The organism is Streptomyces sp. Wb2n-11, assembly GCF_001049855.1.
GTDB classification, from domain to species: domain Bacteria; phylum Actinomycetota; class Actinomycetes; order Streptomycetales; family Streptomycetaceae; genus Streptomyces; species Streptomyces altiplanensis.
In genome coordinates, this window is record NZ_CVPB01000001.1 from 4,643,530 (window position 1) to 4,701,200 (window position 57,671).

Here is a 57,671-nt window from a genome sequence, read left to right on the forward strand (position 1 = left end):
GTCCCGGCAGGCCGTCGCCGCGAAGAACCGCGCCCACGTCAGCTGGTGCTCACTGCCGGGCTCCGCGATCCGCAGCTCCCGCAGCGCGCCCTCCGCGAGGAGCCGCCCACCCTCCTCCCGCCACTCGGGCGCCGCGTAGTGCGTCAGCGCGGACCGCGTCCACGCGTGCAGCATCTGGAGCACCCCGATGTCGCTCTCGCGCCCCGCGAACCTCAGCACCAGGTCCACGAAGTCCCGTGCCGGGAGCAGCGCGTCCCGCGTCAGATTCCACAGCGCGGACCAGCACAGCGCCCGCGCCAGCGGGTCGCTCACGTCGTCGAGGTGCGCGCGCAGCGTGGCGAGCGACTCCGGGTCGAAGCGGATCTTGCAGTACGTCAGGTCGTCGTCGTTGACGAGTACCAGGTCCGGCTTCTCGCTGCCGACGAGCTCCGCCACGACCGTGCGCGAGCCGGCGACGTCCACCTCGGCGCGGGCGTACCGCACGAGCGTCCCGCCGGCCTCCTCGCGCCGGTACAGGCCCACGGCCACCCGGTGCGGACGCAGTTCCGCATGGGGCCCGGACCCCTCCTGGAGCACCGCCAGCTCGGTGATCCGCCCGGACGAGCCGTACGTGACCTGCGGGGTGAGCGAGTTGACCCCGGCGGTCTGGAGCCACGCCCGCGACCAGCTCGCGAGGTCCCGCCCGGACGTCTCCTCCAGTACTGCCAGCAGGTCCTCCAGCCGGGTGTTCCCGTACGCGTGGCGCTTGAAGTACCGCCGGGCGCCCTCCATGAAGGCGTCCTTGCCGACGTACGCGACGAGCTGCTTCAGGACGGAGGCGCCCTTGGCGTACGTGATCCCGTCGAAGTTGAGCTTCGCGTCCTCCAGGTCACGGATGTCGGCCGTGACCGGATGCGTCGAGGGCAGCTGGTCGGCCCGGTACGCCCATGACTTGCGGTTGTTGGCGAAGGTGATCCACCCGTTGGTGAAGCGCGTCGCCTCGACCATCGAGTACGACCCCATGAAGTCGGCGAAGGACTCCTTCAGCCACAGGTCGTCCCACCACCGCATGGTGACGAGGTCGCCGAACCACATGTGCGCCATCTCGTGCAGGATGACGTTGGCCCGCCGCTCGTACGACGCCCGGGTGACCTTCCCGCGGAAGACGTACTCCTCGCGGAAGGTCACGCAGCCCGGGTTCTCCATGGCGCCGATGTTGTACTCGGGTACGAAGGCCTGGTCGTACTTCCCGAAGGGGTACGGGTAGTCGAAGTTGTCGTGGAAGAAGTCGAGCCCCTGCTTGGTGACCGTGAAGATGTCGTCCGCGTCGAAGTGCCGGGCGAGTCCCCTGCGGCACATGGCGCCGAGCGGGATCTCGATCTCGGTGCCGTCGCCGAGCGTGCGCCGGTACAGATCGCTCTCGTAGTGGTACGGACCGGCGACGACGGCGGTGATGTAGGTCGAGATCGGCCTGGTCCCGGCGAACCGCCAGACCCCGTCGTCCGTCACCTCGCCCACGCCGTTGCTCCACACGGTCCATCCGTCGGGAGCGGTCACCTCGAACCGGAACGGTGCCTTCAGGTCCGGCTGTTCGAAGTTGGCGAAGACGCGCCGCGCGTCGGCCGGCTCGTACTGCGTGTAGAGGTAGACCTCGCCGTCCTCAGGGTCGACGAAGCGGTGCATGCCCTCGCCCGTGCGGCTGTACGCGCACTGGGCGTCCACGACCAGGACGTTCTCCTCCCGCAGCCCTGCCAGCGCGACCCGCGTCCCGTCGAAGACGGCCGCCGGGTCCAGCGCCTCGCCGTTCAGTGTGACCGCCGTCACCGACGGCGCGAGCAGGTCGGCGAAGGTGTCCGCGCCGGGGCGCGCGCAACGGAAGCGGACGGTGGTCACCGAGCGGAACGTGCGCGGTCCCTCCCCGCCTTCCCCGACCGCGGACCGCAGGTCGAGGGCCACTTCGTACCCGTCGACGGACAGCAGTTCGGCCCGCTCGCGGGCCTCGTCGCGGGACAGATTCTCACCGGGCACGGGCACTCCTTCGTGTCTCGTTCGAACATGCCGATACTCCCATGCGGCACGGGCGCCGCACGCGCGGGAATGTCTCCGGCGACCAGCGGTGTTGCCACCGTCGAGGTGCGACCGCTTCGTCGATGAGGAGAGACATGTCCGAGAACGGCAGGACCACCGCCGACTTCTGGTTCGACCCGCTGTGTCCCTGGGCCTGGATGACGTCCCGGTGGATGCTGGAGGTCCAGAAAGTCCGTGATGTGGAGGTTCGCTGGCACGTCATGAGCCTGGCCGTGCTGAACGAGGACAAGCTCGACGAACTGCCCGAGCAGTACCGCGAGCTGCTCGGTCCCAGGGGCTGGCGCCCGGTACGGGTGGTGACGGCGGCCCGGGAGCTGCACGGGGACAAGGTGGTCGGCGACCTGTACACCGCGCTCGGCACCCGCTTCCACAACAAGGGCGAGGGCGCGACCCTGGAGGCGATGGCCGGCGCGCTGGCCGAGGTGGATCTCCCGGCGGACCTGATCGAGTACGCCGACAAGGACACGTACGACGCCGAGGTGCGCGCCTCCCACAAGGCGGGCATCGACAAGGTGGGCCAGGAGGTCGGCACCCCGGTCATCTCGGTCCCCGGCGCGGACGGCGAGGAGGTCGCCTTCTTCGGCCCGGTGGTCACCCCGGCGCCGAAGGGCGAAGAGGCGGCGCGCCTGTGGGACGGCACGCTGATGGTGGCGTCGATCCCCGGCTTCTACGAGATCAAGCGCACGCGTACGCAGGGTCCGGTCTTCGACTGACGGCGGCGCTCTTCGGGCCTGTCGCCCACCTGTGCATGAAAACAGCCGGCCCCCGCGAGTCACGTCCTCGCGGGGGCCGGCCGTTTCATCCGCCTGCAGGTGAAAGGTGAGAAGACGATCACGAGCAGGACGCCTCTGCGTGCTTACGGCGCGAGCAGCAGGTTGTTCGCGCGCTCCTTGGCGGCGGTGTAACGCTTCGCCACGTCCTGCCAGTTGACGACCTTCCACATCGCCTCGATGAAGTCCACCTTCTGGTTCTTGTACTGAAGGTAGAAGGCGTGCTCCCAGGCGTCGAAGACCAGGATCGGCACCGACCCCTGACCGACGTTGCCCTGGTGGTCGTAGATCTGCTCGACGATCAGACGGCCGCTGACCGGCTCGTACGCGAGCACTCCCCAGCCCGAACCCTGGGTCGTGGCGGACGCCTTGGTCAGCTGGGCCCTGAACTTGGCGAAGGAGCCGAAGGACTCGGCGATCGCGTCCGCGAGCTCACCGACGCCGTCCTTCTCCAGCGGCTCGCCGCCGCCGTCGCCGGTCATGTTGTGCCAGTAGATGGAGTGCAGGATGTGGCCGGAGAGGTGGAACGCGAGGTTCTTCTCCAGGCCGTTGATCGTTCCCCAGGACTCCTTGTCGCGCGCCTCTTCGAGCTGCTCCAGGGTGTCGTTGGCGCCCTTCACGTAGGCCGCGTGGTGCTTGTCGTGGTGCAGCTCGATGATCTGCGGATTGATGACAGGCTCGAGCGCCGCGTAGTCGTACGGAAGTTCAGGAAGTGTGTACATGGCCATGTCCGAGCCCTCCGACTGCTTATTGCGACTGATATGCAAGTGCAGATTAGCAGCAGGAGGGCGCGGGGATGATCAGGACCGGGTCGTCCGTCGGTCCTGGGACCCGGCGGCGTCCCTCGCCAGGACCGCGAGATCCGGGAAGTCGGTCACGACCGCGTCGACGCCGAGCCCGTAGTGCAGCGCGTACTCCGCGAAGGCGTCCCCGAAGTCGTCGGGCGCGGTGCCGCGGCGGAATCCGGCGGGCAGGAACTGGTTCTCGCTGCGGAAGGTGTACGCCCCGACCTTCAGCCCCGCGGCGTGCGCGTCCGCGAGCAGCGGCGACGGCGCCACCACCGACGACTTGTCCGGGCCGATCCAGGCGGCGTACTCCGCGATCTGCCGCAGACCGGCCGGCGTCATCATCTCCCTGTACGTCGCCGGGTGGCCGTACGGGCCGCCGTTCCCCGTCCCCAGCGCCTGCCACAGCGGCAGGCGCAGCCGTGCCTCCGCGATCCGGATCAGGCTCGACGGCTCGAAGGACTGGACGACGCACTCGTGGGCACCGAGCCGGTTGCGCCGGATCACGCGGACGAGCTCCGGTTCGAGGGGCAGGCCGATCGAACGGAAGTAGGTGGGGTGCTTCGTCTCCGGGAACACGGTGACCGTCCGCCCGTACCGCTTCGACAGCTTCCTCGCCAGATCCACGACCTCCTGGAAGGTCAGGACCTCCAGGCGGCCGTCGAAGACGGTGTTCCTGTTCCTGACCAGCGGCAGGCGCTCGACGGCGCGCAGGGTTTTCAGCTCGGCGAGCGTGAAGTCCTCCGTGAACCACCCGGTGACGGACCGGCCGTCCACGGTCTTCGTCGTACGCCGCGACGCGAACTCCGGGTGTGCCGCGACGTCCGTCGTCCCGGAGATCTCGTTCTCGTGCCGTACGACGAGGACATGGTCCTTGGTCGGTACGAGGTCGGGCTCGATCCAGTCGGCGCCGGTCTGGACGGCGTGCGTGTACGACGCGGCGGTGTGCTCGGGGCGCCAGCCGGCGGCGCCGCGGTGTCCGATGACGACGGGACCCTTGCGCGGGCGCGGCTCGGCGGCGGAGGCACTCGCCGCGGGCATCGCGGCGACGGCGGAGGCGGCGCCGGCGAGCAGTACGGAGCGGCGTCTCGGCTGTGCGGACATGGAAGTCTCCCTGACAAGAGCGGACACGGAGGAGGGGGGCGGCGACTGCACGATAGGTCGCGGCATATCGTTCCGGGGCCGCGTACGACGCCCTTTCACGCAGTGGCCGGAGCCCGTCCACGTGGGATTCACCCGGTGCCCGGCCCCGCCCCACGACTCACGGTGCCGGGAGGGGACGTGTCGGGGCGCTCCCGCGGAGCACCGAACACCACCACCCCGAAGCAGAACCCGGTGCCCGGACGTTCGGCACCCGAGGAGACGCCCCGGCACGGCACCGCCCCCGAAGCCCCCGCACCCGCCGCCCCCGGCCGCCTCCGGAGCGCCGCGCCGCCGGCCGCCCCCGGCCGCCCCCGGCCAAGAGGCTCACCCCCGCGCCGAGCGCGCACGCGGGCAGGTCGTACGGGCCGTCCGCGATCCGCGTGCCCGGCGGCAGGCCGGGGCCGCGCGTCTCGCCGACCGCGACCGGGTCGGCGACCGGGGCCGGCAGGCCCGGTTCGCGGGCGCCGATCAGGCCGCGCGTCCCGTCGGTCAGGCGCGCGTGCAGGGTGACGACGCGCGAACGGGACAGCAGCGCGTCGAGCGAGGCGGCCCGCACGCCGTGCACATCACCGCGCACGTACGGGTCGTACACCTCCACCTCCGCACCGAACGCGCTCAGCACCCGTGCGACCCGGCTGCCGACCGCGTCGTAGCCGATCAGTCCGACCCGCGTGTCCTCCAGTTCGAAGCCGCAGCGTTTGTACGTGCGGTACGAGCCGTCCCAGACGCCCTGCCGGGCCAGCGAGTCGTGCGCCTGCGGGAGGCGGCGCATCGCGGCCGGCATCATCGCGACCGTGAACTCGGCGGTGGCGGCCGCGTTGCGGCCCGGCGCGAAGCACACCCGCACCCCGCGCGCCCGCGCCGCCTCCACGTTGACGTTGACCGGGCCGCCGCGGCGGACGGCGACGAGCCGCGGGGCGGGGGAGGCCTCCAGCACCCGCTCCGTGAACGGCGCCATCTGGGTCACGCACACCTCGACGTCCCGCAACGCCTCGATCAGCGCCTCCTCGCAGTCGCCGGCCTCGTCGACCCCGGCGACCCTGCCGAAGGGTTCGAGCGGCCAGGGGAGGGCGAGTTCGGTCAGCTCGAAGGGGGACGCGGTGACGGCGGCCTCCAGGGCGTCGCAGATCAGCGAGTTGAGGACGAAGTGGTCACCGGCTGCCAGGATCTTCATCGCAGGGCCTCTCCCGTCTCGGCGTCGAAGACATGCGTGAGCCGCGGGTCCGCGCTCACCCGTACGGTCTCGCCCCGGTCGAGGCGCACCTCGGGACCGGTCTGCACGACGAGGGGCTCGGCCACCCCGTCGAGCGCGAGCGTGGCGATGCCCGCCTCCAGAAGCGGTTCGTGGGCGTTGACCCTCGCCCGCAGGGCCGCCGCGTCCTCGCCCGCGAGCCGCAGATCCTCCGGCCTGACGCCCAGCACCACTTCCCGGCCCGCCGCCAGGCGCACGGGAACGGTCAGCCGCACACCCTCCGAGAGGCGTACGCACCCGTCGGACTCGGCCACCCCGGGCAGCAGGTTGACCGCGGGCTCGCCGACGAAGTCGGCCACGAAGAGGTTCGCCGGACTGTCGTAGATCTCGTACGGCGTGCCGAGCTGCTGGATGACGCCGTCCTTCATCACGGCGATCCGGTCGGCGAGTGACAGCGCCTCCTCCTGGTCGTGCGTGACCAGGATGGTGGTGTGCCCCAAGTCCTTCTGGATGCGCTTGAGTTCGCGGCGGGTCGTGTCGCGCTGCGCCGCGTCCAGGTGCGAGAGGGGCTCGTCGAGCAGGAGTACGTCCGGCTCGCGGATCAGGGCCCGCGCCAGCGCCACCCGCTGCTTCTGGCCGCTGGAGAGTCCGCCCGGCCGCGCGTCGAGCAGCTCCGTCAGGCCGATCCGCTCGGCCATGCCCCGTACCCGCGCGGTCACTTCCCCGCGGGGCCTGCGGCGCGCCGCGAGCCCGAACCCGAGGTTCTCGGCGACGGTGAGCGGCGGATAGAGCGCGTAGTTCTCGAAGGCGACCCCGATGTTGCGCCGCTGGGCGGGGACCTTCACCACCGAGCCGCCGCCGACGAGGATGTCCCCGCCGGTCACCGTCTCCAGGCCCGCGATCATCCGCAGCGTGGTGGACTTGCCGCAGCCGGAGGGGCCGAGCAGGCCCAGCAGTTCACCGGAGCGCAGCTCCAGGCCGATGCCGCGTACGGCCTCCACCGGGGGCCGGCCCCGGGTCGCGTAGGTCTTGCGCAGCTCGCGCAGCACCAGTTCAGTCATCGCCCGGCCCTCCCGCCGCCGTCGGGCACACCTCGTACGGGACCTCGTGCTCGTCGAGGTCGCGCAGCAACCGGTCCGACGTCCCGTCGTCGACCAGCACCAGGTCGAAGCGGGAGAGCGGGGCGAGCCGGTGGAGCGCGACGCGGCCGAGCTCGGAGTGGTCGAGCAGCAGCACGTTCTTCGCGACGGAGCCGGAGCCGAGCCGGCGCGCTATCTCCAGGGTGGAGGTCGAGTCGTCGAGCATCACCGCCATGCCGGGCTCGATGAGCTTCAGCGCGTACTCGGCGACGGCGGCCTTCTCCGCGCGCATCGCCTTGAGCCGGTACGCGACGTTCGACTCGAAGACACCGGACGGCTGGGCGGTGACCCCGCCCCTGAACTTCCTCACCAGGCCCTGCCGCTCGAGCTCGTCGAGGTCCCGGTGGATGGTCATCAGACTGACGTCGAAGCGATCGGCCAGCTCGGCGGCGGTCGCCGAGCCCGCCGCGAGCACCTGCTCGGCGATGGCGGCCTGGCGGGGCGCGGGGCCGCGCTGCGGACCGTCGCTCATCCGGTGACCCTCCGCCCCGGTTCGCCGCCGGCACCGTCCGCCTCGAACAGCAGCAGGCCCTCCGGCCGTACGGTCAGCCTCACCGGAGCGTCGGGCCGCAGCCCGGCGGCGTCCGCGCGCGGCGCGACCAGCGACAGGTGCTGCCCGCCGAGCCGTACGGTGACCTCGGTGGCGCGGCCCAGGACCTCGGTGATGTAGACGGTGCCGGTGAGCTCGACGGGACCGGACCCGAGCGAGAGGTCGCGCGGCCTGACGCCGATCTGCACAGGGGCGCCGGGTGCGGCGGACCGTACCGCGAGCGGGCCCAGCGGAATCTCGAAGAAGCGGTCCGCCGACAGGAAGGTGCCGTGGCCGGTGACGGTCCCCGGCAGCAGGTTGATGCGGGGCCTGCCGAAGGAGCGGGCGACGAAGGTGTCGTACGGCTGGTGCCAGATCTCCTCGCGGGTGCCCGTCTGGACGATCCGGCCCTCCCTGATCACCCCGATGCGGTCGCCGAGCGCCAGCGCCTCCACCGAGTCGTGCGTGACGTACAGGGTGGTGGTGCGCCGGACCGCGCCGATCGCCTTCAGTTCGGCGCGCATCGCCTGGCGGAGCTTGGCGTCGAGGTGGGACAGCGGCTCGTCGAGGAGGAACGCGCGGGCCGGGCGCACCAGGACGCGGCCGAGCGCGACGCGCTGGCGCTGGCCGTTGGACAGCCGGCCGACCGGGCGGTCCAGCAGCGCACCGATGCCGAGCAGGTCGGCGACCGCGCCGATCCGCTCGTGCGCCTCGGCGGCCGGCAGCCTGTGACGGGGGAGCGGAGCGGGGAGGCGAGGTTGTCGTACGCGCTGCGGTGCGGGTAGAGGGCGTACGACTCGAAGCACATCGCGACGCCCCGGTCGTACGGCTCGACGCCCGTCATGTCGGCGCCGTCGAGCGAGACCGTGCCCGACTGGGGCTCCTCCAGCCCCGCGACGGTCTTGAGCGTCGTGGTCTTGCCCGCGCCGGACGGCCCGAGCAGGCAGAAGAACTCCCCTTCCCCGACGTCGAGGTCGAGGCCGTCGAGCGCGGTGTTCCTGCCGTACGACTTGCGGATGCCGCGCAGCGAGATCGCGGAGCTCATCAGGACTTCACCGCCCCGAAGGAGAGCCCGCGCACCAGGTACCGCTGGATGGTGAGCGCGAGGAGCAGCGGCGGGACCACCGACACCAGCGCCGCCGCGGCCGTCAGGTTGTACTTGGGCCGGTCGCCGCCGAGGAAGGACAGCGCGCCGACCGTCACCGTCTGGGCCTCGGACGACGTCAGGATGAGCGGGAAGACGAAGTTGTTCCAGGCGAAGATGAAGGCGAGCAGCGAGACGGCGGCGATGCCCGGCCTGACCAGCGGCAGCGCGACCTTGAAGAAGGCCTGTTTCCTCGTGTAGCCGTCGAGCAGCGCGGCCTGTTCCAGCTCGGGGGAGAGGTCGGAGAAGTACGAGCGCATGATCCAGACGATCAGCGGCAGCGTGACGAGCTGGAGCACCCAGACCATGCCGACGTAACTGTCGAAGAGCCCGAGCTTCTGGTAGAGCACGAACAGCGGGATGATCACGGTGAGTTCGGGCGCGAACCGGAAGGACAGCAGCGTGAACATCAGGTTCTCCGAGCCCCGGAACCGCCACCGGGCGGCGGCGTAGGCGGCGGGCAGCCCGATCACCAGCGACAGTCCGACCGCCCCCAGCGACACCACCAGGCTGTTGACGAAGAACCGCAGGAACGGCACGCCCTCGTCGCTCCCCGCCCCGAGCACCGTCCTGTACGAGTCGAGGGTGGGCGTGAAGGAGAAGTACGTACTGAACAGGTCGTTCGCCGGCTTCAGCGACAGGACGATCATCCAGGCGACCGGGAAGAGCGCGAAGACGAAGTAGAGGATCAGCGCCCCGTCGGCGGCGACGGCAAGCAGCCTGCGCTTCACTTCGGCACCTCCGCCGCCCGGTTCTGGACCTTTCCGAGGTAGCGCACCAGCACCATCGTGACCAGGTAGACCACCGCCCACAGCACGATCATGTAGCTGATCCCGAACGAGTACCGCTGGAAGCGGATCGCCTCCAGGTACGCCCGGATCTGGAGCACCACGGTCGAGTCGCCGGGCCCGCCCTCGGTCAGGGCGTAGATGATGTCGAAGACCTTCAGCGAGTCCATGAACCGGAAGATCACCGCCACCAGGACGTACGGCCACAGCATCGGCAGCGTCAGCTTCCGGAACGTGAACCACCAGCCGGCCCCGTCCACCGCCGCCGCCTCGAAGGGCGACGCGGGCAGCGACCGCAGCCCCGCCAGCGCCAGGATCGCCACGAACGGCGTGTGGACCCACACGTCCACCGCGATCGACGACAGCAGCGCGCCGGCCGGGGTGTCCGTCCACTGCACCCCACCCATGCCGAAGGGTTCCAGCAGGTGGTTGATGACGCCGACACTCGGCTGGAGCATCAGCTTCCACATGATCGCGGCGATCACGGGCGCGATCATCAGCGGCAGGATGAGGACCTTCTCCAGTACGCGCCCGACCCGCGTCGAGCGGTGCAGCAGCAGCGCCACCCCCACCCCGAGCACCGTCTCGACGGCCGCCGCCCCCACCGCGTACAGCACCGTCACCCGGGCCGATTCCCAGAACGACGACTCGGTGAAGATGCGCCGGTAGTTCTCCAGCCCGACCATGTCCGGCTGCGGCTTGCTCGCCGCGAAGTCGAAGACCGTGTAGTACAGCCCGAGCCCGAAGGGGTAGAGGATCCCGCCGGTGAGCAGCAGAGCGGGCGCGATCAGCAGGTACGGCCGCAGCCCGCGCCGCAGGCGCGGAACGGCACGCGCCGGCGGTCCGCCTCTCCCGGGTGGGGCCGCCCCGTGGCCGGTCCCGGCGAGGGACGGGGACATCGAGCCGTCACCCGACCTTCGAAGCCAGGTCGCCCGCCAGGCCGTTCAGCACCGACGTGGCGTTCTTGCCGCCGTAGATCTCCTGGAGCGCAGCCGCCCAGCTCGTCGTCGCGTCGAAGAACTGCTCCTGCGGCGTGAACTGGATCTTCGTCTGGTCCACGACCGTCTCGAAGGTCTCGATGAAGCCCTCGATCCCCTTCATCTTGTCCTTGTACGCCCCGTCCCGGCTGACGGACCTCCGCACCGGGTCGATGTGGTTGCCCTCGACCGCCGCCTTGCGCAGGTGCTCCTTGCCGGTCGCCCACTGGAGGAACAGCCACGCCGCGTGCTTGTTCCCGCTCCTGGCGTTCATGCCGAGCGACCAGATCCACATGTTCGTGGCGAGCGACCCGTCCGGCCCCTTCGGCCCCGGGTGGAAGGCGATCTTCCCGGAGGCCGGGGAAGCCCCCTCCACCGCCTGGAAATAGGCCGCCGTATCGGCGTCGAAGAGCATCCCGGCCTTCTGCGCGCCGAGGTCGCTGGAGCACTGGTACCAGGTGTACGACGTCCAGGACGGCGGCCCGCCCTTCTTGACCATCTCCGCCCAGTCCCGGGTGAAGGCGACGGCCTCGGGGCTGTTCATGGCGGGTGTGATCCTCCCGCCGTCGACCGTGAAGTCCTTGAGCCCGTACCGCGAGTACATCGTCATGAAGCCGGGGTGGATCGTCGCCCAGCTCCGCGACCCGCGCACCGCGACGCCGTACATCCCGTCGAATCCGGCCCCCGGCGCCCTGCGCTCGATGGCGCCGGACATCTCGCGCAGCTCGTCGAAGGTCTCGGCGGGCCTGAGCCCCAGCTTCTTGAAGACCTCGGTGTTGTACGCGACGACGTTCGTCTCCCAGCCCCACGGCAGCGCGTACTGCCCGCCCTGCCCGAGCGGCGCACCCGCCTTCAGCGACCACTGGCCGGCCTGGAGCAGATTCGGGAAGAAGTCACCCTGGTCCCACTCGGCGCCGGTGGCCGACGAGTTGCCCATCCACGGCCCGAGGTCCTCCAGCCATCCCGGCGGCCCGTACTGCCAGACCATGTACGCGCCCAGCATGAAGACGTCGTACGAGGCGCGGCCGCTGGACAGGTCCACCGTCAGCTTGTCGAAGTAGTTGTCCTCCGGGAAGACGTCGTACTCGACCTCGATGCCGGTCTTCTCGGTGAAGGACTTCAGATCGGCGATCAGCGCGTCGGTGTACGGGTGCTTGTTCAGCAGCGCCTTGACCGTCCTGCCCTCGGCCTTCTTCCAGTCGAAGGAGCCGGTGACGTCGTCGGCCGCCGACCCGCCGTCCTTGCGCTCCTCGTTGCCGCCGAAGCCCGCTCCGCAGGCGCTCAGCAGGGGAGTGGCGGATGCGGCCGCCGTGAGGGCGAGGAACCGCCGTCGGTCAGGTACCCGCATGCCCATCACGACCTCCGCCAACACGTGCAGTCGATTGGTTAACAGAGCTTGGAACAGCGGTAGTTGGGCGTCAATCCCCCGCGCAACGGAAAAACACGGTGCACGGTGTGAACTTCACAGGCGGCGCCGATGTCCGCGGGAGGGCCGTGTGCGGTCCGGCGACGGCAGGGCACGGCCGGGTGCCGGCCCCGGTACGCGGGGCGTCCGGGCGGTGGCCGTGGCCACCCGCGGACACCTGCCGGGCAGCCGCCGGCGGCGCGGCGCACGCCCTGGCCCGTACGCGGTGCGGACGCGAAGGACCCCCCGGCCGTGACGGCCGGGGGGTCCGGTGCGCTGACACGGACGTCCGTGCGTAACGCTCGTACGTATCGCTTCGCTCAGTCTTCCTTGCCCGCGCCGGCCGCCGCGTCCGCGCCGGCCGCCGACTTGCGGACCTGCTGGAGCGCGTAACCGACGACGGCGAGGGAGAGCGTCAGGCCGCCGCTCCAGTACAGCTGGAGCCGGGTGTCCTCCTCGCGGGCCATCAGGACGAAGACCGCCGCCATGCCAGCGAGCGCGACCCAGGTCAGCGCCGGGTAGAGCCACATCTTCACGACGAGCTTCTCCGGCGCCTCGCGCTCGGTGCGGCGGCGCAGCAGCAGCTGCGAGACGGCGATGAAGATCCAGACGACCAGGATCAGCGCGCCGATCATGTTGAGCAGCCACTGGAAGATGTCGTTGGGCCGCCAGTAGCTGAGCAGCACGCACACGAAGCCGAACACGGAGGAGACCAGCACGGCGATGCGCGGCACACCGCCGAAGACCGCGCCGAGGACCTTCGGGCCCTGACGGCGGGAGACCAGCGAGCAGGCCATGCGGGAGGCGCCGTAGATGTTGGCGTTCATCGCCGAGAGCAGGGCGATCAGCACGACGACGTTCATGATCTGACCGGCGGCGGGGATGCCCAGGTGGTCCAGGGTCGCGACGTACGGACCCTTCGCCACCACCTCCTTGTCGTTCCACGGCACCAGCGTGACGATGACCGCCATCGAGCCGATGTAGAAGACCGCGATGCGCCACATCGCCGTACGCACGGCCTTCGCGACGCCCTGGACGGGGTGCTCGGACTCGGCCGCGGCGATGGTGACCGTCTCCAGGCCGCCGTACGCGAAGACCGAGGCCAGCAGGCCGACGATCAGGCCCTCGGAGCCGTTCGGCATGAACCCGCCGATGCCCGTGAGGTTTCCGGCGCCGGGGGAGGGGGTGTCGGAGCCGGGCAGGAGGCCGAGGATCGCCAGGACGCCGATGCCCAGGAACACGACGATCGCGCCGACCTTCAGCGCCGCGAACCAGAACTCGAACTCGCCGAAGTTCTTCACGGCCGCCAGGTTCGTGCAGCAGAACACCAGCATGAAGAGGGCGACCCAGGCCCACTCGGGCGTGCCCGGGAACCACCCCACCATGATCTTCGCGGCGCCGATGCCTTCGAGGCCGACGGCCACGCAGAGCAGGAACCAGAACGCCCAGCCCGCGGTGAAGCCGGCCCACGGGCCGATCGCCCGCTCCGCGTGCACGGAGAACGAGCCGGAGGCCGGGTTGGCGGCCGACATCTCGCCGAGCATGCGCATCACGAGCATCACCAGGAGCCCGGATATCGCGTAGGCGACGATGATGGAGGGGCCGGCGGCGGCGATGCCCGCGCCCGAACCGACGAAGAGCCCCGCGCCGATGACGCCGCCGAGGGCGATCATCGACAGATGGCGTTGCTTGAGTCCGTGCGTGAGCGGTGAGTCGACCTTGTTGTCGACGGAGCCGACATCCTCGACGGGCGTCGGCGCGGGAGACCGGGACATGGGCGGACCCTGTTCAGTAGCTGAGACGGGGAAACAGACGCCACAGTCTGAGTACGCGCACCGCTCACAGGGAACACTTGACCGCTATACGGACACGATGCTCACACAACGTGAACGCTCATGCACGTCTTGCACGCAATTCCCTCACCATTGCCACCAGCAGCACCGCACCGGTCGCACCGGCCGACCACAGCAGCTGCGGCCGCGCCGCGTCGTCGGTGAGCATCAGCACCAGGACGCCGCCGAGCCCGGCCAGCGTGATCCAGGTGAGCCAGGGAAAGCCCCACATCCTCAGCGTCAGCAGCTCGGGGGCCTCCCGCTCGATGCGGCGGCGCAGGCGCAACTGCGAGGCGGCGACGAGCCCCCACACGAACAGCAGCACCGCGCCGACGGCGTTCAGCATGTACAGGAAGACCGTTTCGGGCCACAGGAGATTGAGGAGTACGGAGACGAACCCGAAGGCGACCGACGCCAGCACGGCCCGGCGCGGCACCCCGCCACCGGCTCCGCCCGACACCTTGAGCAGGCCCTTCGGCGCCTCGCCGCGCTCCGCGAGCGAGAACACCATCCGCGAGGACCCGTACAGATTGGCGCTGAGCGCGGACAGCAGCGCCACGAACACCACGATGTTCATGACCTGCCCGGCGGACGGAACGCCGATCGCGTCGAGCACGGTGACGTACGGGCTGAGCCCCGCCTGCTGCGCGCTCCAGGGCAGCACGGTGACGATGACCAGCATCGACCCGACGTAGAAGAAGAGGATCCGCCACACGGCGGCGCGCACCGCGCGGGCGACGTTGTGGGCCGGATCCTCGGTCTCGGCGGCGGCGATGGTGACGACCTCCAGCCCGCCGAAGGCGAAGACGACCGTCAGCACGCCCGACACGACGCCCTCCCACCCGTTCGGCAGGAACCCGCCCTGCCCGGTGAGATTGCCGAGCCCCACCGGCTCCGTGTCCGGCAGCACCCCGAAGACGGCCAGCAGCCCGAGCCCGAGGAACAGGACGATGGCGCCGACCTTGAGCGCGGCGAACCAGAACTCGAACTCCCCGAAGTTCTTCACGGCGGCGAGGTTGGCGCAGGTGAACACCACCATGAAGATCAGCACCCACGCCCACTGCGCGATGCCCGGCACCCAGCCGTTCGCGATCCGCGCCGCGGCCGTCGCCTCCACCGCCAGCACCACGACCAGCAGGAACCAGTACAGCCACCCCACGCTGAACCCGGCCCAGCGCCCCAGCGCCCGCTCCGCGTGCACCGAGAACGACCCGGACGCGGGCATCGCGGCGGACATCTCGCCGAGCATCCGCATCACCAGCATCGCGAGCGCGCCCGCGATCAGGTACGAGACGACGATGCCGGGGCCGGCGACCGCGATCCCGGCGCCCGAACCCACGAACAGTCCTGCGCCGATCACCCCGCCGAGGCCGAGCATGGTCAGGTGGCGCTGCTTGAGCCCGTGGGCGAGGGGCTCGGCCTGATCGTCGTGCATGTTGCTCGCAGCTCTGGGAACGTTCGGTGGACCGTTTGGCAAGAACCTACAGTCTCCCCGAGTCCGTCACTTCTCGGCAAAGGGGCCCCCGGCTCCCGGACCTCAGTGACGCGCATCACGCGCATACAGGGTTGCCGCCCGCCCTTTGTCCGAACTCCACCAAGCGATCAACCCCCGCTTTGTCGGCCACTGATGGTGATCGCTCGTTAACCCCTGGGCTACGGTCACGGTGTCCCTTCCCGCCCGCACCCTTCCTCACCCGCGGAGTCCCGATGAGCACTGCTGCCGCCCCCGCCCGTTCCGGAGCGGTCCTCGCCGACCTGCTGCCGTCCGCCACCACCGCCGGCCGGGCCCTCGCCCGCGACGCGGTCCTGGTGCTCGGCGGCGCCGCGCTCACCGGCATCGCGGCCCAGATCGCCGTCCCGGTCCCCGGCTCCCCGGTCCCCGTCACCGGCCAGACCTTCGCGGCGCTGCTCGTCGGCACCGCCGTCGGCGCCCGCCGCGGCTTCCTCTCCCTCGCGCTGTACGCCCTGGTCGGCATGGCCGGGGTGCCGTGGTTCGCGGGCGGCACCTCGGGCGCGGGCGGCGCGTCCTTCGGCTACGTACTCGGCATGCTGCTGGCCGCCACCGTGGTCGGCGCGCTGGCCCGCCGGGGCGGCGACCGCTCCGTGCTGCGCACCGCGGGCACGATGGTGCTGGGCTCGGCGGTCATCTACGCCGTCGGCGTGCCGTACCTGGCCTTCTCGGCCGGCATGTCGCTGAGCGCGGCCGTGGCGGCGGGCCTGGTCCCGTTCCTCCTCGGCGACGCGCTGAAGGCGGTGCTGGCGATGGGCGCGCTGCCGGCGGCGTGGAAGCTGATGGGCGACCGCGGCTGAGTCCGCCCGTACGGACGACGAAGGGCCCGTGCCCCATGGGAGGCGCGGGCCCTTCCGTCACTCCGTCTGCGCCTTCTGCCCGCGCTTCACCTTCTCGCGGACGAACGCGATACCGACGACGACGACCGCCACCAGCAGCGACAGCAGCACCTGTTCGCGCGCCGCGTCGTCGAACGCCATGTAGACGATCACAAACATGATCATCGCGGCGGTCGCCCACGTCAGGTACGGGAAGAGCCACATCTTCACGATCAGCTTCTCCGGCGCCTCGCGCAGGATGATGCCGCGCATCCGCAGCTGCGTGAAGCAGATGACCAGCCACACGAACAGCGCCACCGCGCCCGAGGAGTTCAGCAGGAACGCGAACACCGTGTCGGGCCACTTGTAATTGAAGAAGACGGCGACGAAGCCGAAAGCGACCGACGACAGGATCGCGGCCCGCGGCACGCCCTTCCCGTTCGTACGGGCGAACGACTTCGGCGCGTCACCGCGCTGGCCGAGCGAGAACGCCATGCGCGAGGCGGTGTAGAGCCCGGAGTTCAGGCACGACAGCACGGCCGTCAGCACGATGACGTTCATGATCTGACCCGCGTGCGGGATCCCGATCGAGTTGAGGGCGGCGACGTACGAACCGTCCTTCAGGATCGACTTGTCGTTCCACGGCAGCAGCGTGAGCACCACGAAGATCGAACCGAGGTAGAAGACGCCGATGCGCCAGATCACGCTGTTCGTGGCCTTGGTGACGGCCCGCTGCGGGTCCGACGACTCGCCGGCCGCCAGCGTGACGATCTCGCTGCCCATGAACGAGAAGACGACCATCAGCACACCGGTCAGGATCGCGCCGTACCCGTGCGGGAAGAACCCGCCGCTGTCCGTCAGGTGCGCGAATCCGGCGCCCGGGTTGTCGGACCCCGGCAGCACACCGAACACGGCCAGCAGGCCGATCACCACAAAGCCGCCGATCGCGACGACCTTGATCCCGGCGAACCAGAACTCGAACTCGCCGTACGACGAAACCGACGCCAGGTTCGTGGCGGTCAGCACGACCATCACGATCAGCGCCCAGCCCCACTGCGGTACGGCCGGTATCCACCCTTCGAGGATCTTCGCGCCGGCCGTCGCCTCGACCGCCAGCACCACGACCCAGAAGAACCAGTACAGCCAGCCGATGGAGAAGCCCGCCCAGCGTCCGAGCGCGCGGTCGGCGTACGCGGAGAACGAACCGGACGTCGGGTTCGCGGCGGCCATCTCGCCGAGCATCCGCATGACGAAGACGACCATCGCACCGACGAGCGTGTACGACAGCAGAATCGCAGGACCGGCGGCGGCGATACCGCCGCTCGACCCCACGAAGAGGCCGGCGCCGATCACACCGCCGATGGCGATCATGGACAAATGGCGGTTTTTGAGACCGGCCTGGAGACCGTCGGAGACCTGCGGATTCCCTGGTTCTTCAGGGTTTCCGCCTGCCTTCGCAAGGGTCGGCTGCGCGCTCATGCACAATCCTTAGCTTCTCGGGTTACGAGCCCCCGCATTCAAACCGGAACTCACGCGGGACGGAAGACCCGATTCCGGATCGTTGTACGGAATCCGAAGCACGACGCCCGTCCTCACCCCGGCGACAGCTACCCGGCGGCGCCCGTGCCACACTCGTCCCATGCGCGTGTACCTCGGTTCCGACCATGCCGGATACGAACTCAAGAACCATCTCGTCGAGTGGCTGAAGGCCCACGGGCACGAGCCCGTCGACTGCGGCCCCCACCTCTACGACGCCCTGGACGACTACCCGCCGTTCTGCCTGCGTGCCGCGGAGAGGACCGCCGCGGACCCGGAGAGCCTGGGCATCGTGATCGGTGGCTCCGGCAACGGCGAGCAGATCGCCGCGAACAAGGTCAAGGGCGTACGGGCCGCGCTGGCCTGGAGCGAGCAGACGGCGGCGCTCGGCCGTGAGCACAACGACGCCAACGTGCTCTCGATCGGCGGCCGGATGCACACCGAGCAGGAGGCCACGAAGTTCGTGGAGATCTTCCTCTCCACCCCCTACTCCGGCGAAGAGCGCCACCAGCGCCGCATCGACATGCTGGCGGCGTACGAGCAGACCGGCGACCTTCCCCCGATCCCGGCCCACCACCCCCAGCAGCCGTAACCCCGCTCCCGTCCCGCACCGTCGCACAGGCCGCGGTGCGGGACGGGCCGCCGCCCGACGGAGACGCAGACCCATGCCCGAGGGGCACACCATCCACCGCCTCGCGGACGACCACCGCGCCCGCTTCGCGGGCTCCCCGGTACGTGTCACCAGCCCCCAGGGCAAGTTCGCGGACAGCGCCGCCCTCCTGGACGGCACCCGCCTGGAAGCCGCCGAAGCCCACGGCAAGCACCTCTTCCTCGGCTTCGAGGACACCGGCTGGATCCACATCCACCTCGGCCTCTTCGGCAAGCTCGGCTTCGGCGCGGCGCCCGCCCCGCCCCCGGCCGACACGGTGCGCCTGCGCCTGGTCGACGCCGGCCACTACGCCGACCTCCGCGGTCCCACCACCTGCGCCCTGATCACCGACGGCGAGAAGCAGGCGATACACGACCGCCTCGGCCCCGACCCCCTCCGCGAGGACGCCGCCCCCGACCGGGCCTGGCAGCGGGTCTCCCGCAGCCGCACCACCGTCGCCGCGCTCCTCATGGACCAGAAGGTCGTCGCCGGCGTGGGCAACGTCTACCGCGCCGAAGTCCTCTTCCGGCACGGCATCGACCCGTACCGCGCGGGCAAGGACCTGACCCGCCGCGAGTGGGACGCGATCTGGGCGGACCTGGTCGTCCTCATGCGCGAGGGCGTACGCAACAACCGCATCGACACCGTCCGGCCCGAGCACATGCCCGAGGCGACGGGCCGGCCGCCCCGCGTCGACGACCACGGCGGCGAGGTCTACGTCTACCGCAGGGCGAACCTGCCCTGCCACATCTGCGGCGGCGAGATCCGCACCGCCGCTCTGGCCGCCCGCAACCTCTTCTGGTGCCCGGCCTGCCAGGCCCGCTGACCCGCACCGCACCGGACGCCTCGCCCCCGCCTCGCCCGGCGCGGCACCGACCCTCAAGCCCCCGCGACAGCACCGCCCGAGGCCGCCCCCCCCAGAGCCCCAGAGCCTCAGAACCCGTGCGGAAGCCAGGGCGCGACCCCCGCCCCGAACGCCACCGACGCCTCCGCCAGCGCCCCCGGCCGCAGCTCCCGCACCCGCCCCGCCGCCGCCAGCGCGGCCAGGCCGACGCCGCCGAGGTACGCCTCACCCAACTCCCGTACGGACAGCGCGAGATCCGCCGCCTGGTCCGTCCGCTTGCACGACGCACCCCCCTTGGCGTCGCCGGTCAGCCGCCAACGCCCCCCGTTCCAGGGGCAGAAGGAGTCCGTCACCTCCAGCACCACATCCACCGGCGCCTGGTACGCACGCGCCTCCAGCGCCGCCCCCACCTCCACCAGCCGCACGTACAGCGAATCCCGCAGCCGTACGTCGCACCGCCGGATGTCCGAGACAAGGTGCTGCCAGGCATCGTCCACGGGCCGGTTCCGCGCCCGGATCCTCGACGTCAGGTCGATGTCGAACAGGAAACGCCACAGCGCCGCGTACGCCGCCGGGTCGAGCGCCTCCAGATCCCGCAGCAGGACCGCGCCATTGGGACCCGCCGTGTCCCACTCCGGCTTGACCTGGAACCGGACGTACCCGACGACGTCCCCCGTACCCTCCGCCTCCCCGTTGCCCCCGCCCCGCTCGGCCAGTACGCACCGCAGCGGCGACGCGCCCCCGCGCCCGCTCTCCGGGTCGAGCAGCGGCAGCCGCTCCCAGTGCGGCCGGCGCGCGAGCATCCCGGGCCGGCCCGTCACGTTCCGCGCGTACACCGCCTCGCACACGTCCCGCGCACCGGCCGGTTCCGCGGACCTCAGCCGTACGTCGTCCGTCCCCGCCGACACCGCCAGCCGCACCCGTGACGTGTCGATCTCCGCCGACAGCTGCTGCGTCGCGGCGCCGTACCCGAAGCGGCCGTAGATCGCGGGCTCCGAAGCGGTCAGCAGCGCGACCGGCTCCCCCCATGCCCGTACGTCGTCGAGCTGGCGCCGCATCATCGCGGTCAGGATCCCGCGCCGCCGGTGCGTCGTCGCCACGCTCACGACGCTCACGCCGGCGGCCGGCACCAGGGCGCCGCCCGGCACGGACAGGCGGAAGGTGTACGCGCCCGCCGTGCCGACGCACTGATCCCCGTCCCAGACACCCACGCAGCGGGCAGGTTCGGTCAGCGCGCGGTCGAGTTCCCGGGCCTCCGCCTCCTGCGCCACGCCCCCGAAGGCCAGTTCGAAGGCCGCGTACCAGTCGTCCCACTCCGATGCCCGTAACACACGTAAGTCGGTGGTCATATGCCATCCCTACCAGGCCCCTGGCACAAGGGCGACCCGATTTCGAACACAATGTCATAGGGGTCCCCCTGCGGAGCACCGGCCGGGGTGGATAGGGTCCAGCGCAATGGCAGGTGGAGTGGGAACCGAATCGTTCTCGGCCCGGACGCGCAAGTCTGCGCACCGGGCCCGTGTCGCGCTGCGCAAATCCGGCGTCGACTACTTCCGGGGCGACGGCTCGGACTGGATCGCCCTGGCCGGCCTCCTCCTGACGGTCCCGGCGATCGCCGTCGGCACGATCGCGTCGCCGGTCTGGTGCGCGCCGTCCCTTCTGGTGCTCCCGATCGTGGCCGGCGGCCTCCTGCTGCGCCCGGCCAGCCTGCTCGGCCTGTACGCCGCCGCGGCCACCGCGCTGATCGTCGAGTCGATCGTCCTCGGCCCCTACACGCAAGGCGCGGCCCGCGTCACCCCCGGAACCGTCCTCACCGTCGCGGCCTGCGGCTTCTTCGGCCTGATCATCGCCCAGTTCAGGGCCAGGGTCGGCGTCCCCTGGCGGCGCGGCGGCACGATGCTCTTCGACCTCCGCGAACGCATCCGCGTCCAGAGCGCGCTGCCCCGCCTCCCGAAGAACTGGCACAGCGAGATGGCGCTGCGCCCCGCCGGCGGCCAGTCCTTCTCGGGCGACTTCGTGGTCGCGGCCCGCACGAACGGCGGCAGCACCCTGGAAGTCGTCCTCACCGACGTGTCCGGCAAGGGCATGGACGCGGCATCGCGCGCCCTGCTCCTGTCCGGTGCCTTCGGCGGCCTCCTCGGATCGCTCCCGCCGCACGGCTTCCTCCCCGCCGCCAACGGCTACCTCCTGCGCCAGGACTGGGACGAGGGCTTCGCGACCTCCATCCACCTGGTCCTGGACCTGGACTCCGGCGACTACGAACTCCTGTCGGCGGGCCACCTCCCCGCACTCCAGCTCCACGCGGGCAGCGGCCGCTGGGAGGAGAAGTCCGGCGAGGGGCCGCTGCTCGGCGTGTACGACGGCGCGCAGTTCGACCCGTGCAAGGGATCACTGGCACCCGGCGACGTACTGATGCTGTTCACGGACGGCCTGGTGGAAGCGTCCGGCCGGGACATCGCCGAAGGCATCGACCGCCTGACCGGCGAGGCCGACCGCTACGTGACGCCGGGCTTCCAGGGCGCCGCGTGGCACCTGATCGAAGCGGTGGCCAAGGACGTCAACGACGACCGCGCCCTCCTCCTGATCTGCCACGGCGCGTAACGAGACGGCCGGCCGCACCGCGTCAGCCCACCAGCTCCCGCCCGCGGCCCGGCCCCGGATCCGCTCCCGCCGCCCGGCAGCACCTTCGCCAGCCAGTGCGACCGGCCCGCCGCCAGCGGGCCCAGCACCGCGAGCAGCAGCACGTACCCCGCGATGAACGGCGAAAGCCGCTCGTCCAGGCCCGCGCCCGCCGCCATCGTGGCGAGGACGAGCGCGAACTCGCCCCGCGCCGGCAGCGTGGTCGAGATGTTCGCCGCAGGGCCCGCCCCGAAGCCGTGGATACGGGCAGCGGCCAGCCCCGCCACGACATTCATGACCAGCGTCACCGCGACGGCGGCCAGTACCGGCCAGAGCACCACCGGCAGGCCGCCCGGGTCGATCGACAGCCCGAAGGCGAAGAAGATCGCGCCGAACGCGTCCCGCAGCGGGTGGGCCAGCTTCATGATCCGCTCGCCCGAACTCGTACTGCCCAGCATCAGGCCGACCATGAAGGCGCCGATCGCGTCCGCGACCCCGAACCACTCCGAGACCCCGGCGACGAAGACCGCGGCCCCCAGGAAGGAGATGACGAGCAGTTCGTTGTCCTTCGTCCCGATCAGCCGCCCGACCGCCTTCCAGGAACACCCGGAGCCGGGCCCGGGAGGCGGGCCCGCACACAGCACGGACCCCGGTCCTCTCCTCACGTTCGACGAGAGGACCGGGGTCCGTTTCACGCTCGCGCAGGAAGAGGCGCGCCACCCTTCCGGGGTCGGAGCCCGGGTCTGCCCGGAAGCCCGGTCCTTCTAGGAGGCCTTGCCCACGGGGCGGCGCTCCCGCCGCCGGGCGTCCTCGGCCGGGTCGCGGAGGAAAGCCCAGTTCATCTCGGGCTCCATGGACCAGCGGAACAGCCGCCGCACGGGCGGAGTGCACATCAGGGTGACCGCGACGGCGATCGCGACGGTCAGGAAGACCTCGCCGAGCGGGCTGGAGAGCCAGGGGTACGAGTCGAACAGCCCCGCGTAGTTGGCGCCCTTCACCAGGAAGCCGTGCAGCAGGTATCCGCCCAAGGTGCCGGCGCCCAGCACGGTGAACCACATCGTGCGGCCCGGGACCCAGGACAGGAAGCAGGCCGTCAGAAGCAGCGAGCAGCCGAAGAGCGCGAAGGTCATGACGATCCCGGTCCACCACGGAGCGCCCCTGTCCTGAGCGGCACTGCTGTGGTAGAACCACCCGAGCTCGAGACGGGGGGCGGCCCAGTACGCGAAGGCCAGCGTGGACAGGACGACGGGAACGGCCAGCAGCCTGACCTCGCGGCGCCGCACCATCTTGAAGTGCTCGGGCTTCAGCAGCAGGCCGAGCACGAAGAACGGCAGGAACTGCAGGACGCGCTGGAGGTTGAGGTCGTCTCCGATGTCGGGGGTCACGGAGGCGAGGACGGCGATGGCGAGCGCGACCGGCAGGGGGTGGCGGAGCGAGCGCCAGATCGGGGTGGTCAGCCGCCAGACGAACAGCGCGACCAGGAACCAGGTCAGGTACCAGGGGTCGAGCAGGCTGATGGAGTGGCCGGGGTCGTCGTCCGCCCACCGTTTGAAGAGGCTGTAGACGGTCTCGAAGATCAGATACGGCACGGCGACGCCCGTGATCAGGCGCTGGACCTTCTTGGGTCTCAGGTCGAAGCCGCGCGAGAAGTAGCCGGAGATGATGATGAAGGCCGGCATGTGGAAACTGTAGACGACCATGTAGAGCGCGCGGGTGGCGCGGCTGCCGTCCATCACCGGCTCCCACATGTGCGCCACCGCCACGAGCACGATCGCCAGGTACTTGGCGTTGTCGAAGAACGCGTCGCGCTGCTTCGGAGCGGGGGCGGGGGCGGGGGCGGACACGGCGGTGGGGACCGGGGCCGGGGCGGGGGTGGCGGGCGCGAGGGTCCGTGCGAGCGGTGTTTCGGGCTCCTGCTCCCGGGCCGGGGGGAGCGGGGCCCTCTGATATCCGTGCGGAGCGTGAAACATCTGAGGCACCCTAGCGTCGCCGGATGGATTCCGTAAAACCTCGTTCCCGGCCCTTTGTCATTCATGTGAGTGGCCTGTGAGCAGAGAAGTCGACATGGCGATGAGCTCTTATGGTGTGGCTCACATTTTCGCCCCCGTATGGGGTAACTCATCCCGACTAAATAGTGCATACCGCCAGTAGGTGACTCTGGCGATATGTCCCGCTTGCTACCTCTTTTTCGACCGGCGTCATGTGACCGTCCGTGCAATTCGAATTTCCAGCGAATGTGATGTGTGGGTAGCGAAACGATCAGGATTATCAATCCCCGGACGGGGCATCGGAGTGGGTGGCGCGCATGTGCGGCGCCCGCGCCCCGGCGTGTACGCCGGACCCCCTCGCGGCGCCAACCGTTCACCAACGTTCCGTCACCCGGCAGCCGCCGCTGGTGAGTTGGTGGCACGATGGTCCCTGCGGGAGTGCGCCGGGCCGTGCGCTCCCGGGCCGGCAAGGCGGACCGACCGAGGGTGTGATCAGTTGTGGCCATTTCACTGTCTGTGGTGCTTCTGTTGGCGATCGTCCTGGTGGTGTTGATCCGCGGGGGCTCGATCAAGGCGGGACCGGCGGTGGTGGCCGTTCTCTTCGGCTTCTTCCTCGCGTCCACGGGCATGGCGCCGTCGATCAACCGCTTCATGAACTCGATAGCGGAAACCATCAACCAGATCAGCTTCTGAGTGGCGCGGGCGGCCGGCGCCGCCGGGCGTTCCGGCCGGACGTCGAGGCTCCGGAAACACCTCCGGCCCGGCTCGGTGACGTTGTCACCGAGCCGGGCCGGAGGCCGTGGAGCGGGCGACGGGAATCGAACCCGCGTAGCTAGTTTGGAAGACTAGGGCTCTACCATTGAGCTACGCCCGCACAGTACGCACCGCAGGTCGTGCGACCGCGGCACGAAGAGCATCGTAGCGGGTTCCGGGCCCGCGGTGCACACCCGGCGGGCCCCTCGTAAAGCGGGGGACCGCACTGTCTGCGGGCATGTACCCTACGTGTCGCACCGACGGGGTGTGGCGCAGCTTGGTAGCGCGTCCGCTTTGGGAGCGGAAGGTCGTCGGTTCGAATCCGGCCACCCCGACCATCACCAGGCATGATCCCGTGCGATCCCGATCAGGATCGCGTTGTGGGAGTCTTCCTGCTTGCCGTTACTATGCAGAGTGCGGGTCCGTGTGTCTGATGTACCGGGCCCGATCGGCGAAGCCGCCTCCCGCGCGGCCCAGCAGAACCTCAGAAGTCAGCCCCCAAGGAGACCGAACCGTGAAGAGCGCCGTGGAGACCCTGAACCCGACCCGGGTTCGGCTCAGCATCGAGGTGCCCTTCGAGGAGCTCAAGGACAGCCTCGACGCGGCGTACAAGAAGATCAACCAGCAGGTCACGGTGAAGGGCTTCCGCAAGGGCAAGATCCCGAACCGAGTCATCGACCAGCGGTTCGGCCGTGGTGCTGTGCTGGAGGAGGCCGTCAACGACGCCCTTCCGAAGTTCTACACCGAGGCTGTCAACGAGGGTGAGCTGAACGTTCTCGGCCAGCCCGACGTCGACATCACCGAGCTGAAGGACGGCGAGCTGCTGTCCTTTACCGCAGAGGTCGACATCCGCCCGACGATCGAGATCCCGGACTACTCCGGCATCGAGGTCGAGGTCGACGCGGTCGAGGTCAAGGACGAGGACGTCGACAAGGCCGTGGAGGACCTGCGCGCGCGCTTCGCCTCCACCAACCCGGTCGAGCGCCCCGCCGCCGACGGTGACGTCGTGACGATCGACCTGGAGGCCAAGGTCGGCGGCGAGGTCCTCGAGGACGGCGTCGCCGAGGGTGTCTCGTACACCATCGGTTCCGGCGAGCTCCTCGACGGCATCGACGAGGCCGTGACCGGCCTGGAGGCCGGTGGCGAGGCCACCTTCACCTCCTCGCTCAAGGGCGGCAGCGCCGAGGGCAAGGAGGCCGAGGTCACCGTCAAGGTCACCGCGGTCGCCGCCCGCGAACTGCCCGAGCTGGACGACGACTTCGCGCAGATGGCCAGCGAGTTCGACACCCTCGACGAGCTCAAGGCCGACAGCCGCAAGCGCCTCGAGAACATGAAGCAGTACGACCAGGCCACGCAGGCCCAGGAGCGCGTCCTGGAGAAGCTGCTGGAGCTGGTCGAGGTCCCGATCCCCGAGAAGCTGCTCGAGGACGAGGTCAAGACCCGCAAGCACAACCTGGAGCACCACCAGCTCGGCCAGATGGGTCTGGACATCGAGAAGTACCTCGAGATCCAGGGCAAGTCGGCCGAGGAGTTCGACGCCGAGCTGAGTGAGCAGGCGGTCAAGGGCATCAAGACGCAGTTCGTCCTCGACGAGCTCGTCAACAAGGAGAAGCTGAACGTCAACCAGGAGGAGCTCACCGAGCACCTCATGCGGCGCGCGCAGTCCTCCGGCATGAGCCCCGACCAGTTCGCCCAGGCCGTCGTCGAGGGTGGCCAGGTGCCGATGCTCGTCGGCGAGGTCGCCCGCGGCAAGGCGCTCGCCGTCGTCGTCGAGGCCGCCAAGGTCACCGACACCAACGGTGAGGCCGTCGACCTGGAGGACGACGAGGACGAGGCGGCCGAGACCGCCGACGCCGCCGAGACCGTCGAGGCCTCCGCCGAGGCCGAGAAGACGACCGAGGCCTGAGCTTCGGTCTGACTGTCTGATCCACGAGGACGGGCCCGGACGCGTGACGCGTCCGGGCCCGTCCTCGTACGCGGGTGCGGGCCCGGACCTTGCGCTCCCAGCGAACAGTTCGGGAAGCGGGATGGCGTTGTCCCACCTGCGCGTTAGGGTCCATGAAGAGGAGAGTGGGGAGTCCCCGCCCTCCGGTACGAAGACGCTGAGACGGTTGAAGCCGTCAGAGACGAGCAGGTGTATACGTGACGAATCTGATGCCGTACGCCGCGGGTGAGCCGTCCATCGGTGGAGGCCTCGGCGACCAGGTCTACAACCGGCTGCTCGGCGAGCGGATCATCTTCCTCGGCCAGCAGGTCGACGATGACATCGCCAACAAGATCACAGCGCAGTTGCTCCTCCTTGCCGCGGACCCCGACAAGGACATCTACCTCTACATCAACAGCCCCGGCGGTTCGGTGACGGCGGGCATGGCGGTCTACGACACCATGCAGTACATCCCGAACGACGTGGTCACCATCGGCATGGGCCTCGCGGCCTCGATGGGCCAGTTCCTGCTGACCGGCGGCACCGCGGGCAAGCGCTTCGCGCTCCCCAACACCGACATCCTGATGCACCAGGGCTCGGCCGGCCTCGGCGGTACCGCCTCGGACATCAAGATCCAGGCCGAGCAGCTGCTGCGCACGAAGAAGCGCATGGCGGAGATCACCGCCCGGCACTCGGGCCAGAGCGTCGAGACGATCATCCGCGACGGTGACCGCGACCGCTGGTACACCGCGGAGGAGGCCAAGGAGTACGGCCTCATCGACGAGATCATCAGCCTTGCCTCGGGCGTTCCGGGCGGCGGCGGTACCGGGGCCTGATCCCCGCAGCCGAGCCTCCCCAGCCCACCGAACGCCACCAGGATGGTGAAAACCCACATGAACGACTTCTCCGCGAGCGGCCTCTACACCGGCCCGCAGGTGGACAACCGCTACATCGTGCCGCGCTTCGTCGAGCGCACCTCGCAGGGCGTGCGCGAGTACGACCCGTACGCGAAGCTCTTCGAGGAGCGCGTCATCTTCCTCGGCGTGCAGATCGACGACGCCTCCGCCAACGACGTCATGGCGCAGCTGCTGTGCCTGGAGTCGATGGACCCGGACCGCGACATCTCCATCTACATCAACAGCCCCGGCGGCTCCTTCACGGCCCTCACGGCCATCTACGACACGATGCAGTTCGTGAAGCCGGACATCCAGACGGTCTGCATGGGACAGGCGGCCTCCGCCGCGGCCGTGCTGCTCGCCGCCGGTACGCCGGGCAAGCGCATGGCACTGCCCAACGCGCGTGTGCTGATCCACCAGCCGTCCTCGCAGACCGGCCGCGAGCAGCTCTCCGACCTGGAGATCGCGGCGCAGGAGATCCTCCGGATGCGCTCGCAGCTGGAGGAGATGCTTTCGAAGCACTCCACCACGCCGATCGAGAAGATCCGCGACGACATCGAGCGCGACAAGATCCTGACCGCCGAGGACTCGCTTGCGTACGGTCTGATCGACCAGATCGTGTCCACGCGCAAGAACGCGCCCGTGGGCGCCTGACACGCGGTAGCCCGCCCCTTGGCGCAGTACACGTCAATGTGAACCGCGCCAAGGGGGGCCCGAACGGGGGGCCAGGCAAGGTACCGTCGAATATGAGGCACCAGGAGTCGCTGAACGTGGCGTCTCCCAGGCGAAGGGGAAGCACCTCGTGGCACGCATCGGTGATGGCGGCGATCTGCTCAAGTGCTCGTTCTGCGGCAAGAGCCAGAAGCAGGTGAAGAAGCTCATCGCAGGTCCCGGTGTGTACATCTGCGACGAGTGCATCGACCTCTGCAACGAGATCATCGAGGAGGAGCTCGCAGAGACCTCCGAGGTGCGGTGGGAGGAACTCCCCAAGCCGCGGGAGATCTATGAGTTCCTCGAGGGTTACGTGGTCGGCCAGGAGCCGGCCAAGAAGGCCCTCTCGGTGGCGGTCTACAACCACTACAAGCGCGTTCAGGCCGGCGAGAACGGCGGCGGCGCGGGCCGCGACGACGCGATCGAGCTGGCGAAGTCGAACATCCTCCTGCTGGGCCCCACGGGTTCCGGCAAGACGCTGCTGGCCCAGACGCTGGCGCGCATGCTCAACGTCCCGTTCGCCATCGCGGACGCGACGGCGCTGACGGAGGCCGGGTACGTCGGCGAGGACGTCGAGAACATCCTCCTGAAGCTGATCCAGGCGGCCGACTACGACGTCAAGAAGGCCGAGACCGGGATCATCTACATCGACGAGATCGACAAGGTCGCCCGCAAGAGCGAGAACCCGTCGATCACGCGCGACGTGTCGGGTGAAGGCGTGCAGCAGGCCCTCCTCAAGATCCTTGAGGGCACGACGGCCTCGGTCCCGCCGCAGGGCGGCCGCAAACACCCGCACCAGGAGTTCATCCAGATCGACACGACGAACGTGCTCTTCATCGTGGGCGGCGCCTTCGCCGGCCTCGAGAAGATCATCGAGTCGCGGGCGGGCGCCAAGGGCATCGGCTTCGGCGCGACGATCCGCTCCAAGCGGGAGATCGAGGCGAGCGACCAGTTCCAGGAGGTCATGCCGGAGGACCTGGTGAAGTTCGGGATGATCCCCGAGTTCATCGGCCGTCTCCCCGTCCTGACCTCGGTCCACAACCTGGACCGCGAGGCGCTGCTCCAGATCCTCATCGAGCCGCGCAACGCGCTGGTGAAGCAGTACGAGCGGCTCTTCGAACTCGACGGTGTGGAGCTGGAGTTCGAGCGCGAGGCGCTGGAAGCGATCGCGGACCAGGCGATCCTCCGCCAGACGGGCGCGCGTGGCCTGCGCGCCATCATGGAGGAGGTCCTGATGTCGGTGATGTACGAGGTCCCGTCCCGCAAGGACGTGGCCCGCGTCGTCATCACGGCCGACGTGGTCCACAGCAACGTCAACCCGACGCTGGTCCCGCGCGAGCCGCGCATCATCAAGAACGACGGCCGCCACGAGAAGTCCGCGTAGCGGTTCGGTACGTACGGCGAAGGGGCGCCCGGCGAAGTCTCGCCGGGCGCCCCTTCGATGTCCTGCGCGCTACTTGATCTCGACGCGGACGTCGTTGCGCAGCTTGGCCGCGTTGGCGGCGGCGTCCGCCAGCGGGATGGCTTTGCCGATCGCGGTGGAGGCGACGTCGGAGTACGAGACGTACGCGAGCGTGCTGTGGTCACCCCACACGCACATCGGCGTCTTGAAGCTGTTGGGGAGGCCCGCGTTGGTCGTGGAGGCCTCGCCCATGACGAACTCGGCGTCCTGGCACTTCATGATGCCGTTCTCGAAGCCTTCGGGCGTGAACTCCTCGGGGCTGCCGACGAGCTTAAGGGTCCCGGGCTTGCCCGCGCCCTTGTCGGAGTTCTTCTTGAACTCGGCGAACATGGCGTCGACGACCTCCTCGGGGTCTTCGATCTCGCCGTACAGGCCGGAGAAGCCGATGCTTTTCAGGGTCGCGCCCTCTCCCGACTTGTACTGGCCGGAGGCCTCCGTGGGGTTGACGATGCCCTTGCCCTCAAGCTCGTTGATGTCGCTGGAGGACATGCCGCCGCCACCGCCGGCGGCCGGGGCCGACCCCGTGAACTCGCCACCGAGGACCGCCGCCGGCGTCGTCAGCTTGTACTTCTTGCCGTCGTCGGCGACCGAGCTGCTGCCGCCCGAGGTCAGGAAGTACACCCCGCCGCCGATCACGGCCAGCGCCACGATCACCGCGCCCACGATCAGGCCGGTCTTCTTCTTCGGCGCGCCCGGCGGCGGGACCATGCCGCCGGGGTACTGCGGCTGCTGGCCGTAGGGGCCCGGGTGCTGCGGCTGGCCGTACGGAGGCTGCTGACCGTACGGGGCCTGCTGCTGGCCCTGCTGGGGGTAGCCGTAGCCCTGCGGCGGCGGAGCCTGCTGGGGGTAGCCGTAGCCGGGCTGGCCCTGCGGGGGCTGCTGGCCGTACGGGTTGGGCTGGCCCTGCGGCGGCTGCTGGCCGTAAGGACCGGGCTGCTGCCCGCCGTACGGGCCCGGCTGGTTGTAGCTCATGGACTGGGTTCCCCTCCAGATGCTTATGCGTTGCGGACATCCTGACGGAACCCCCGCCGTCCCGGGGCGGCGGGGGCTCACCGTTACCGAGAATCCGGTTTCGGTACGGGGCTGTGACGCCCGTAAACTGGGCCCGTGACCGAGAACTCTCAGCAGCAGCCAGCAGCCCCCGCCCCCGAACTGCCGACCCAGTACGCGCCGGCCGAGGTAGAGGGGAAGCTGTACGAGCGCTGGGTGGAACGTGGTTACTTCGAAGCGGACGAGAAGAGCGGCAAAGAGCCGTACACCATCGTCATCCCGCCGCCGAACGTCACGGGATCGCTCCACCTCGGCCACGCCTTCGAGCACACGCTGATCGACGCCCTGACCCGCCGCAAGCGCATGCAGGGGTACGAGACCCTGTGGCAGCCCGGCATGGACCACGCCGGCATTGCCACCCAGAACGTCGTCGAGCGCGAGCTCGCCAAGGAGGGCAAGTCCCGCCACGACCTGGGGCGCGAGGCGTTCGTCGAGCGCGTCTGGCAGTGGAAGGCCGAGTCCGGCGGGCAGATCTCCGGCCAGATGAAGCGCCTCGGTGACGGCGTCGCCTGGTCGCGCGAGCGCTTCACCATGGACGAGGGCCTGTCCAAGGCCGTCCAGACGATCTTCAAGAAGCTGTACGACGACGAGCTGATCTACCGCGCCGAGCGCATCATCAACTGGTGCCCCCGCTGCCTGACGGCCATCTCGGACATCGAGGTCGAGTACCAGGAGGACGACGGCGAGCTCGTCTCCATCCGGTACGGCTCCGGGGACGCCGAGATCGTCGTCGCGACGACCCGCGCCGAGACGATGCTCGGTGACACCGCCGTCGCCGTCCACCCCGACGACGAGCGGTACGCGCACCTCGTCGGCACCGAGATCGAGCTGCCGCTCACCGGCCGCCGCATCCCGGTCGTCGCCGACGAGCACGTCGACCCCGAGTTCGGCACGGGCGCCGTCAAGGTCACGCCCGCCCACGACCCGAACGACTTCGAGATCGGCCAGCGCCACGGCCTGCCCAACCTGGCCGTGATGGACGAGCGCGCGGTCATCACCGCCCACGGTCCCTTCCAGGGCCTCGACCGCCTGGAGGCGCGCAGCGCCATCGTCGCCGCCCTGCGCGCCGAGGGCCGCATCGTCGCCGAGAAGCGCCCGTACGTCCACTCCGTCGGACACTGCTCGCGCTGCAAGACGACCATCGAGCCGCGCCTGTCCCTCCAGTGGTGGGTCAAGGTCGGCCCACTGGCCAAGGAGGCCGGCGACGCGGTCCGCGACGGCCGGGTCACGATCCACCCCAAGGAGATGGAGCCCCGCTACTTCGGCTGGGTCGACAACCTCCACGACTGGTGCATTTCGCGCCAGCTGTGGTGGGGCCACCGCATTCCCGTCTGGTACGGCCCGAACGGCGAGGTCGTCTGCGTCGGACCCGACGACGAGGCGCCCACCGGCGAGGGCTGGCACCAGGACACCGACGTCCTCGACACCTGGTTCTCCTCCGGCCTGTGGCCGTTCTCCACGCTCGGCTGGCCCGAACAGACCCCGAGCGTCGAGAAGTTCTATCCCAACTCGGTCCTGGTCACCGGCTACGACATCCTCTTCTTCTGGGTCGCCCGGATGATGATGTTCGGCCTGTACGCGATGGACGGCACCCCGCCGTTCCACACCATCGCCCTGCACGGCATGGTCCGCGACCAGTTCGGCAAGAAGATGTCGAAGTCCTTCGGCAACGCGGTCAACCCGCTGGACTGGATGGACGAGTACGGCTCCGACGCGGTCCGCTTCACGCTCGCGCGCGGCGCCAACCCGGGCGTCGACGTCCCGATCGGCGAGGACTGGGTCCAGGGCTCCCGCAACTTCGCCAACAAGATCTGGAACGCCACGCGCTTCGCGCTGATGAACGGCGCGACGGTCGAGGGCGGACTGCCGCCCGCCGAGCAGATGTCGGCGACCGACCGGTGGATCCTGTCCCGGCTGAACGCCACGGTGGCCGAGGTCGACGCGTACTACGAGGACTACCAGTTCGCGAAGCTCTCGGACGCGCTCTTCCACTTCGCGTGGGACGAGGTCTTCGACTGGTACGTCGAGCTGTCCAAGACCACCTTCTTCGCGGGCGGCGAGCCCGCCAAGGTCTCCGCCCGCGTCCTGGGCGAGGTCCTCGACGTCATGCTGCGCCTGCTCCACCCGGTCGTCCCCTTCGTCACCGAGACGCTGTGGACCACCCTCACCGGCAAGGAGTCGCTCGTCATCGCCGAGTGGCCCAAGGACTCCGGGTTCCGCGACGCCGACGCGGAGAAGGAGATCGGGCTCGTCCAGCAGGTCGTCACCGAGGTCCGCCGCTTCCGCTCCGACCAGGGCCTCCAGTCCGGTCAGAAGGTCCCGGCCGAGCTGACCCTGGACGGGACCGCGCTGGCGCCGCACGAGGCGGCCATCCGCCAGGTGCTGCGCCTGACGCCCGCCGGCGAGGACTTCCACGCCACCGCGTCCCTGCCGGTCGCGGGCGCCAGGGTCGCTCTCGACCTGTCGGGCACGATCGACGTCGAGGCGGAGCGCAAGCGCCTGGCGAAGGACCTGGCGGCGGCCGAGAAGGAGAAGGCCCAGGCGACGGGCAAGCTCGGCAACGAGGCCTTCCTGGCCAAGGCCCCGGACAACGTGGTCGACAAGATCCGCGGGCGGCTCGCCAAGGCCGAGGCGGACATCGAGCGGATCACCGCCCAGCTCGCGGCGCTGCCGCAGAAGTAGGAGGCGCGTACGACGCCGAGGGGCCCCCGCTGCCGTGTGCGGGGGCCCCTCGGCATGTCGTGGGCGGTACGCGGAAGGTCCTGGCGGGGCGCTGCGGGCGGTGCTCCGTAGACTGGTCCTGTGAGCCAGCTCCCCCCGCACGATGACAGCGACGCACCCGACGCCTTCGAAGAGATCGTCGAGGCCGAGACCGGCCGCGACCCCGACCTGGCGGTGATCGAGGCAGGCAGCCGTACCCTGCGCACCCAAGGTGCCCCGCAGCAGGGCGACGAGGCCGTCCGCCGCCCGCAGGACCCGGAGGTGGACAAGGCGCTGCGCGTGATCGAGCAGGAGCTCCTGGGCCGCTGGCCGGAGACCAAGCTCGACCCGTCGCTGGTCCGCATGGCGGCGCTGATGGACGTCCTGGGCGAGCCCCAGCGCGCGTACCCCTCGGTCCACATCACCGGCACCAACGGCAAGACCAGCACCGCCCGCATGATCGAGGCGCTGTTCGGCGCCTTCGAGCTGCGCACCGGGCGGTACACCAGCCCGCACGTGCAGTCGATCACCGAGCGCATCAGCCTGGACGGCTCCCCGATCGACCCCGAGCGCTTCATCGAGACGTACAAGGACATCCAGCCGTACGTCGAGATGACCGACTCCGTGCAGGAGCACCGCCTGTCGTTCTTCGAGACACTGACGGGCATGGCGTACGCCGCGTTCGCCGACGCGCCCGTCGACGTGGCGGTCGTCGAGGTCGGCATGGGCGGCAGCTGGGACGCGACGAACGTGATCGACGCGTCCGTCGCCGTCATCACGCCGATCGACCTGGACCACACGGACCGGCTCGGCGCCACGTCCGGCGAGATCGCCGTCGAGAAGTCCGGGATCATCAAGCAGGGCGCCACGGTCGTCCTGGCGCAGCAGCCGGTCGACGCGGCCCAGGTGATGCTGAAGAAGGCGGTCGAGGTCGACGCGACGGTCGCCCGCGAGGGCATGGAGTTCGGCGTCGTCTCCCGCGAGGTCGCGGTCGGCGGCCAGCTGGTCACCCTGCGCGGGCTCGGCGGCGAGTACGAAGAGGTCTTCCTGCCGCTGCACGGCGCGCACCAGGCGCACAACGCGGCGGTGGCCCTGGCGGCCGTCGAGGCGTTCTTCGGCATCGGCGCGGAGCACGCGCGCACGCTCGACATCGACACCGTCCGCAAGGCCTTCGCCTCGGTCACCTCGCCGGGCCGCCTGGAGGTCGTACGCCGCAGCCCCACCGTCGTCCTGGACGCGGCGCACAACCCGGCGGGCGCGCGGGCGGCGGCGGCGGCCGTCGGTGAGGCGTTCAGCTTCAGCCGTCTGATCGGGGTCGTCGGCGCGAGCGGCGACAAGGACGTGAAGGGCATGCTCGAAGCCTTCGAGCCGGTCTTCGCGGAGGTCGTCGTCACCCGCAACTCCACCCCCCGCGCAATGGACGTCGACGAGCTCGCCGCGATCGCCGTCGAGGTCTTCGGCGACGACCGCGTCCAGGTCGAGCCGCGCCTCGACGACGCGCTGGAGGCGGCCGTCACGCTCGCCGAGGAAGAGGGCGAGTTCTCGGGCGGTGGCGTCCTGGTGACCGGTTCCGTGATCACGGTCGGCGAGGCCCGGCTGCTCCTGGGGAGGGGCTGACTCCTGTGCGTACGCTCTGTGCATCCACTCTGATCAGTGAATTCTTCGTAGTGGCCTTCGCCGGCCTGGTCGCGATGAAGTCCGACGACCTGTCGATGACCGCGGTCTGGACGGTCTGCGGCATCGCGATGCTGCTGTCCGTACTGCTCTGCGGCATGATCGGCCGGCCGGGTGGGCTACAGCTCGGCTGGGCGCTCCAGGCCGGGCTGATCGTCAGTGGTTTCGTGGTCCCGGTGATGTTCTTCCTGGGCGCGGTCTTCGCGGGCCTGTGGTGGGCCTCGATCCACTACGGCCGCAAGATCGACGAGGCGAAGGCCCGCTGGGCGGCGCAGGCGCAGGCGGAGGCGGAGGACGGGGCGCAGGCGCGGTAGGCCCGCTGTCCGTGCCGGGTGCGGTGCCTGCGGCGTGTCCTTGTAGCCTCTGGACATCGCATCCGCTATGCCCGCAAGGAGCCGTACATGACTCAGCGCACTCTCGTCCTTCTCAAGCCCGACGCGGTCAGGCGCGGGCTGATCGGCGAGGTCGTCGGCCGCATCGAGCGCAAGGCGAACTGGACGATCACCGCGCTGGAGATGCGCAGCCTCGACCACGAGACGCTGGAGCAGCACTACGGCGAGCACAAGGGCCGGCCGTTCTACGAGCCGCTGGTGGAGTTCATGTCCTCCGGCCCGGTCGTCGCGCTCGTCGTCGAGGGCGAGCGCGTCATCGAGGGTGTACGCCAATTGGCGGGTCCCACTGACCCGATCGCCGCAGCACCCGGCTCCATTCGTGGCGATTTCGGGACCATTGTCCGGGAGAATCTCATCCACGCCTCGGACTCCGAGGAGTCCGCCGAGCGGGAGCTGAAGCTCTTCTTCCCCGGCATTTCCTGACTGGGCGCCAGCCATACAGCGGCCATGGCCTGGGGCGACCGAAGTAATTCGGTCGTCCTTCGGCATATGCGCGGAGAAGCGGGGAACGCATCCCCCCGACACGACGTCACCATTACTGGGACGGGTACGTGTTCCGCTCACAATGGCGAAGGACCCTCGCGCTGTGTCCGCGCAGGCGGCACTACGATGGAAGACTCCACGTCCGCAGTACCCACTTCGCCGACCTGAAAAGCCAACCGCTCCACTTGGGAAGGCCCGACGCATCCTCATGGGGAACAAGGGGAACTCAATGTCGTTCATCGGCCGTGACATGGCTGTCGACCTCGGGACCGCCAACACGCTGGTGTACGTCAGGGGTAAAGGGATCGTGCTCAACGAGCCCTCCGTCGTCGCCATCAACACCAACACCGGCGGCATCCTCGCCGTTGGCTCCGAGGCCAAGAAGATGATCGGCCGGACGCCGGGCAACATCGTTGCCGTCCGGCCGCTGAAGGACGGCGTCATCGCCGACTTCGAGATCACCGAGCGAATGCTCCGTTACTTCATCCTCAAGATCCACAAGCGCCGCTACCTGGCCCGCCCCCGGGTCGTCGTCTGCGTTCCCTCCGGCATCACCGGAGTCGAGCGCCGCGCCGTCATCGAGGCGTCCACCCAGGCCGGCGCCCGCCAGGTGCACATCATCGAGGAGCCCATGGCCGCCGCCATCGGCTCGGGCCTGCCCGTCCACGAGGCCACCGGCAACATGGTCGTGGACATCGGTGGCGGCACCACCGAGGTCGCCGTCATCTCGCTCGGAGGAATCGTCACGGCACAGTCGATCAGGGTGGCCGGCGACGAGCTGGACAGCTCGATCATCCAGCACATCAAGAAGGAGTACTCCCTCCTGCTCGGCGAGCGCACCGCCGAACAGATCAAGATCACGATCGGCTCGGCGTTCGACCTCGAAAAGGACGAGCACACCGAGATCCGCGGCCGCGACCTCGTCTCCGGTCTGCCCAAGACCGTCGTCATCTCGGCGGCCGAGGTCCGCAAGGCCATCGAGGAGCCGGTCAACGCCATCGTCGACGCCGTGAAGACGACGCTCGACAAGTGCCCGCCCGAGCTCTCCGGCGACGTCATGGACCGCGGCATCGTCCTCACCGGTGGCGGCGCCCTGCTGCGCGGCCTCGACGAGCGCCTGCGCCGCGAGACCGGCATGCCGATCCACATCGCCGAGGACCCGCTCGACTCCGTCGCGCTCGGAGCCGGCAAGTGCGTCGAGGAGTTCGAGGCGCTCCAGCAGGTACTGGACGCACAGCCCCGCCGATGAGCCGTCTCAACGGATCCGCCGCACGAGACCTGCCGTCTCGTGCGGCGGATCGTTGACATACAGACACAAGAATTCCGAAGAGGAAGGCACGGCCGCCGCACGTGAGGGACACACGAGAGAGCCGGCTGCTCCTGGTGCTGCTGATCGCCATCGCATTCGCTCTGATTACGGTGGACATCCGCGGCGGCGAGGAGTCGCCGGTCGACGGCGCCAGGCGGGCCGCCGCCACCGTCTTCGGACCGGTGGAGAACGGGCTCGCCACAGCGGTCGACCCGATCGGCAACGCCATCGGGGCCGTCCGGGATTCCGGTGAGCGGCACGACCGCCTCGCCGTCCTTGAGCGCGAGAACGCCGCGCTCAAGCAGAAACTCGGCAGCGACGACCGCAACCGCAACCGCGCCCGCGCACTCGACAAGATGCTCAAGACGGCCGGTGCCGGCCAGTACGGCATCAAGGGCGCCGAAGTCATCGCGATAGGCGCGGCCCAGGGATTCTCCTGGACCGTCACCATCGACGTCGGCAGCAATGACGGCATCGAGCGCGACATGACGGTGCTCAACGGCGACGGACTCGTCGGCCGCGTCACCACCGTCGGCCCGGACGCCGCGACCGTACTGCTCGCCAACGACCCCGACTTCACCGTCGGCACCCGCCTGGAGAAGACCGACGAACTCGGCTTCGCCAACGGCCAGGGCGACCGCCCGCTGCGCGTGCAGATGCTCAACGGCAAGGCCAAGGTGAAGGCGGGCGACCGTCTCGTCACCTTCGGCTCGCAGGCCGACAAGCCGTTCGTACCGGGCGTCCCGGTCGGACGGGTCACCCGTGTCGACCCCTCCGGCGGCGACCTCACCCGCACCGTCTACGTCCGCCCGTACGTCGGCTTCACCAAGCTCGACATCGTCGGCGTCGTCGTCGAGACCCCCCGCAAGGACCCGCGCGACACGGTCCTGCCGCCCAAGCCCGCAGGACCCAGGCCCACCCCCACGGTGACCGTCACGGCCACCCCCTCGGCGCCCCCCGCCGACGGCACCGTTCCCGCCGACGGCACCCCGTAGGAGCTGAACCCCATGCGCCTCAATCGGATGCTGCTCTCCACCGCCCTGGTGTTCGTCGCCCTGGTCGTCCAGGTCAGCGTTCTCGCCAGGCTCCAACTCCCCGGTGCCGTACCGGACCTGATGCTCCTCACCGTCCTGGGGTTCGCCTTCGTGTACGGCAGCACCAGCGGAGCCCTCATCGGGTTCGGCGCGGGCCTCCTCGCCGACTTCGCCCCGCCCGCCGACCACGCCGCGGGCCGCTACGCACTCGTCCTGTGCGTCATCGGCTACCTCGCGGGTCTCGCCAAGCCGGAGAACGGCCAGCTCAAGTCCGCGACGGCCCCGATGGTCGCGGTCGTCGTCGCCGCCATCGGCTCCACCCTCCTGTACGCCGGAGTGGGCGCCCTGGTCGGCGACACCGCCGCCCGCCACGTGGGCCTCGTGAACCTGCTGTTCACCTCCGCGCTCTACGACCTGCTGCTCGCCCCCTTCGTCGTACCGGTCGTCATGTGGCTGGCCAGACGTGCCGAGAACGATCCGCTCGCCGACAGCCGGAGCGGCAGCAACGGCGCCGACGTGTCCACCGGCTGGCTCGCCTCCGGCACCGGCCTGCGCATCGGCGACCGGCGCGGGGGACTGAGGAACAGGGCCGCGCGTTCGCGGGCGGCAAGGGCCGGACGCATCAAGGGGGTCAAGCGACTGTGACCACTCGCTCCGAGGACTTCGAGGAGGGGACCGCCGTATGAGCAACATTCCCGAGACTGGCCGGACCCCCAGAGTCCGGATCCGGCTCGTCGTCATCCAGGTCCTCGTCCTCTCCCTCCTGCTCACCCTCGGCGGCCGCCTCTGGTACCTCCAGATCCGCAACGGCGACGAGTACACCGCCGAAGCCGCCGGCAACGGCGTCCAGCAGGTCGTCCAGCCCGCCGTCCGCGGCTCGATCCTCGACGCCCGCGGCGTGCCGCTCGCCGACAACGAGACCCGCCTCGTCGTCTCCGCCAGCCGCACCGACCTGATGAAGATGAAGGACGACGGCAAGGCCGTACTGGCCCGGCTCGCCGGCGTACTCGGCATGACGCCCAAGGAAGTCGCCGACAAGGTCAGGCTCTGCGACTCCAAGACCCCCCAGCCCTGCTGGAACGGCTCGCCCTACCAGCCGATCCCCGTCACCGACGAGGCCACCACCAAGCAGGCCCTCCAGATCCGCGAGCGCGCCGAGGACTTCCCCGGCATCACGGCGGAGCCCGCCGCCGTACGCCGCTACCCCGCCCCGGGCAAGGCCAGGACCTCCCAGGTGCTCGGCTACCTCTCGCCCGTCACCGACGAGGAGATCGAGAAGGCCAAGGACGGCCCGTCGCCGTACCTGCGCTCCGACATGGTCGGCCGCTCCGGACTGGAGCGTACGTACGACAAGGAACTGCGCGGCAAGGCGGGCGTCACCCGCTACGAGGTCGACAACCTCGGCCGCGTCATGGGCGAGGCGGAGAACGACCCGACGGTGCCCGGCTCCAACGTCGTCACCTCCATCGACGCCCGGGTCCAGTCCGTCGCCGAGTACGAGCTCCACCAGGCGATGAAGACCGTCCGCAAGGAGACCGACAAGATCACCGGCCGCCCGTACGAGGCCGACGCGGGCGCCGTCGTCGTCATGGAGTCCAAGACCGGCCGCGTCGTCGCGATGGCCTCCCAGCCCGACTACGACCCCAACGCCTGGATCGGCGGCATCTCCGGCAAGGAGTACGCCCGGCTCACCGACAAGAACTCCAACTACCCGCTGCTCAACCGGGCCATCCAGGGCCAGGCACCCGCCGGCTCCGTCTTCAAGGTGGTGTCGGCGAGCGCGGCCGTACGGGCCGGCCACCCCTTCGACGGCCTCTACAACTGCAGCAGCTCCTACAGCATGGGCAACCGGAGCTTCGCGAACTTCGAGTCCAAGGGACACGGCCCCATCACCCTCGGCGACGCCCTCAAGTACTCCTGCAACACCGTCTTCTACCGCCTCGGCCACCAGGAGTGGCAGCGCGACGGCGGCATCAAGCCGAAGAAGAGCGCCCACGACTGGTTCTACCGGACCGCCCACGACTTCGGGTTCGGCTCCGAGACCGGCATCGACCTGCCGAACGAGGTCAAGGGCCGCATCCCCGACCGCCAGTGGAAGCATGCCTTCTGGGAAGCCAACAAGGACGTCTGGTGCAAGCAGGGCAAGAAGGGCGGCAGCTACGTCGAGCAGATCGCCTACGAGAGCTGCCTCGAAGGCAACCAGCTGAAGGCCTTCGACAGCATCAACTTCGCCATCGGCCAGGGTGACGTCCTCATCACCCCCATCCAGCTGGCCACCGCCTACGCCGCCATCAGCAACGGCGGCACCCTTTACAACCCCACCCTCGGCAAGGCCGTGATCAGCGCCGACGGCAAGAAGATCAAGGAGATCAAGCCCAAGGCCCACGGCAAGTTGCCGGTCGACGCCGAAACCGTTCGTGACCTCGACAAGGGCCTGCGCTCCGTCGTCGAGCCCGGTGGCACCGCCGCCTGGCGGTTCGGCGGCTGGCCGCAGGACAAGATCCCGATGCGGGCCAAGACCGGCACCGCCCAGGTCTACGGCAAGCAGACCACCTCGTGGTTCGCGACCTACACCGACGACTACACGATCGTCATGACGATCTCCCAGGGCGGTACGGGCTCCGGCGCCTCCGGACCCGCCGTACGCAACATCTACGACGCCCTCTACGGCGTCAGCGACGAGGGCAGGATCGACCCGAAGAAGGCCCTGCTGCCCAAGCCGCAGAAGGGGCTTCCGAAGATCGGTACGGACGGCTCCATCGACGCCCCGGAGATCAGGCCGTACGTACCCGAGAAGCCCAAGGACCCGGCTGCGGACCAGCAGATCGCGATCGGCAGGAGTGGCGACTGATGTCCGGTCCACACGGTTTCTCCGTCCAGCGGTACGCCCCCGAGCGCGGCACTCTCGCCAAGCTCACCGCCCGCGACTCCATGGTGCGCCGGCTCGACTGGCCGCTGCTCTGGGCGTCGCTCGCGCTGTCCGTCATCGGCGCGCTGCTTGTCTGGTCCGCGACCCGTACCCGCGACCAGCTCAACCAGGGCGACCCGGAGTACTTCCTCTGGCGCCACGTCCTCAACACCGGCATCGGCATCGTCCTGATGATCGGCACGATCTGGCTGGGCCACCGCACCCTGCGCGGCGCGGTCCCCGTCCTCTACGGACTGTCCGTCGTGCTGGTGCTCGCCGTCCTCACCCCGCTCGGTGCGACCATCAACGGCGCGCACGCGTGGATCGTGCTCGGCGGCGGATTCTCCCTCCAGCCGTCCGAGTTCACCAAGATCACGATAATCCTGGTCATGGCCATGCTGCTCGCCGCCCGCGTCGACGCGGGCGACCAGGAGCACCCCGACCACATCACCGTCGTCAAGGCGCTGTGCCTCGCCGTCGTACCGATCGTCGTCATCATGCTGATGCCCGACCTCGGCTCGGTCATGGTCATAGCGGTGATCATCCTCGGTGTGCTGCTCACCTCCGGGGCCTCCAACCGCTGGGTCTTCGGCCTGATCGGAACGGGCGCCGTCGGAGCCGTCGTCGTCTGGCAGATCGGCCTGCTCGACGAGTACCAGATCAACCGCTTCGCCGCGTTCGCCAACCCCGAACTCGACCCGGCGGGCGTCGGCTACAACACCAACCAGGCACGCATCGCGATCGGCTCCGGCGGCCTCACCGGCACCGGCCTCTTCAAGGGCAGCCAGACCACGGGACAGTTCGTCCCGAGCAGCAGACCGACTTCGTCTTCACGGTGGCAGGCGAAGAACTCGGCTTCCTGGGCGCGGGCCTGATCCTTCTCCTCCTCGGCGTGGTGCTCTGGCGCGCCTGCCGCATCGCACACGAGACGACCGAGCTGTACGGCACGATCGTCGCCGGCGGCATCATCGCCTGGTTCGCCTTCCAGTCCTTCGAGAACATCGGCATGACGCTCGGCATCATGCCGGTGGCGGGGCTCCCGCTGCCGTTCGTCTCGTACGGCGGATCGTCGATGTTCGCGGTCTGGGTCGCGGTCGGACTGCTCCAGTCGATCAGGGTGCAGCGGCCCATAACGGCATGACGGCATGACGCATAACGGCACAGCGGCTGCCCGGAAGCCCTTTCGCGTCTAGATTCGATTCATGGCGGACACCAAGCGCGAAACCGAGCGGAAGTACGAAACCACTGGCGAGACCCGGCTGCCCGACCTGACCGAGGTGGCCGGCGTCTCGTCCGTGGAGGACAGAGGCGTCATGGAACTCGACGCCGTCTACTACGACACGGACGACCTGAGACTCGCCGCCGACTCCGTCACCCTGCGCCGCCGCACCGGCGGCGACGACGCCGGCTGGCACCTCAAGCTGCCGGTCTCCCCGGGCGTGCGCGACGAGATCCGCGCCCCGACGGCCGCGACCGTCCCGGACCCACTGGCGGAACTGGTCCGCTCCCGGACCCGAGGCGCCCTGCTCACCCCCCTCGTGCGGCTCCGCTCCTCGCGCGACGTCCGCCACCTCGTCGGCGCGCGGGGCGAACTGCTCGCCGAGGTGAGCGTCGACTCGGTCACCGCCGAACGGATCGGGGCGCAGGGCGCCACGGCGCACTGGACGGAGGTCGAGGTCGAACTCGCCGACGACGGCGACCCGGCGTTCCTCGACGCCGTGGAGAAGAAGCTCCGCGCGGCCGGTCTGCGCCCCGCCGCATGGGCGTCCAAACTGGCCAAGGCGCTGGCGGACACGCAGCCGTCACCGCCGCAGAAGAAGCCGAAGAAGGCCGAGGAGCCGAAGAAGGCCAAGCGGGCCAAGCGGGCGAAGGACGAGCAGTCCGCCTCTCCCGCTCCCACCGCGGGCGACCACGTCCTGACGTACCTCCGGCAGCAGTACGACACGCTCGTCGCCCACGACCCGGCGGTCCGGCGCGACCTGCCCGACGCCGTGCACCGGATGCGCGTCGCCACCCGCCGCCTGCGCAGCACCTTCCGCACCTACCGCAAGGTCCTGGACCGGACGGTCACCGATCCGGTCGCCGGAGAGCTCAAGTGGCTGGCACGGGAGCTCGGCGCGGACCGCGACCAGGAGGTCCTCGACCACCGCCTCCGGAGCCGCATCGCCGCCCTTCCCCGGCCACTCGTCCTCGGCCCGGTCGACGCCCGCCTGCGCATCTGGTCCGTGCCCCGCCACCACGGCTCCCGGCACGAGGTCGTCGCCGTACTCGACAGCGAGCGGTACCTGGACCTCCTCACCGCCCTGCACGCCCTGCTGGCCGACCCGCCCCTGCTCCCCGCCGCGTCCCGGCCGGCCCCGAAGGTCCTCTCCAAGGCGCTCCGCAAGGACTACGCCCGCCTCGCCGCCCGCATGGAGCGCGCACTGGCCCTCCCGCCCGGCGAGGACCGCGACCTGGCCCTGCACAAGGCCCGCAAGGCGGCCAAGCGCACCCGCTACGCCGCCGACGCCGCCGGCCCCGCCCTGGGCAAGTCCGCCCAGCGCTTCGCGAAGCGCGTGAAGGCGGTCCAGTCCCTCCTGGGCGACCACCAGGACAGCGTCGTGTCCCGCGACGCCCTGCGCGAGCTGGCGGTCCAGGCCCACGCGGCGGGGGAGACGGCCTTCACCTGGGGCCTGCTGTACGGCCAGGAGGAGGCGGCCGCACAGACACGGGAGCGGGAGCTGCCGCAGGCGTGGGCGCAGGCTTCCGGGCCGAAACTGCGGGCGGCTCTGGGCGACTGAGGGCCGGGGTACGCTTGACAGTCGTCCCCCAGCCAGCTCAGGAAAGTTCTCGATGTCTGTCGATTCGGTCTTCCCACAGCTCGAAGCTCTGCTCCCGCATGTGCAGAAGCCCATCCAGTACGTCGGCGGTGAGCTCAACTCCACCGTCAAGCCGTGGGACTCCTGCGATGTCCGCTGGGCACTCATGTACCCGGACGCGTACGAGGTGGGCCTGCCCAACCAGGGCGTCATGATCCTCTACGAGGTACTGAACGAGCGTGAGGGGGTCCTGGCCGAGCGCACCTACAGCGTGTGGCCGGACCTCGAAGCGCTCATGCGCGAGCACGGGGTTCCGCAGTTCACCGTGGACGCGCACCGCCCCGTCAAGGCGTTCGACGTCTTCGGGCTGAGCTTCTCCACCGAGCTCGGCTACACCAACATGCTCACCGCCCTGGACCTGGCGGGCATCCCGCTGGAGTCCAGGGACCGCACCCTCGACGACCCGATCGTCCTCGCGGGCGGGCACGCCGCCTTCAACCCCGAGCCGATCGCGGACTTCATCGACTGCGCGGTGATCGGCGACGGCGAGCAGGCCGTCCTGGAGATCACCGAGATCATCCGCGCCTGGAAGGCCGAGGGCCGGCCCGGCGGGCGCGACGAGGTGCTGCTGCGGCTGAGCAGGACCGGCGGCGTGTACGTCCCGCGCTTCTACGACGTCGAGTACCTGCCCGACGGCCGTATCGCCCGCGTCGTGCCCAACCGCTCCGGCGTGCCGTGGCGCGTGTCCAAGCACACCGTCATGGACCTCGACGAGTGGCCGTACCCCAAGCAGCCCCTCGTGCCCCTCGCCGAGACCGTCCACGAGCGGATGTCCGTCGAGATCTTCCGCGGCTGCACCCGCGGCTGCCGTTTCTGCCAGGCCGGCATGATCACGCGCCCCGTGCGGGAGCGAAGCATCACCGGCATCGGCGACATGGTGGAGAAGGGTCTCAGGGCGACCGGCTTCGAGGAGGTCGGCCTGCTCTCCCTCTCCTCGGCGGACCACACCGAGATCGCCGACGTCGCCAAGGGCCTCGCCGACCGGTACGAGGAGGACAAGATCGGCCTCTCGCTGCCGTCGACCCGCGTGGACGCGTTCAACATCGACCTCGCCAACGAGCTGACCAGGAACGGCCGCCGGTCCGGCCTGACCTTCGCCCCCGAGGGCGGGTCGGAGCGCATCCGCAAGGTCATCAACAAGATGGTCTCGGAGGAGGACCTCATCCGGACCGTCTCGACGGCGTACGGCAACGGCTGGCGCCAGGTGAAGCTGTACTTCATGTGCGGCCTGCCCACCGAGACCGACGAGGACGTCCTCCAGATCGGTGACATGGCGGTCAAGGTCATCGCCGAGGGCCGCAAGGTCTCCGGCCAGAACGACATCCGCTGCACCGTCTCCATCGGCGGGTTCGTGCCCAAGCCGCACACCCCCTTCCAGTGGGCGCCGCAGCTCTCCGCCGAGGAGACGGACGCCCGCCTGGAGAAGCTGCGCGACAAGATCCGCGGCGACAAGAAGTACGGCCGTTCCATCGGCTTCCGCTACCACGACGGCAAGCCCGGCATCGTCGAGGGTCTGCTCTCGCGCGGCGACCGGCGCATCGGCTCCGTCATCAGGGCCGTCTACGAGGGCGGCGGCCGCTTCGACGGCTGGCGCGAGTACTTCTCGTACGACCGCTGGATGGACGCCGCGGCGAAGACGCTGCCCGGCTTCGGCGTGGACGTCGACTGGTACACGACACGTGAGCGTACGTACGAGGAGGTCCTGCCCTGGGACCACCTGGACTCCGGTCTCGACAAGGACTGGCTCTGGGAGGACTGGCAGGACGCGCTCGACGAGACCGAGGTCGAGGACTGCCGCTGGACCCCGTGCTTCGACTGCGGCGTATGTCCTCAGATGGACACGCAGATCCAGATCGGCCCGACGGGCAAGAAGCTCCTGCCGCTGACGGTCGTCAAGTAGGACGGGCACGAGCAGGAGTTGCGCCGCCGTGAAGGCCCGGCCGGGAGAGTCCCCGGCCGGGCCTTCACGCGTACCGGCACCGGCACAATGATGCGATGCCGCAGCTCGTAGCCCCTGACGTCCGCTTTCGCGTCTCCCTCCTCGCGGCGATGGAGGAAATCCGGCCGAGGACGAGTAGGCCGGTGCCGCCCTCGCCCGCGAGTCCGCCGTGTACGGCGACACCCGGCACGCGCCCGAAGGGTTCCGCCCGGTACGTCACCGCCTCGCGCCCCGGCCACGGGAAACGGGCGGGCACATCGGCTACGGCGCACGGCCCGGCGCCCGCCGGCAGGGGCATGCCGCCGCGAAGCCGCGCGGCTGTCTGCCGTACGTCCGCGAGGGAAAGCCCGGTTCCTGGATCCGGACGACGGGCTGACGCGTCCTCATGAGCATGGACTTCGAGAAGCAGCCGCACTCTCAGCCGCCCGCGCCCCGGCGCGAGGCACCGCAGGGGGAGGGCTGTCTGACTGCCGTCATCAGGATCCCGGTGCGCCTCGTCGTGCTGGTCCTGGTCGTCCCGGTGCGGATGGTGTGGGACCTGCTCGCCGTCTGCGGGAAGGCGGTCGGCCGCGCGCTCGCCGCGGTCTTCCGGCTGCTGGTCGTGACACCGCTGGTGTGGCTGTACGGGAACGTCCTCCTCCCCGTCACGAAGGCGCTCGGGTACGTCGCCCACGCCGTGCTGATCATGCCGTGGGTGCTGCTGTGGAAGTACGTCGTGGTGCCCGTCGCCCGGTACGGGATCGTCGTGCCGGCGGTGTGGCTGTACCGCCGGGTGCTGGCCCCGGCCGGGCGCGGACTGGCCTGGCTCGGGCGCACGGCGGGGCACGCGCTCGCTGCCGTCGCGCGCGCCGTGGGCACGGCGGTGGCAGGGGTGGTCCGGACGCTCGTCGTGGTGCCGCTGGTGTGGCTGTACACGTACGTCCTGACGCCGGTGGGACGCGGGCTCGGCTGGCTGGGCAAGGCCCTGTTCGTGTGGCCGTGGGTGGCGCTGTGGGGTCACGTTCTCGCGCCGCTGGGCCGGGGTGTCGCGTGGCTGGCCGCCGGCCTCCGGCGCGGGGTGATCTGGTGCGTCATGACCGTCCTGGTCGCACCCGTCGCGTGGCTGTGGCGCGCGGTGCTGGTCCCCGTCGGGCGCGAGATCGCTGCCGCGTTCGGGCACGCATGGCGCATCGCCGGGTACATCTCCCGGGCGGTGGGACGTGCGCTGAAGTGGCTCGGGTGGAACCTGGTGGGGCGGCCGGTGCGCTGGGTGTGGCTCAGCGTGTGTACGCCGGTGGGGCACTGGGTGCGCGACACCCTCTGGGCGCCGGTGGGGCGGGCGGCCGCCGAAGCGGGCCGGGCGGCGCGCGGTGTGCTGCGGAGCGCGCGGGAGACGGTGCGCCAGGCGCGGCGCGACGCGTGGCGCGCGCTCGTCGGGGGGCCCGCGGACACCTGGCCGGCCGAGCGCCCGGCCGAGGCCGTGGAACCGGTGCGGGCTCCTGCGCGTACTCTGGGTAGTAAGACGACCGCCCCCAGCGCGGCACCCGCGTCCGAGACCTCCCTGCTTGGCGGAAACCCGGCCAAGCAGGGGTGAGCCGGCCGCCGGGACGCGAGGGGACGGACCCCACGCCGGAGGGTGGCGCGCGGACAGCGCGCCGCCCCGCACGAGGAGAAGAACCACTGGGCAAGCGACAGCCCGAAGGCCCGCCGCCCGCACCGGCGGTGCAGCGCATCCGACTGCGCTACACCAAGCGCGGCCGCCTCCGGTTCACCAGCCACCGTGACTTCCAGCGCGCTTTCGAGCGGGCGCTGCGACGCGCCGACGTACCCATGGCGTACTCGGCCGGCTTCACCCCGCACCCGAAGGTCTCGTACGCCAATGCCGCACCCACCGGCACGGGCAGCGAGGCCGAGTACCTGGAGATCGCACTGACCGCCGCGCGCGACGCGGACGAGCTGCGCGAGCTGCTCGACGAGTCATTGCCGGACGGGCTCGACATCACGGACGCGGTCGAGGCGCGTACGTCGGGTCTCGCCGACCGGCTGCAGGCCTCCGTGTGGGAGATGCGCCTCGACGGTGTCGCTCCCGAAGACGCGGAGAAGGCCGTCGGAGCCTTCCTCGCGGCCGAGAGCGTCGAGGTCCAGCGCCGTACCAAGAACGGCATGCGGTCCTTCGACGCCCGGAGCGCCGTCGTGGATCTGCAGGCGGTCCGTCCGCCGTCCGATAGGCCGGGGGTCGGGCCCTGTGCGATACTGCGGCTGGTTGTTCGGCATGCGACACCCGCCGTACGACCCGACGACGTCCTGTCCGGTCTCCGAGCTGTGGCCGACCTGGCGCCGCCGGTCCCCGCAGCGGTGACCAGGCTGGCGCAGGGGCTCTTCGACGAGGAGTCCGGCACGGTGACCGACCCGCTCGCGCCCGACCGCGAGGCAGTCACGGCCGCCCCACCCAGGGCCGCCGGACTGACCACCGCGACGGCGCCGGAAGGTGCAGGTTCCGCGTAGGGCGGTCGTTGCAGCGCAGCCCTGGGACTCGGGAGCCACCTGGGTCGGGCCGCGCACTGACCAGAAGACTTTCGCCAGGCCGTACGCACACCGCGTACGGAACCGGCGAGCTAGACAACAGCTCCCGTGCGGCGCCCGCGCCCCGGACGGCGGTACCGCGCTCATCGCGCGGACCGGACCGGACCGGAATCAGGCGCGGCGCCCGGGAGCGCGACGGGAGAACCGCCCGCATGCTCGAGCCGAACGATTCCACCGAGCCCTCGGCAGGTACCGCGCGTACCGCCGGGGAGACCGACGACAACCACTCGCCCAGCGACACGCTGCCGCCGCGCCGCCGGCGCCGCGCGGCCTCGCGCCCCGCCGGTCCTCCGGCCGGGGGCGCGAAGGCCGTGGTGACCGCCGAAACCGTAGAGGCCGCGGCTCCGGCCATACCGGCCGGAGAGGGCGCCGTGAGCGAGCCCGCAGAGAACACAGAGTCCGTACAGCCCGCTGCGGAGAGCGACGAGGCGGCTCCGCCGGCCCGTACGCGCCGCCGTGCCACCCGTAAGGCGACCGCGCCCGCCGGTGCTCCGAAGCCCGCCGAGGCGGAGGAGGCGCCTGCGGTCCCCGCGGCCGCCGCCGAGGAGCCCGCCGCCGTGGACGAGGCCGCTCCGCCGGCCCGTACGCGCCGCCGTGCGACGCGCAAGGCGACGGCTCCCGCCGGTGCGCCGAAGAGCGCGGACACGGCTGCCGCCGAGGTCGAGGCCGCCGCCGCACCCGAGCCCGCCGCACAGGCCGAGGCCGTACAGCCCGCTGCGGAGAGCGACGAGGCGGCTCCGCCGGCCCGTACGCGCCGCCGTGCCACCCGTAAGGCCACCGCGCCCGCCGGTGCCCCGAAGCCCGCCGAGGCGGAGGCCCCGGTCGAGGCCGAGGTGCCCGAGGCCGTTGTGGAGGCGCCTGCGGCTCCGGTCGCTGCCGCCGCTGCCGTTCCTGCCGCCGACGAGGCCGCCGACGAGGCGCCGCGTGGGCGTGGCCGTCGTCGGGCGACCCGTAAGGCGACCGCGCCCGCCGGCGCGCCGAAGACCGAGCCGAGGACCGAAGAGGCCCCCGCCGAGGAGCCTGCCCCGGCGGCGCCCGTGGCGGCCGAGGCGGAAGAGGCACCGCGTGGGCGCACGCCGCGTCGTCGCGGTGGCCGCAAGGCCGCCGACGAGGCCGCTGCCGACGAGGCCGCCGCGCCGAAGTCCGAGGCCGAGGCCGAGGCCGAGGAGCCGCCGCGTTCGCGCCGCCGGGTGTCGCGTCCCGCTGTCGCCGTGTTCCAGGCGCCGGTCTTCACCGAGCCGATGTTCCAGACCCCCGAGACGGCCGCAGCTGCCGCTGCCGCCCGGATGGCGGAGCCGGACTTCATCGAGGACGTGGAAGAGGACGAGGAGGAGCAGGAGACGGTCGTCGAGGCGCCTCCCGCGCCGCAGGCCGCCCCGCAGCGTGGCCGTCGTCGCCGTCGCCGCGGTGAGCCCGCCGAGGACGAGCGCGCGGAGCGCGTCGAGCGTGTCGTCGAGACCGCGCCCGCCCCGGAGGAGCCCGCCGAGCTCGTCGAGGAGGAGCAGGACGAGGAGGACTCCGCGCAGGACGACTCCGACGAGGCCGAGGACCGCAGGGCACGCCGCCGTCGCCGCGGTGGCCGCCGGCGTCGCCGTGGCGAGCCCGTCGACGCGGAGGAGTCCGAGGAGCCGGACACGTCCGACGAGGCCGCGGCCGACCGGGCCGACGAGGACGCCGACGAGGCCGACGAGGACGAAGCCGACCAGTCGGGTGCGGGTTCCGCCTCCAGCCGCCGTCGCCGCCGCCGTCGCCGCCGCAGCGGTGACGCGGGCCCGGAGTCCGAGGCCAACGGCGTCGACGACCCGGAGCGTACGGTCGTCAAGGTCCGTGAGCCGCGCAAGAAGGAAGCGGAGCGCGAGCCGGGCACCGGCTTCGACGAGGTCCAGTCCATCAAGGGTTCGACCCGTATGGAGGCGAAGAAGCAGCGCCGCCGCGAGGGCCGTGAGCAGGGCCGCCGCCGCGTCCCGATCATCACCGAGGCCGAGTTCCTGGCGCGCCGCGAGGCCGTCGAGCGCGTGATGGTCGTCCGTCAGCACGGCGACCGCACCCAGATCGGTGTGCTCGAGGACAACATCCTCGTCGAGCACTACGTCAACAAGGAGCAGTCGACCTCGTACGTCGGCAACGTCTACCTGGGCAAGGTCCAGAACGTACTGCCGTCGATGGAGGCCGCCTTCGTCGACATCGGCAAGGGCCGCAACGCCGTCCTGTACGCGGGCGAGGTGAACTTCGACGCGCTGGGCATGGGCCACGGCCCCCGTCGCATCGAGTCCGCCCTCAAGTCCGGCCAGTCGGTCCTCGTGCAGGTCACGAAGGACCCGATCGGTCACAAGGGTGCCCGCCTCACCAGCCAGGTCTCGCTGCCCGGCCGCTACCTGGTCTACGTGCCCGAGGGCTCGATGACCGGCATCAGCCGCAAGCTGCCCGACACCGAGCGCTCGCGTCTGAAGACCATCCTCAAGAAGATCGTCCCCGAGGACGCGGGCGTCATCGTGCGCACCGCCGCCGAGGGCGCGAGCGAGGACGAGCTGCGCCGCGACGTCGAGCGCCTGCAGCAGCAGTGGGAAGACATCGTCAAGAAGTCGAAGAGCAGCGGCGCGACCAGCGGTCCGACCCTGCTCTACGGCGAGCCGGACATGACCGTCCGCGTCGTGCGCGACATCTTCAACGAGGACTTCTCGAAGGTCATCGTCAGCGGTGACCAGGCGTGGGAGACCATCCACGGTTACGTCTCGCACGTCGCCCCGGACCTGACGGACCGGCTGTCGCGCTGGACGTCGGAGGTCGACGTCTTCGCGACGTACCGGATCGACGAGCAGCTGATGAAGGCACTGGACCGCAAGGTCTACCTGCCGAGCGGCGGTTCGCTGGTCATCGACAAGACCGAGGCGATGATCGTCGTCGACGTCAACACCGGCAAGTTCACCGGGCAGGGCGGCAACCTCGAGGAGACCGTCACCAGGAACAACCTGGAGGCGGCCGAGGAGATCGTCCGTCAGCTGCGCCTGCGCGACCTGGGCGGCATCGTCGTCATCGACTTCATCGACATGGTCCTGGAGTCCAACCGCGACCTGGTGCTGCGGCGCCTGCTGGAGTGCCTGGGACGCGACCGTACGAAGCACCAGGTCGCCGAGGTCACCTCGCTGGGCCTGGTCCAGATGACGCGCAAGCGGGTGGGCCAGGGTCTGCTGGAGTCCTTCTCCGAGACCTGCGTCCACTGCAACGGGCGCGGTGTGATCGTGCACATGGAGCAGCCGGTCGCCGCGGGCAACGGTGGTGGCGGCAAGCGTTCCAAGAAGCGCGGCCGCGGTGGTGCGGAGCTCGATCACGAGCACGCGGAGCTGCCGGAGACCGAGGTCGAGACCGAGGCCGAGCTCGCCGCCGAGGTGGCGGCGCCGACGGCGCTCCCCGAGCCCGAGTTCGTGCCGGACGAGGAGCTGTACAGCAGCCCCGCGGAGGCCGAGGCGGCCGCCGGCCGTGGCCGTTCGCGCCGTCGGGCGTCCCGCAAGGCGACGGCTCCGGCCGGTGCGCCGAAGGCGGCGGAGCCGGTGTACGTCCCCGAGCCGGAGCCCGCTCCGGAGCCCGAGGCCGTGGCGGAGCCCGAGCCCCAGCCCGAGCCCGAGGTGGAGCAGGCGCAGCCCGCGCCCGAGCCGCAGCCGGAGGCTGCCCCGGTCCGTACGCGGCGTCGTGCGACGCGCAAGGCGACGGCTCCGGCCGGTGCGCCGAAGAGCGCCGGCGCGCCGGCGGCCGAGGAGGTCCAGGTCGCCGCCCCGGCCCCCGTGGTCGAGGAGCCGAAGACCGAGGAGCCGAAGGCCGCGGAGCCGGTGGCCGCCGAGATCCCGGCCGAGCAGCCCGCGGCCGAGGAGCCGGCAGCGGCGGCTCCGCCGCGTGCGCGCCGTCGTGCGACCCGCAAGGCCTCCGCGCCCGCGGGATCGCCCAAGGGTGCGGAGGAGGCGGCCGTGCTGGTCGTCGAGACGCCGGTGACGGACCAGAGCGCCGCCGCCGAGACCCAGCCCGCCGCCGAGACCGCCGCCGAGGCTCCGGCTCCGGCCAAGAAGGCGACGCGCAAGGCCGCGGCCAAGAAGGCCCCCGCGAAGAAGGCGACCGCCGCGAAGAAGACGGCCGCCAAGAAGACCGCGGCCAAGAAGACGACGGCCAAGAGGGCGTCGGCTTCGAAGAAGACCGCGGCCGCGGAGCAGCCGTCGCAGTCGGCGGCCTCCGCCCCCACCGAGGACTGACCTTCGGGCAGTACCTCGCGCAGTACAGCTCTGTGGGCCGCCCCGGACGGTGAATGTCCGGGGCGGCCCACACTGCTGCCCGGCCTCCGGAGTGACGTACGCGACGCCTGTGGGTTCAGGGGGCCCGTGCAACCTTCCGGGGCCCCGGGGAGTCTTGTGTGCGATCTCTTTCTCTGGAGTTCATCTCCGGTTTTTCTTGAAAGGCCCGTCACCCATGGCGTCCACTCCCCCAGGCACCGGCATAGTCCCCGAGCAGTTGAGCCGGAGCATGAAGTACTTTCCGGAGGCCTCGGAGGAAGACCGTGCCGGATTCCTTGCCGCGGCGAAGGAGTTCGTGGTGGAGGCCGGCCCGAAGAAGATGGCGAAACTGCCCCCGGTCGGCCGCATCCAGTGGCAACTGGCCGCCGAGGGCCGTGCGGACGAGCTGATCGAGGTCCTGCGGTACGACCGGGAGAACCCGGGCGTCCATCAGGTCAAGGGCCTCAGGCGGGCCCGCGTCGAGCTGCCGGGTGTGGGGCTGGGCGCGCTGCCGCCCCTGGTGAAGAACCTGAAGCGCAGTGAGCTGCCGGTGAGCAGCAGGCTGACCGACATGGAGTGGCGGGACGGCCGTCTGGTCCTGCGCGGCTACGCGTACGTGCCCAATGCCCCGGCGGCGACGGGGAAGCGTTCCGTCCGTGTCGCCGGGCTGCGCAAGGAGGGCGGCGGCGGCAGCGTCCCGCTCAAGCTGAAGACCGTCCTGGAGCCGAAGGCGACCAGGTCGGCGCCGGGCGCTCTGCACTGTTACGACTGGTCGGGCTTCGAGATCACGATCGACCCGAGGCGACTGCGCTCCCGCGGCCGCTGGCAGTCCGGCACCTGGTTCCTCGGCATCGGCATACCGAGGCCCGGCGGCCTCTCCGTCGGGCGGGTGTACAGGAACGACGCGGGCCGCGGCGGGCACAGCCAGGTCCAGGTCGCCGAGAGCGGTGTGCGGGTGGTCGCGGGCTTCGAGGAGGACTGCTTCCGGCTCACCGTGGACGTGGTGCCGGCCGAGATCGAGGCGCACGAGGCCGCACGGGACGGTGTGGAGGTGACGGTGCGCTCCTGCCCGAAGACCACGGGCGGCAGGACCCCCGTGGAGCTCCGGGTCAGCCACCCCGGCTCCAGGACGGCCGCCAGGTACCCCCTGGAGAGCCGGGAGGGCAGCTACGGCGACGGCTGGGCCAGGAGCGCGGCGTACGTCCCCTTCGCGGACCTGCCCGTCGACGGCGTGCGGCCCAAGAAGGTGCAGAACTCCCGCGTCAGCATCGTGTTCGCCGACGGCACCTCCCGCCGCGCCACGGTCGCCCAGAGCCTGCGCACCGGTACGTACCAGCTGCCCGGTGGCCGGGAGGTGGCCGCGCACACGGACGGGGCGGGCACCTTCTTCCTCCAGACCAGGGTCGTCCAGCCGGTCGTCGACCGGATGCGCTGGACGGCGCAGGGGGAGCTCTCCCTCCAGGGCACGTACCCCGGCCCGGAGGAGCCGCTGCGGCTCGTCCTCAGGCACGGCACCCGGCACGAGGAGAAGGTGCTGCCCGTCGAGGTCGCCGACGGCCGGTTCTCCGCGCTCGTCGCGCCGGACGCGATGGCGACGTACGAAGGGACGCTTCCGCTGCGCAGCGGGCGCTGGTACTTCACCTTCCGCGCCGCGGCCGAGTGGGACCACGCCAACGACATCCCGGTGACGCTCCGCCCCGACCTCGTCGGCACGCTGCCGATGGCCCACAAGGGACAGCACCGCAGGTACACCGTGGACCGCCGCTTCTTCAACCGGTTCTTCCTGAACTCCGGGTCGGCGCTGAGCCCGCAGGTCCGCGGCGGCTACCGGCAGCGGCAGCTCAGGGAGACCTACTACCCGGCGCAGCAGCGGCTTCCGCTGCGCGAGGCCGTCCTCTACAACAGCTTCGGCGGCAAGCAGTTCTCGGACTCGCCCCGGGCCGTGTACCAGGAGTTCGCGAGCCGCGGGACGGACATCGAGCACATCGCCGTCGTCGCCGACCAGCAGGCGGTCCTGCCGGCCGGGGTCCGCGGCGTCGCCTGGGGCAGTGAGGAGTGGTACGAGGCGCTGGCCCGCAGCCGGTACGTCGTGACCAACGTCGGCATCAACGACTGGTTCACGCGCCGCGAGGGCCAGGTCGTCGTGCAGACGTGGCACGGTACGCCGCTCAAGCGCATCGGCGCCGACCTGCTGGGCACGCCCAAGGCGAACCTCGCGTACATCGCGAGCCTGCCGCAGCGCTCGCGGCAGTTCAGCCTCTTCGTGTCGCCGAACGCCTTCACGACCCCGATCATGACCCACGCCTTCCGGCTCAAGTGCGAGGTGCTGGAGTCCGGTTACCCGCGCAACGACGTCTTCCACGCGCCGGAACGGGAGAAGACGGCCGCGCGGGTGCGCGAGCAGCTGGGCATCCCCGAGGGGAAGAAGATCGTGCTGTACGCGCCGACGTGGCGTGACGACCAGCGCTACGACGGCAAGCGGTTCAAGCTCGACCAGCAGGTCGACCTGACCGCCGCCGAGGCGGCGCTCGGCGAGGACCACGTCTTCCTGTACCGCAAGCACAACAAGGTCCTGGACAGCATCCCGGGGGCCGGCCAGGGCTTCGTCTACGACGTGGCGGCGTACCCGGACATCGCCGACCTGTACCTGATCGCCGATGTGCTGATCACGGACTACTCCTCGGTGCTCTTCGACTTCGCGCACTCGGGCCGCCCGATGCTGTTCTTCACGTACGACCTGGAGCACTACCGCGACACGCTGCGCGGTTTCTACTTCGACTTCACCGAGCGCGCGCCCGGTCCGCTGCTCAAGAACTCGGAGGACCTGGTCGACGCGATCCGGAACATCGACTCGGTGTCGGCGCGGTACAGGGAGAAGTACGAGCAGTTCGTGAAGGACTTCTGCGAGCCCTCGGACGGCCGCGCCTCCGCCCGGGTGGTCGACCGGATGCTGGAGATCGCGGCGGGGGAGTGACGCCCGGGCCCCGGGAGGCCGGGGGCCGGGTTTGACCCTCCCTTCGGGGGCCCGTACTCTTGACCGTCGGCGTGTTTTTGTGCACGCCATCTCCTGAGCACCTCCCTTCCGGCACTCCTTCGGGGTGCCGTTAGAGGCCGCTCGTCCATTCGGATCTGTCGCGGGCCCCACGGCCCGTGCGAACGGCTGGCATCAGGGGTCCCGTCCCGAGCGAAAGAGAGATCAGCGTGTACGCCATCGTGCGCAGCGGTGGTCGCCAGCACAAGGTTGCTGTCGACGACATCGTTGAGGTTGACAAGATTCCCACGGCCAAGGTTGGCGACACGGTCGAGCTCTCGACCCTGCTCGTGGTCGACGGCGACTCCGTCACCAGCGACCCGTGGGTCCTGGCCGGCATCAAGGTCACCGCCGAGGTCGTGGACCACCACAAGGGTGCCAAGATCGACATCCTTCGGTACAAGAACAAGACCGGCTACCGCCGTCGCCAGGGTCACCGCCAGCAGTACACGGCGATCAAGGTCACCGGTATCCCCACGGCTGCGAAGTAAAGGGACTGAGACATGGCACACAAGAAGGGCGCATCGTCCACTCGGAACGGTCGCGATTCCAATGCCCAGCGGCTCGGCGTGAAGCGCTTCGGCGGTCAGACCGTTCTCGCCGGTGAGATCCTGGTCCGCCAGCGCGGCACCCACTTCCACCCGGGCACGAGCGTCGGCCGTGGCGGCGACGACACGCTGTTCGCGCTCGCCGCCGGTGCGGTGGAGTTCGGCACGCACCGTGGCCGCAAGGTTGTGAACATCGTTCCGATCGCCGAGTAATTCCGGCTTTCGTCGAGCGGTACGCACAGCACTTTCCGAGGGCGGACGCTCTTTCCCGGATGACGGGGAAGCGCGGCCGCCCTTGGCGCGTTACGTATGTAGATATTTCCGCATGTACTGGAGGACCCACCCATGACCACCTTCGTGGACCGCGTCGAACTGCATGTCGCCGCGGGTAACGGAGGCCACGGCTGCGCCTCCGTACACCGTGAGAAGTTCAAGCCGCTGGGCGGTCCCGACGGCGGCAACGGCGGGCGCGGCGGCGACGTCACCCTTGTCGTCGACCAGTCCGTGACCACCCTGCTGGACTATCACCACCACCCCCACCGCAAGGCCACGAACGGCCAGCCCGGCGCGGGCGACAACCGTTCCGGCAAGGACGGCCAGGACCTGGTCCTGCCCGTTCCCGACGGCACCGTGGTCTACGACAAGGACGGCAACGTCCTGGCCGACATGGTCGGCCACGGCACGACGTACGTCGCCGGTGAGGGCGGTCGCGGCGGCCTCGGCAACGCGGCGCTGGCCTCGGCCCGCCGCAAGGCGCCGGGCTTCGCGCTGCTCGGTGAGCCGGGCAAGGGCGGCGACATCGTCCTGGAGCTCAAGACCGTCGCCGACGTGGCGCTGGTCGGTTACCCGAGCGCCGGCAAGTCCTCGCTGATCTCGGTGCTGAGCGCGGCCAAGCCGAAGATCGCGGACTACCCGTTCACCACGCTCGTCCCCAACCTCGGTGTCGTCACGGCGGGCTCGACCGTCTACACGATCGCCGACGTCCCGGGTCTGATCCCCGGTGCGAGCCAGGGCCGTGGCCTGGGCCTGGAGTTCCTGCGCCACGTCGAGCGCTGCTCGGTGCTCGTGCACGTACTGGACACGGCGACGCTGGAGTCCGACCGTGACCCGCTCACCGACCTCGACGTGATCGAGGAGGAGTTGGCGCAGTACGGCGGCCTCGGCGACCGGCCGCGCGTCGTCGTCCTCAACAAGGTCGACATCCCGGACGGCCAGGAGCTCGCGGACATGATCCGCCCGGACCTGGAGGCGCGCGGCTACCGCGTCTTCGAGGTGTCGGCGGTCGCACACCTGGGCCTCAAGGAGCTGTCCTTCGCGCTGGCCGAGGTCGTCTCCAAGGCGCGCGCCGCGAAGCCCAAGGAGGAGTCGACCCGGGTCGTCATCCGCCCCAGGGCCGTCGACGACGAGGGCTTCACGATCACCGAGGAGGACGGCGTCTACCGCGTG

Annotated in this window: 43 protein-coding genes, 2 tRNA genes and 3 pseudogenes (2 of these 48 only partly in view); 29 read left to right on the forward strand and 19 right to left on the reverse strand. The window is 70.4% G+C overall.

Going from position 1 to position 57,671, the window contains the following annotated elements; all coding sequences use genetic code 11:
- A protein-coding gene (pepN, locus tag BN1555_RS21070; RefSeq protein ID WP_093800836.1) for an aminopeptidase N crosses the window boundary here: on the reverse strand, positions 1 to 2,007 show its 5' portion. 576 nt of this gene lie to the left of the window's left edge; 2,007 of the gene's 2,583 nt are visible here — the first part of the coding sequence; it begins with the start codon at positions 2,005 to 2,007; its stop codon lies beyond the left edge, outside the window.
- A gap of 134 nt (positions 2,008 to 2,141) precedes the next feature.
- Between pepN and BN1555_RS21075 the strand changes: the two genes are divergently transcribed.
- Positions 2,142 to 2,780 carry a mycothiol-dependent nitroreductase Rv2466c family protein gene (locus BN1555_RS21075; protein WP_093800837.1) on the forward strand — a complete coding sequence of 213 codons (639 nt, stop codon included), beginning with the start codon at positions 2,142 to 2,144 and terminating at the stop codon, positions 2,778 to 2,780.
- 143 nt (positions 2,781 to 2,923) lie between these two features.
- On the opposite strand, the gene BN1555_RS21080 is transcribed toward BN1555_RS21075, so the two are convergent.
- The 12 genes and pseudogenes from BN1555_RS21080 to BN1555_RS21130 form a co-directional block, all read right to left on the reverse strand.
- Positions 2,924 to 3,565: a superoxide dismutase gene (locus tag BN1555_RS21080; protein WP_093800838.1), complete on the reverse strand. Its 642-nt coding sequence runs from the start codon at positions 3,563 to 3,565 to the stop codon at positions 2,924 to 2,926.
- A gap of 72 nt (positions 3,566 to 3,637) precedes the next feature.
- Positions 3,638 to 4,726 carry a glycerophosphodiester phosphodiesterase family protein gene (locus BN1555_RS21085; protein WP_093800839.1) on the reverse strand — a complete coding sequence of 363 codons (1,089 nt, stop codon included), beginning with the start codon at positions 4,724 to 4,726 and terminating at the stop codon, positions 3,638 to 3,640.
- A gap of 157 nt (positions 4,727 to 4,883) precedes the next feature.
- A complete protein-coding gene (locus tag BN1555_RS21090; protein ID WP_093800840.1) occupies positions 4,884 to 5,939 on the reverse strand; it encodes an NAD(P)-dependent oxidoreductase in 1,056 nt (351 codons plus the stop codon).
- A complete protein-coding gene (locus tag BN1555_RS21095) occupies positions 5,936 to 7,018 on the reverse strand; it encodes an ABC transporter ATP-binding protein (RefSeq protein WP_093800841.1) in 1,083 nt (360 codons plus the stop codon). Before BN1555_RS21095 ends, BN1555_RS21090 begins: the two co-directional genes overlap by 4 nt.
- Entirely contained in the window at positions 7,011 to 7,568 is a 558-nt protein-coding gene (locus BN1555_RS21100) for a DeoR/GlpR family DNA-binding transcription regulator (RefSeq protein ID WP_093800842.1), read from the reverse strand. Before BN1555_RS21100 ends, BN1555_RS21095 begins: the two co-directional genes overlap by 8 nt.
- On the reverse strand, positions 7,565 to 8,218 hold the full coding sequence (locus BN1555_RS40470; protein WP_255306445.1) for a TOBE domain-containing protein: 654 nt from the start codon (positions 8,216 to 8,218) through the stop codon (positions 7,565 to 7,567). Before BN1555_RS40470 ends, BN1555_RS21100 begins: the two co-directional genes overlap by 4 nt.
- A gap of 21 nt (positions 8,219 to 8,239) precedes the next feature.
- A pseudogene (locus tag BN1555_RS40480) lies at positions 8,240 to 8,670 on the reverse strand (ATP-binding cassette domain-containing protein); the annotation flags it as partial.
- Positions 8,670 to 9,500 carry a carbohydrate ABC transporter permease gene (locus BN1555_RS21110; RefSeq protein WP_093800843.1) on the reverse strand — a complete coding sequence of 277 codons (831 nt, stop codon included), beginning with the start codon at positions 9,498 to 9,500 and terminating at the stop codon, positions 8,670 to 8,672. The pseudogene BN1555_RS40480 and the gene BN1555_RS21110, both read right to left, overlap by 1 nt.
- The gene (locus BN1555_RS21115; RefSeq protein ID WP_093800844.1) at positions 9,497 to 10,456 is read right to left on the reverse strand and encodes a carbohydrate ABC transporter permease; all 960 of its coding nucleotides are present in this window, start codon (positions 10,454 to 10,456) and stop codon (positions 9,497 to 9,499) included. The genes BN1555_RS21110 and BN1555_RS21115 overlap by 4 nt, the downstream gene beginning before the upstream one ends.
- A 7-nt stretch (positions 10,457 to 10,463) precedes the next feature.
- On the reverse strand, positions 10,464 to 11,882 hold the full coding sequence (locus tag BN1555_RS21120; protein WP_255306115.1) for an ABC transporter substrate-binding protein: 1,419 nt from the start codon (positions 11,880 to 11,882) through the stop codon (positions 10,464 to 10,466).
- 377 nt (positions 11,883 to 12,259) lie between these two features.
- Positions 12,260 to 13,714 (reverse strand): amino acid permease, encoded by a 1,455-nt coding sequence (locus tag BN1555_RS21125; RefSeq protein WP_093800846.1) that lies wholly within the window; start codon positions 13,712 to 13,714, stop codon positions 12,260 to 12,262.
- A gap of 118 nt (positions 13,715 to 13,832) precedes the next feature.
- Complete coding sequence (locus BN1555_RS21130) at positions 13,833 to 15,206, reverse strand: amino acid permease (RefSeq protein ID WP_093800847.1); 1,374 nt, start codon at positions 15,204 to 15,206, stop codon at positions 13,833 to 13,835.
- A gap of 272 nt (positions 15,207 to 15,478) precedes the next feature.
- On the opposite strand from BN1555_RS21130, the gene BN1555_RS21135 reads away from it, so the two are divergent.
- On the forward strand, positions 15,479 to 16,081 hold the full coding sequence (locus BN1555_RS21135; RefSeq protein ID WP_093800848.1) for a biotin transporter BioY: 603 nt from the start codon (positions 15,479 to 15,481) through the stop codon (positions 16,079 to 16,081).
- A 57-nt stretch (positions 16,082 to 16,138) separates the two neighbouring features.
- On the opposite strand, the gene BN1555_RS21140 is transcribed toward BN1555_RS21135, so the two are convergent.
- Complete coding sequence (locus tag BN1555_RS21140) at positions 16,139 to 17,578, reverse strand: amino acid permease (protein ID WP_093800849.1); 1,440 nt, start codon at positions 17,576 to 17,578, stop codon at positions 16,139 to 16,141.
- Between the two features lie 160 nt (positions 17,579 to 17,738).
- Between BN1555_RS21140 and BN1555_RS21145 the strand changes: the two genes are divergently transcribed.
- Both BN1555_RS21145 and BN1555_RS21150 read left to right on the forward strand, forming a co-directional pair.
- On the forward strand, positions 17,739 to 18,227 hold the full coding sequence (locus BN1555_RS21145; RefSeq protein ID WP_093800850.1) for a ribose-5-phosphate isomerase: 489 nt from the start codon (positions 17,739 to 17,741) through the stop codon (positions 18,225 to 18,227).
- Positions 18,228 to 18,300: 73 nt separating this feature from the next.
- Positions 18,301 to 19,110, forward strand: coding sequence for an Fpg/Nei family DNA glycosylase (locus tag BN1555_RS21150; RefSeq protein WP_093800851.1), 810 nt, complete (start codon positions 18,301 to 18,303; stop codon positions 19,108 to 19,110).
- Between the two features lie 107 nt (positions 19,111 to 19,217).
- On the opposite strand, the gene BN1555_RS21155 is transcribed toward BN1555_RS21150, so the two are convergent.
- The gene (locus BN1555_RS21155) at positions 19,218 to 20,477 is read right to left on the reverse strand and encodes a GNAT family N-acetyltransferase (protein WP_093800852.1); all 1,260 of its coding nucleotides are present in this window, start codon (positions 20,475 to 20,477) and stop codon (positions 19,218 to 19,220) included.
- A 106-nt stretch (positions 20,478 to 20,583) separates the two neighbouring features.
- Between BN1555_RS21155 and BN1555_RS21160 the strand changes: the two genes are divergently transcribed.
- Complete coding sequence (locus BN1555_RS21160; protein WP_093800853.1) at positions 20,584 to 21,729, forward strand: PP2C family protein-serine/threonine phosphatase; 1,146 nt, start codon at positions 20,584 to 20,586, stop codon at positions 21,727 to 21,729.
- Here the strand turns inward: BN1555_RS21160 and BN1555_RS21165 are convergent.
- Positions 21,624 to 22,337 (reverse strand): annotated as a pseudogene (locus tag BN1555_RS21165) (cation:proton antiporter); the annotation flags it as partial. The gene BN1555_RS21160 and the pseudogene BN1555_RS21165 sit on opposite strands and share 106 nt — an antisense overlap.
- A gap of 174 nt (positions 22,338 to 22,511) precedes the next feature.
- On the reverse strand, positions 22,512 to 23,717 hold the full coding sequence (locus BN1555_RS21170) for an acyltransferase family protein (RefSeq protein WP_093800854.1): 1,206 nt from the start codon (positions 23,715 to 23,717) through the stop codon (positions 22,512 to 22,514).
- Between the two features lie 516 nt (positions 23,718 to 24,233).
- Here BN1555_RS21170 and BN1555_RS21175 point away from each other — a divergent pair.
- Positions 24,234 to 24,428 carry a hypothetical protein gene (locus BN1555_RS21175; RefSeq protein WP_093800855.1) on the forward strand — a complete coding sequence of 65 codons (195 nt, stop codon included), beginning with the start codon at positions 24,234 to 24,236 and terminating at the stop codon, positions 24,426 to 24,428.
- 107 nt (positions 24,429 to 24,535) lie between these two features.
- On the opposite strand, the gene BN1555_RS21180 is transcribed toward BN1555_RS21175, so the two are convergent.
- Positions 24,536 to 24,609 (reverse strand) — tRNA-Gly (locus BN1555_RS21180).
- Positions 24,610 to 24,749: 140 nt separating this feature from the next.
- Here BN1555_RS21180 and BN1555_RS21185 point away from each other — a divergent pair.
- From BN1555_RS21185 to clpX, 5 genes are all read left to right on the forward strand, one after another.
- Positions 24,750 to 24,826, forward strand: a tRNA-Pro gene (locus BN1555_RS21185).
- A gap of 176 nt (positions 24,827 to 25,002) precedes the next feature.
- Positions 25,003 to 26,394, forward strand: a complete 1,392-nt coding sequence (gene tig, locus BN1555_RS21190) for a trigger factor (protein ID WP_176710091.1) — start codon at positions 25,003 to 25,005, stop codon at positions 26,392 to 26,394.
- Positions 26,395 to 26,642: 248 nt separating this feature from the next.
- Entirely contained in the window at positions 26,643 to 27,248 is a 606-nt protein-coding gene (locus BN1555_RS21195; protein ID WP_093800857.1) for an ATP-dependent Clp protease proteolytic subunit, read from the forward strand.
- 42 nt (positions 27,249 to 27,290) lie between these two features.
- The gene (locus BN1555_RS21200; protein WP_093800858.1) at positions 27,291 to 27,962 is read left to right on the forward strand and encodes an ATP-dependent Clp protease proteolytic subunit; all 672 of its coding nucleotides are present in this window, start codon (positions 27,291 to 27,293) and stop codon (positions 27,960 to 27,962) included.
- Positions 27,963 to 28,110: 148 nt separating this feature from the next.
- The gene (gene clpX / locus BN1555_RS21205) at positions 28,111 to 29,403 is read left to right on the forward strand and encodes an ATP-dependent Clp protease ATP-binding subunit ClpX (protein ID WP_093800859.1); all 1,293 of its coding nucleotides are present in this window, start codon (positions 28,111 to 28,113) and stop codon (positions 29,401 to 29,403) included.
- 69 nt (positions 29,404 to 29,472) lie between these two features.
- On the opposite strand, the gene BN1555_RS21210 is transcribed toward clpX, so the two are convergent.
- The gene (locus BN1555_RS21210) at positions 29,473 to 30,453 is read right to left on the reverse strand and encodes a flagellar basal body-associated FliL family protein (RefSeq protein WP_093800860.1); all 981 of its coding nucleotides are present in this window, start codon (positions 30,451 to 30,453) and stop codon (positions 29,473 to 29,475) included.
- Between the two features lie 135 nt (positions 30,454 to 30,588).
- Here BN1555_RS21210 and BN1555_RS21215 point away from each other — a divergent pair, with 135 nt between their 5' ends.
- The 18 genes and pseudogenes from BN1555_RS21215 to obgE all read left to right on the forward strand — a co-directional run.
- The gene (locus BN1555_RS21215; RefSeq protein ID WP_093800861.1) at positions 30,589 to 33,213 is read left to right on the forward strand and encodes a valine--tRNA ligase; all 2,625 of its coding nucleotides are present in this window, start codon (positions 30,589 to 30,591) and stop codon (positions 33,211 to 33,213) included.
- Positions 33,214 to 33,333: 120 nt separating this feature from the next.
- Complete coding sequence (locus BN1555_RS21220) at positions 33,334 to 34,848, forward strand: bifunctional tetrahydrofolate synthase/dihydrofolate synthase (protein WP_093800862.1); 1,515 nt, start codon at positions 33,334 to 33,336, stop codon at positions 34,846 to 34,848.
- A 5-nt stretch (positions 34,849 to 34,853) separates the two neighbouring features.
- Positions 34,854 to 35,219 (forward strand): DUF4233 domain-containing protein, encoded by a 366-nt coding sequence (locus BN1555_RS21225; protein ID WP_093800863.1) that lies wholly within the window; start codon positions 34,854 to 34,856, stop codon positions 35,217 to 35,219.
- Between the two features lie 87 nt (positions 35,220 to 35,306).
- A complete protein-coding gene (ndk, locus tag BN1555_RS21230) occupies positions 35,307 to 35,720 on the forward strand; it encodes a nucleoside-diphosphate kinase (protein WP_093800864.1) in 414 nt (137 codons plus the stop codon).
- Positions 35,721 to 36,009: 289 nt separating this feature from the next.
- Positions 36,010 to 37,029 carry a rod shape-determining protein gene (locus tag BN1555_RS21235; RefSeq protein WP_093800865.1) on the forward strand — a complete coding sequence of 340 codons (1,020 nt, stop codon included), beginning with the start codon at positions 36,010 to 36,012 and terminating at the stop codon, positions 37,027 to 37,029.
- A 101-nt stretch (positions 37,030 to 37,130) separates the two neighbouring features.
- Complete coding sequence (gene mreC, locus BN1555_RS21240) at positions 37,131 to 38,084, forward strand: rod shape-determining protein MreC (RefSeq protein WP_093800866.1); 954 nt, start codon at positions 37,131 to 37,133, stop codon at positions 38,082 to 38,084.
- A gap of 12 nt (positions 38,085 to 38,096) precedes the next feature.
- Positions 38,097 to 38,768: a rod shape-determining protein MreD gene (mreD, locus tag BN1555_RS21245; RefSeq protein WP_093800867.1), complete on the forward strand. Its 672-nt coding sequence runs from the start codon at positions 38,097 to 38,099 to the stop codon at positions 38,766 to 38,768.
- A 37-nt stretch (positions 38,769 to 38,805) separates the two neighbouring features.
- On the forward strand, positions 38,806 to 40,974 hold the full coding sequence (gene mrdA, locus BN1555_RS21250) for a penicillin-binding protein 2 (protein WP_093800868.1): 2,169 nt from the start codon (positions 38,806 to 38,808) through the stop codon (positions 40,972 to 40,974).
- Positions 40,974 to 42,172, forward strand: a pseudogene (gene rodA, locus BN1555_RS21255) (rod shape-determining protein RodA). The gene mrdA and the pseudogene rodA overlap by 1 nt, the downstream one beginning before the upstream one ends.
- A 61-nt stretch (positions 42,173 to 42,233) precedes the next feature.
- Positions 42,234 to 43,811 carry a CYTH and CHAD domain-containing protein gene (locus tag BN1555_RS21260; protein WP_093800869.1) on the forward strand — a complete coding sequence of 526 codons (1,578 nt, stop codon included), beginning with the start codon at positions 42,234 to 42,236 and terminating at the stop codon, positions 43,809 to 43,811.
- A gap of 52 nt (positions 43,812 to 43,863) precedes the next feature.
- Complete coding sequence (locus BN1555_RS21265; protein WP_093800870.1) at positions 43,864 to 45,789, forward strand: TIGR03960 family B12-binding radical SAM protein; 1,926 nt, start codon at positions 43,864 to 43,866, stop codon at positions 45,787 to 45,789.
- A gap of 430 nt (positions 45,790 to 46,219) precedes the next feature.
- Positions 46,220 to 47,401: a hypothetical protein gene (locus tag BN1555_RS21275; RefSeq protein ID WP_093803538.1), complete on the forward strand. Its 1,182-nt coding sequence runs from the start codon at positions 46,220 to 46,222 to the stop codon at positions 47,399 to 47,401.
- Between the two features lie 128 nt (positions 47,402 to 47,529).
- The gene (locus tag BN1555_RS21280) at positions 47,530 to 48,312 is read left to right on the forward strand and encodes a TIGR03936 family radical SAM-associated protein (RefSeq protein ID WP_093800871.1); all 783 of its coding nucleotides are present in this window, start codon (positions 47,530 to 47,532) and stop codon (positions 48,310 to 48,312) included.
- A 230-nt stretch (positions 48,313 to 48,542) separates the two neighbouring features.
- Positions 48,543 to 52,628 carry an Rne/Rng family ribonuclease gene (locus tag BN1555_RS21285; protein ID WP_093800872.1) on the forward strand — a complete coding sequence of 1,362 codons (4,086 nt, stop codon included), beginning with the start codon at positions 48,543 to 48,545 and terminating at the stop codon, positions 52,626 to 52,628.
- 268 nt (positions 52,629 to 52,896) lie between these two features.
- Entirely contained in the window at positions 52,897 to 55,620 is a 2,724-nt protein-coding gene (locus BN1555_RS21290) for a CDP-glycerol glycerophosphotransferase family protein (protein ID WP_093800873.1), read from the forward strand.
- 227 nt (positions 55,621 to 55,847) lie between these two features.
- Entirely contained in the window at positions 55,848 to 56,168 is a 321-nt protein-coding gene (gene rplU, locus BN1555_RS21295) for a 50S ribosomal protein L21 (protein WP_028813461.1), read from the forward strand.
- A 12-nt stretch (positions 56,169 to 56,180) separates the two neighbouring features.
- Positions 56,181 to 56,438, forward strand: coding sequence for a 50S ribosomal protein L27 (gene rpmA / locus BN1555_RS21300; RefSeq protein ID WP_093800874.1), 258 nt, complete (start codon positions 56,181 to 56,183; stop codon positions 56,436 to 56,438).
- Between the two features lie 132 nt (positions 56,439 to 56,570).
- On the forward strand, positions 56,571 to 57,671 hold the 5' portion of the coding sequence (gene obgE, locus BN1555_RS21305) for a GTPase ObgE (protein ID WP_093800875.1). Its footprint extends 333 nt past the window's final position; the window shows 1,101 of its 1,434 coding nt (coding positions 1-1,101); the start codon lies at positions 56,571 to 56,573; the stop codon falls past the right edge of the window.

Coding starts and splice junctions, on each gene's coding strand:
- BN1555_RS21120 (WP_255306115.1), bottom strand. CDS start 11,882: ATGCGGGTACCTGACCGACGGCGGTTCCTCGCCCTCACGGCGGCCGCA.
- BN1555_RS21130 (WP_093800847.1), bottom strand. CDS start 15,206: ATGCACGACGATCAGGCCGAGCCCCTCGCCCACGGGCTCAAGCAGCGC.
- BN1555_RS21285 (WP_093800872.1), top strand. CDS start 48,543: ATGCTCGAGCCGAACGATTCCACCGAGCCCTCGGCAGGTACCGCGCGT.
- BN1555_RS21100 (WP_093800842.1), bottom strand. CDS start 7,568: ATGAGCGACGGTCCGCAGCGCGGCCCCGCGCCCCGCCAGGCCGCCATC.
- mrdA (WP_093800868.1), top strand. CDS start 38,806: ATGAGCAACATTCCCGAGACTGGCCGGACCCCCAGAGTCCGGATCCGG.
- BN1555_RS21085 (WP_093800839.1), bottom strand. CDS start 4,726: ATGTCCGCACAGCCGAGACGCCGCTCCGTACTGCTCGCCGGCGCCGCC.
- mreD (WP_093800867.1), top strand. CDS start 38,097: ATGCGCCTCAATCGGATGCTGCTCTCCACCGCCCTGGTGTTCGTCGCC.
- ndk (WP_093800864.1), top strand. CDS start 35,307: ATGACTCAGCGCACTCTCGTCCTTCTCAAGCCCGACGCGGTCAGGCGC.
- BN1555_RS21210 (WP_093800860.1), bottom strand. CDS start 30,453: ATGAGCTACAACCAGCCGGGCCCGTACGGCGGGCAGCAGCCCGGTCCT.
- BN1555_RS21080 (WP_093800838.1), bottom strand. CDS start 3,565: ATGGCCATGTACACACTTCCTGAACTTCCGTACGACTACGCGGCGCTC.
- BN1555_RS21125 (WP_093800846.1), bottom strand. CDS start 13,714: ATGTCCCGGTCTCCCGCGCCGACGCCCGTCGAGGATGTCGGCTCCGTC.
- rpmA (WP_093800874.1), top strand. CDS start 56,181: ATGGCACACAAGAAGGGCGCATCGTCCACTCGGAACGGTCGCGATTCC.
- BN1555_RS21195 (WP_093800857.1), top strand. CDS start 26,643: ATGCCGTACGCCGCGGGTGAGCCGTCCATCGGTGGAGGCCTCGGCGAC.
- BN1555_RS21090 (WP_093800840.1), bottom strand. CDS start 5,939: ATGAAGATCCTGGCAGCCGGTGACCACTTCGTCCTCAACTCGCTGATC.
- BN1555_RS21075 (WP_093800837.1), top strand. CDS start 2,142: ATGTCCGAGAACGGCAGGACCACCGCCGACTTCTGGTTCGACCCGCTG.
- BN1555_RS21160 (WP_093800853.1), top strand. CDS start 20,584: ATGGCAGGTGGAGTGGGAACCGAATCGTTCTCGGCCCGGACGCGCAAG.
- BN1555_RS21170 (WP_093800854.1), bottom strand. CDS start 23,717: ATGTTTCACGCTCCGCACGGATATCAGAGGGCCCCGCTCCCCCCGGCC.
- BN1555_RS21200 (WP_093800858.1), top strand. CDS start 27,291: ATGGTGAAAACCCACATGAACGACTTCTCCGCGAGCGGCCTCTACACC.
- BN1555_RS21150 (WP_093800851.1), top strand. CDS start 18,301: ATGCCCGAGGGGCACACCATCCACCGCCTCGCGGACGACCACCGCGCC.
- BN1555_RS21290 (WP_093800873.1), top strand. CDS start 52,897: ATGAAGTACTTTCCGGAGGCCTCGGAGGAAGACCGTGCCGGATTCCTT.
- BN1555_RS21260 (WP_093800869.1), top strand. CDS start 42,234: ATGGCGGACACCAAGCGCGAAACCGAGCGGAAGTACGAAACCACTGGC.
- BN1555_RS21140 (WP_093800849.1), bottom strand. CDS start 17,578: ATGAGCGCGCAGCCGACCCTTGCGAAGGCAGGCGGAAACCCTGAAGAA.
- BN1555_RS21265 (WP_093800870.1), top strand. CDS start 43,864: ATGTCTGTCGATTCGGTCTTCCCACAGCTCGAAGCTCTGCTCCCGCAT.
- BN1555_RS21235 (WP_093800865.1), top strand. CDS start 36,010: ATGTCGTTCATCGGCCGTGACATGGCTGTCGACCTCGGGACCGCCAAC.
- BN1555_RS21145 (WP_093800850.1), top strand. CDS start 17,739: ATGCGCGTGTACCTCGGTTCCGACCATGCCGGATACGAACTCAAGAAC.
- BN1555_RS21095 (WP_093800841.1), bottom strand. CDS start 7,018: ATGACTGAACTGGTGCTGCGCGAGCTGCGCAAGACCTACGCGACCCGG.
- BN1555_RS21275 (WP_093803538.1), top strand. CDS start 46,220: ATGGACTTCGAGAAGCAGCCGCACTCTCAGCCGCCCGCGCCCCGGCGC.
- BN1555_RS21155 (WP_093800852.1), bottom strand. CDS start 20,477: ATGACCACCGACTTACGTGTGTTACGGGCATCGGAGTGGGACGACTGG.
- BN1555_RS21115 (WP_093800844.1), bottom strand. CDS start 10,456: ATGTCCCCGTCCCTCGCCGGGACCGGCCACGGGGCGGCCCCACCCGGG.
- BN1555_RS21135 (WP_093800848.1), top strand. CDS start 15,479: ATGAGCACTGCTGCCGCCCCCGCCCGTTCCGGAGCGGTCCTCGCCGAC.